A 49,709-nucleotide genomic window follows, 5' to 3' on the forward strand; every position below is an offset into this window, starting at 1 on the left:
GCCTATTTCATTTTGATGAGAAGCTCGACTACAGGCATGTTGGAAAGAAAATGCCAGTTGGCTGCAGCGATATTGTTCAGCCTATATCCGTATTGGGTCATTGTCGATCGGCTCACGATATCTCCTGTACTTGAGGAGGAGGTGAATATTCTGCCGCTGTTCATTGTCAGCACCACACTGCTGAGGAAAATCTTTGTTAAAGGCAAAATCACACAATATATCGAGAGTGGTATTGTTTTCCTTTTGTTTTTAGCCTTGATCATTGATGCAATGGCAGGCAACACCTTATATGATGCACTCATTATCGGAACGGTGTCATTGGCAGCAATGCTCTTTGGATTCATGATGAAATACAAATCCTATTTCATCGCTGGAACTGGGACCATTTTATTCAATGTCTATATGAATACCAATTCGATGTGGGGCGAGATGCCATGGTGGCTGTATTTAATCATCGGCGGAGGGCTGCTTATCGGAATTGCATCTTTCTTTGAATGGAAAAAACAAAAAGACAACAGGACATCGAAGGAGGTTCTTGAGAAAAATAAACAAAGGATCAAGAATTGGTTCAATCGGTGGAATTAATAAATCGTTAATTCACTGTATGGTTAATGAAGAAGATGCAGGGACATTAAAGAGGCGTAATGGATATTGGAGCAAAGTAAAAAACGCTTGGTTTTCCAAGCGTTTTTTTGATGCTCAAGACGAACAAGAACTGCATGAAGAACAGCTGGAAGAGGAATCGGAACTGCTGTCATGGGAACTGTTATGACCACCATGATCGGCATAGCCAGATCCAGAGGAAACTGTGTTCGATTCATTCCCGAAAATATCTTTAAATTCGCTGTCAAAATCATCGGTGCTTGCATAAGTGAAATAGGCAGGAGCTGCGTAGTCCGTCTTGTCGTACGTTTTCCGCCAATTCAATTCTGTCATGGGGCGATTTTCTTTAAATTGGGAAGTGAAAGATTCAAAGGTCCGTTCCGCTTGTATACTTGTCGGTTTCCGCATATATTTCTCTTTTAACTGCTCCAGCTCCAACGTTTCAAAATCGCTGAGAAGCGCTTGCCCTTTATCATGTTTGAAAAATTTGCCCCATTTTTGAATGGAATGGGAGTCCACCGTAAATAGCTGTACATAGTAAAAGTCAAAAAGAGTGCACTCTTCGGGCTTGAAAACAGGTTCTGTATGAGGATGGTGCTGAATGGTCCTACCGATGAAAGCCTGGCAAAACTCATCATATTCCTGTCTATATTTCAGCATGATATGCCACAACTCATCGATGACTGAATTAAACATTTCAACTTTTCCAAACACTGCAGCCATAATCAAATAGCGTTTTAATTCACGCCAAGCCTGATTGACCTTTATCTGTGAGTCCCGTGGATGCTTCAGCCGGAATTCAGCATTGACCTTTTCCATATAATTGAAATCCAGTGCTGTATTAAGCTGTTCTATCAATGATTCTGAAACGATTTCCGCTGCATGCAGATCTAAAGTTTCAGTATGGAATTTACGGAATTCATTTTGATAGCGTTCCAATTTAGCCGGTTCACTTAGCCCTTTAACGAAATTGACCAGGAAAACAGCAAAAATCGCCGCAAGAATGACATAAAAGAAGGTCATTTTGTCCACTCCTCTTAATCTATAGATATAGTACTTTAACATTATCTTACATGTTATTGGAAGTGATTGTAAGTTATTGTTTTGAATTTCGGCCAAAATGGTCCATTGTCGGAAATCGATTAAGCTGTAAGGGATTTTCAATCAAATATCAAGCACTTCAAATAATGCCTCATATCTAGTATAGTTAGAGAGGAAAAGGGGTGAAGGCATGTACTTGACAGTAAAAGAGACTGCGGAATATTTATCGATGCCGGAATCTTATATAGAAAGTTTGATCGTTCAAAATAAAATTCGCACCGTTCATGATGGTGAGCAGCATTTGATTTTTAAAGAGCAGTTCAATATGCATCTTGAACAGATGGAGAAATATAAAAAGCAATTAGCGGATTACTATAACGAACCCATCCCCGAAGATATCGATGTGAAGGATGAAGATTAGCATCTGCCCATTTGGCAGATGTTTTTTCATGCAGAAAGGGCTGTGGAATTAAGGATCGAATTTTCCCAAAAGGCCTTAACTACGTCTGCATCATGGGCCTTGCTGATCATTCAAATAATTTTGTTGTCAATGGAAGGTATTTGTAGTAGAATTCCTCAATTCCGTGTAAAATGAAAGGTAGAAGGAATTATCACGGCAGAATGGTAGTTAGGAGATAGGTAAGTGGTAAAAGAGTATTTGCAAAGCGAAGGTTTTTCAAGGTTAATTACATTAATTGTGTTAGTCCTCTTTTTAATAAGCATCGGCAGTATGGTTAATATCGTGTTATTCACATTTGTTTTCACTTTCCTGATGGGAAGGCTGGAGCAATTTATCATGGTTCGGCTGAATAAAGTGATGCATATCAACTCTAAGGTTGTTATAAGCTTTTTATATGCAGTCGTCATTTCTAGTTTAGCCATCGTTCTTTATAAATATCTACCGGTCATTACGCTACAATTCACGGAATTAGTGACACAGATCGTTTACTTCTTTCAACATCCACCAGATAGTAGGGTCATTCAATATGCCATTAATATAATGAACGAGCTGGAATCGCCGCTCGATCTACAAAAACAGATGAATACACTCTATCTTTATATATCCGATTTCGGTAAACTGGCATTTCAAATTTTCATTTCCATGTTGCTTAGTCTATTTTTCTTATTGGAAAAAGATAAAATCATTCGCTTCACTTCTAAATTCAAGCGGGCCAAATTCAAATCTTTCTTTATAAACTTAAGCCACTTTGGCGTCAAATTCATCAATTCATTCGGAAAGGTGATCGAGGTCCAGTTCTTGATAGCCATTACGAATGCTGTCCTATCGGTAACTTTCTTATGGATTCTTGGCTTCCCGCAGTTGCTCGGTCTAGGGATCATGATTTTCTTCCTGGGTTTGATTCCGGTTGCAGGGGTCATCATCTCTCTCATTCCACTTAGCATGATCGCCTATAGCATCGGCGGCATGCCGAAAGTGATTGCTGTATTAATCATGATTGTTGTGATCCATGCAATTGAAAGCTATATTTTAAATCCGAAATTCATGTCGGCAAAAACAAATCTTCCGACATTTTTCACCTTCATCATCCTATTGTTTTCCGAGCATTTCCTTGGGATATGGGGATTGATCATCGGAATACCGATCTTCATCTTCCTGTTGGATATGTTAGATATTGAAGAGGGGAATAAGGAAGTACCATAATAGTCATTTAAGCAGCGGCCACGCTAATATGGCCGCTGCTTATTTTTGTTCTATTAAACCTTTTGAAAGGTACCCCTATCTGTTTTTAATATAACATCCATTTATTCAAGAAAAAGGAAAAAGTCTGTATCTTCCCCATTAGAGCATAGTTGCGTTTTTGATTTACCGAGTTAATTGATTAAAATCTTATTTTACTAAAGTTGTTTATCGAAATTTTATTGCTTAAAAAAACGAATAAACGTATAATATTCTTAAAAGAATATACTGAATGTTCTCTAAAGTTAGATTTATCTGTTTTTTTAAAAAAAGAGAGTTTACGAGAGAGAAGAGGGGATTATTTTGAAAAAGGTTTCTTTTGTAGTGTTTGCCATGGTAGTTTCATTGTTACTAGTCATGACAGGATGCGGGAAGGATAAGGAAGTCTCGACAACTGGTAAAGAAGAAGAGTCCAATGGAAAAACACTCAGGATCGTGACAGACGCCAATTATGCTCCATTCGAATATCTTGAAGGTGATAAGATTGTAGGTTTCGATGTTGATTTCATCAATGCCGTTGCAAAAGAAGCGGGTTATGAAGTTAAACTGGAAAGTGTTGGTTGGGATCCGATTTTTGTCGAAATCGAATCTAAGAGAGCGGATGTCGCGATATCTGCGATTACAGTGAATGACGAAAGAAAGCAATCTTATGACTTCTCTGTTCCGTATTTCTTATCCACAAACAAGATTCTTGTTCCTGAGAATAGTGATATAAAATCAGGAAATGAATTGAAAGGAAACGTCATTGCCGTTCAGACTGGTACAACTGGACAGGAAGCGGTAGAGAAACTCCTTGGAAAGAACCACAAGGATATCAAAAAATTCGAAAATAATAACCTGGCCATTCAGGAATTACTAAAAGGCGGAGCTTCGGCTGTCGTAGCTGATAATACGGTTGTTGAAGAATATGTGAAAAATAACCCCGATCAAAAACTGAAAGTCGTTGAAGATAGCAAAAGTTTCAATGAGGAGTTTTATGGTCTTATGTTCCCAAAAGGCAGTGAACTGAAATCGGAGTTCGATAAAGCCGTGAATGCCATTTATGAAAATGGGAAATATGCAGAAATTTATAAAGAGTGGTTTGGTACGGATCCAGATATTGAAACGTTGAAAGCACAACAATAAAAACAAATGGAAGTAAAAGATTGCGTAACTTTACGTGTGAAGTTACGCAGTTTTTGTGGTCTTAGGAGGGAAACAAAATGAGTTTTCGCTGGGATATTATTTTTGAATATGCTCCTTTCTTATTAAAAGGAACATTGCTAACCATAGGGCTGTCGGTTTCCTCCATCCTCATCGGAACCTTTTTGGGGTTATTGATCGGTTTAGGGAAAATCATGAGAAACAAAGTGCTTGCCTTTCCATTTTACTGCTATGTCACGGTTTTTCGCGGAACACCGCTTTTAGTTCAAATCTTTTTAATCCATTTTGGAATTGTGCCCTTTTTTACCGGGGAAACGAATGCAGTAACTGCCGGTGTCATTGCTTTATCTTTAAATGCAGCCGCATATATTGCCGAAATTTTCCGGGCGGGCATTCAATCCATCGATAAAGGGCAAATGGAAGGGGCGCGTTCATTGGGAATGACCCATATCCAAACAATGATACATATTGTATTGCCTCAAGCTTTCAAACGAATGATTCCTCCGTTAGGAAATGAATTCATCGTATTATTGAAGGATTCATCCCTGCTTTGTGTCATTGCTGCCCCGGAATTGATGTATTGGGGGAAAGCGATGGGGAGTCAGTACTTTAAAGTGTGGGAGCCATACTTGGCGTGTGCCTTCATCTATCTATTCCTGACCCTCATTTTAAGTTTCGTATTAAATAGACTCGAAAGAAGGTTGAAAACAGAATGATCAAGGTGGAGAATCTAAAGAAGTCATTTGGCGAAAATGATGTATTGAAAAATATCAATGCAATCGTTTCCCCTCGGGAAGTAGTCGTGGTAATTGGTCCTTCTGGGTCCGGTAAATCCACTTTCCTCAGGTGTATCAATCAACTTGAAACGATAACGGGAGGCCATATTTTCATTGAAGGGCTTGATACGACAGACAAGAAAGTCAATATCAATAAAGTCCGGACGGAAGTTGGCATGGTATTTCAGCATTTTAACTTATTTCCACATAAGACTGTTCTTGAGAATATAATGCTTGCGCCTATAAAGGTCCGCAAGATATCCAAAGAACAGGCTTCCCAAAGAGGGATGGAACTGCTTAAGAAAGTGGGACTTAGCGAGAAAGCGAACGCATATCCAGATTCATTATCGGGGGGACAAAAGCAACGCGTCGCAATTGCCAGGGCGTTAGCGATGGAACCCAAAATCATGCTATTCGACGAGCCGACTTCCGCTCTAGATCCGGAAATGGTCGGTGAAGTCCTTGAGGTCATGAAGCAACTGGCTAAGGAAGGCATGACCATGGTAGTTGTGACCCATGAGATGGGGTTCGCAAAAGAAGTTGGAGATCGTGTGATTTTCATGGACGAAGGTTATATTATTGAAGAAAATAGTCCTAGTGAGATTTTTAATAACCCCCAGCAGGAAAGAACTAAAGCCTTTTTGAGTAAAGTGCTTTAATTACACGCAAAGAAAAAAACCTTCCATTAAGGGAGGATTTTTTTCGGAGCATATCAGGGGGCTTCATTTGATGTATGAAGCGCCTAAAAGTGATTCAGGGCTTTTACCGAGCACAAGCATACTGATTTTGGCATATCCAATATTTTTATTTTGGGAGAAGGTCTGAAGTAATACCTGGATATTCGGATCATCCTTTAACTTTTGAACTTCCTCTATATATAATCCGATAACGGAGGGCATAACGAATTCAGGGGTGTATTCGTTAGGGTTTTCATCCATGATTAATGTGCCCATAAATTGATATTTAAATTGAAGAGCCCGTGTTAAGGCAACGACATGGAACAGTTTGTTAAATAGTTCGGGGTATGAATATTTAATTTTCTCCAGAGCTGCTTCTGTTGCCTGTAACTCATCGACACTAGATAAAGTGATCATGAATATCTCCTTTTTAGAAAATATGGATCCATCAGCATTTACCATGCTTTTTACTCATACTAGTCTACCCCCGCCGTAACGCCTTGTAAAATGGTTAGATGTTATCATGTGCATAACCCAAATCTATGATAGTGCTTACATCAATCATGCCGAATAATTCACTACTTATTAGACAATGCTTCCTTCGTATAATTCAGCCATTCTTTTGCAGCGTATGAAAGGTAATGGTCCTTACTCCAAATAAATCCCAAATTCCAACTAATGGAGGGGTTTTTAACCTTGATTGTCTTTACGCGCTCATCATGACGGCATAAACTTTCCGGTAATAGAGCAACGCCAAGTTTACAGTAAACCATTTCCTCAATAAAATCCCAGCGTGAGCTTTCCGTGACGATATGTGGAGAAAAACCAGCTTCATTACAGGATGAAATGATGAGATCTCGAAGGACGTAATCTTTATTGAATAAGATGAAAGATTCGTTTTCCAGGTCGGCCAAATCAATTTCTTCCCCAAATGCATGCGGATGGGAGGGATGAACAATCAAGTTGATGTCTTCTTCCAAAAAAGCAAAATGATGAAAAAGTGCGGTGTTGGTTGGCAGGACTATTACGCCTATATCAATTAAGTCATTTTGGACGGATTCTTCTATTTTCTTTGAACCATCCTCTACTAATTGAAAGGTAATATTGGGATAGTCCTCGTGAAAACGGCTAAGAATTCGGGGGAAGAAAGAAGCGTCGATGATCGGCGGCAGCCCGATGCGTATATGTCCCTTTTTTAAACCTAATAAATTGTCCATTTCCGTTTCTAAATTGTGAAAGGCCTTATCAATCAATTTTGCCTGCTCTAAGACAACCCTGCCTGCATCGGTCAAGATCAGTTGCTTACGTGAACGATCAAAAAGCTCAACACCTAGCTCGGTTTCCAGGTTTTTAATCATCTTGCTGATGGTCGGCTGGGTAATGAATAAATGATCGGCAGCCCGAGTGAAGCTATTGAAATTGGTTACCTCTATAAAGTATTGCAAATGTTTAATATCCATTGCGTCACCTGTTTTCCTCGTTTAAAATTAGTTTCATTTTACCTGTAAACGGAAGTGTTTGTAAAACATGATAAGATTTTGATGGAGTTTCATGCACGCATAAATAAGCTGGATTCCAAAGGGGATCCCAGCTTATGAAAGGGCTGGCAAGAGTATCTGCCGTAAAATTTATTTGACCAACAAGACGGGCACTGGGGAATGTTGAACGATATAGTGGCTCACGCTGCCTAGGAATTCCTTGAAACCACTCAATCCGCGGCTGCCCATGATGATAAGGTCACAATTCTGGGATTGTGCATGTTCCAATAAAGTCGTGATGGCTGAACCCTCTACGACAAATGTCTGGGATGCATTCGGGATTTCGGATAAAAGCGCTTCCGCTTTTTTTATCACTTGCTTGCCATACTTGAGCATGGATTCTTCAATTTCCTGAAAGGCATTGCCATATATATTTGGTTTGATTGGCAACGTTACAGCGTGAAGCACCTGGATTTCGATAGCGGGATCCAGCTTCGCTAATTCAATCGCTTTTTCTAAAGATTTAAGTGCTAATTCAGATTCATCATAAGCAACTAATATTTTTGAACATAGCATTGATCGTTCAGTCCCTTCTTTTAAAGAATATACCCATAGTATATCAATTTAAATCTATCATGCCGTTTCATATATTATAAATTTTGTGAATATTTATTGAAGTTTACGTTAACGTCAATGTTAAAATAAAGGTAAATAATCCCTTTGTAAAGTGTGGTTTTAACATGTACACCATTTCTGAGTTAGCAAAAGTATTCGGATTGACGACAAGGACACTCCGGTATTATGAGGAACTGGGTATGCTTAGGCCAAAGCGTACCGAAACGGGGAAAAGAGTTTATGGAAAGAAAGAATATGCACAGCTCAAAATCATAATGCGCGGAAAGAAGTATGGTTTTTCGTTAGTGGAAATAAAGGATATAGTCCTTTTATTCGATAAGGACAGGACGGGCATTAAACAATTGGAAAAAACGATTGAAACTGCAGGACAGAAATTAAACGAAATTAATGAACGCATTAAGGAGCTGGATGGGTTGAAGCAGGATTTTGAACAGGTAATCAAAGGCTTTACCGAAACCCTTCATGACTTGAAAGTGAACGATAAAACAGGCAAGCGTTGAAATTAATCTTGAAAATAGGTTTTGATGATAGTGAAAGATGAATATATATTCTAGAAACAAATGGTGGGGTGAGGATTTGGAAATTCAAGAAACGATTGCAGTTGTAACAGGCGGGGCTTCAGGTCTGGGAGCCGCGACAGTAAGAAACGTCATTAAAAAAGGTGGAAAAGCGGTCATATTTGACCTCTCGGAAGAAAATGGCGCTAAAATGGCTCAGGAATTGGGAGATTCAGTCCTGTTTATTAAAACGGATGTAACTAGTGAAGAAAGCGTTTCGGCAGCATTGGATGAAGGAATAAAAAAATTCGGTAGCATCAATACGGTCATCAACTGTGCAGGCATTGCGATTGCAGAGAAAGTCATAGGCAGAAAAGGCATACACGAATTGAAAGCGTTCTCAGATGTCGTGCAAATCAATTTGGTCGGTACGTTTAACGTAATCCGGCTTACGGCGGAAAAAATGGTCGAAAATGAACCGAACCAAGAGGGGGAGCGTGGGGTCATTATCAATACAGCTTCGGTAGCTGCCTTTGAAGGACAAATCGGACAAGCCGCATATAGTGCCTCTAAGGGAGGGATTGTTGGTATGACTCTGCCGATCGCAAGGGAGCTTGCCAACAAAGGGATACGTGTCGTATCGATTGCACCCGGTCTATTCCATACTCCGATGTTTGATTCATTACCTGAAGAAGCGAGGATGTCATTAGGTAAAACCGTGCCATTCCCGCCAAGGCTCGGGTATCCCGAAGAGTACGCTAAACTGACGGAAAGCATCATAACGAATCCAATGCTGAATGGGGAAACCATCAGACTGGATGGGGCCATTAGAATGTCACCCAGGTAAGTTGTTAATTCCTTCAGGGAAATCCATTGTAAAGAGGCTCCGACAAAGAAATGGAGAGGAGATAAAGCAGATGAAGCATCCATACCTAAGTGAAGATCATGAGATTTTCCGTAAGTCATTCCGAAAGTTTTTAGAGAAAGAAGCAGTTCCCCATTATGAACGATGGGAAGAAGAGAGGATCATTCCACGGTCATTTTGGGTGAAAATGGGGGAACAGGGTTTTTTATGTCCGGACCTTGGAGAAGATTATGGGGGTTCCGGGGGAGATTGGGGCTTTGCGGTCATAATTAATGAGGAATTGGAAAGAGTTGGTTCTGGTTTCATTGGTTTCGGACTTCACAGTGACATCACCGTTCCGTATATTTCCGCATACGGAAATGAGTCGCAGAAACAGCGCTGGCTTCCTAAATGCACGACGGGGGAAATCATTACAGCCATTGCCATGACAGAGCCTGGCACAGGTTCGGATTTGGCCAATATTAAGACGACTGCCATTTTGGATGGAGGTCATTACATATTAAATGGACAAAAGACATTCATCACAAATGGCATTCATTCGGACTTGGTGATCGTTGCCTGTAAAACGGATCCAAGTGCCGTTCCGAAACATAAAGGTGTTAGCTTAGTCGTGGTCGAAAGGGATACCCCCGGGTTTTCCAGGGGGCGAAAACTGAAGAAACTTGGCTTGCACAGTCAGGATACAGCAGAACTCATCTTCGAGGATTGCCGTGTTCCAAAGGAAAACCTGCTTGGTGAAGAAGGCAAGGGGTTTACTTACTTAATGGAAAAACTGCAGCAGGAACGCCTTGTGGTGGCAATTTGTGCCCAAACCGCATCTGAGGATATGCTGGCCGATACGATTGAGTACGTGAAGGGCAGGGAAGCGTTCGGAAAATCAGTAAGTCAGTTTCAAAATACTCAATTCAAAATCGCGGAAATGGCAACGGAAATCAAAATGGGGCGTGCCTTCCTTGATCAATTGATCGCCAAACATATGGCTGGGGAACAGGTTGTAACGGAAGTTTCGATGGCAAAATGGCGTTTGACGGAGACTGCCAGAAAAATTTCCATTGAATGCATGCAGCTCCATGGCGGTTATGGATATATGGAGGAATACAAGATTGCCAGAAGGTATCGGGATGTTCCGGTAGCAAGCATCTATGCCGGGACAAATGAAATCATGAAGAAAATCATCGCTAAGAATCTGGGCCTATAATAAAAGGATGAGAAGGGGAGAGAGTATATGCGGGAAGTGGTTATCGTTGAAGGGATTCGCACGCCGGTAGGCAGAAGGAACGGTGTCTTGAGAGACGTTCGCCCTGATGATCTGGCAGGGGAAGTATTGAAGAAGCTGATTGAAAAGGCGGGAATCGATCCGGCTATTGTCGATGATGTCATTTTAGGTTGTGTTTCACAGTCGGGCGAACAGGCCGGTGATATAGCAAGGGTTGCTGCACTGATTGCCGGATTTCCGCTTGAAGTGCCGGGAACGACGATTGACCGTCAATGCGGATCAAGTCAGCAGGCAGTCCATTTCGCTTCCCAGGCCATCTTGTCGGGTGATATGGATGTGGTAGTGGCCGGCGGAGTGGAAAACATGTCACGAGTTCCCATGGGGTCTAATTATCAAGGTGCTGTAACAAGCCAAAAGTATATGGACTTGTATGAGGTGATCAACCAAGGCTTATCAGCTGAGAGAATCGCCGATAAGTGGGGAATAACACGTGAAGATTGTGATCAGTTTTCCGTTGAGAGTCATGCCAAGGCAATACGTGCTCAAAAAGAAGGGCATTTTAACAGTGAAATGATATCAGTAAGGGGTACTGATAAAGAAGGAAATCAAATCGAAGTTACGGAAGATCAAGGCCCAAGGGGTGGAACTACGCTTGAAGTACTTGCTGGATTGAAACCGGTTTTTCAAGAAGGCGGTTTAATCCATGCAGGGAACTCAAGTCAAATCAGTGACGGTGCTGCCGCTTTATTATTGATGGAACGCAGTAAAGCCGAAGAACTTGGATTGAAACCGCGCTTTAAAGTGCATACACGGGTTGTTGTCGGGTCAGATCCCACCCTGATGCTTACGGGACCGATTCCCGCCACCCAAAAAGCTTTGGAAAAAGCGGGTCTTACAATTGATGATATCGATATCTTTGAAGTGAATGAGGCTTTCGCTCCTGTACCGATTGCCTGGCTAAAAGAAACGGGGGCAGACCCCAAGAAGCTGAATCCAAATGGCGGGGCGATTGCCTTGGGTCATCCTCTTGGCGGCAGCGGGGCCCGGTTGATGGTGTCGATGATCCATGAGTTAGAAAGGACGGGCGGCCGTTATGGGCTACAAACAATGTGTGAAGGCCACGGCATGGCGAATGCCACCATCATTGAAAGATTGGACTGAAGCTGGACTATCCATTTATGAACATTCGTATTTCGCACGAAAGTAAAAGCTGAAAAAGGGATGAAGCCGACCATCGGCAGGCTTTGCCTGAACTCTTTCTGTTGATGGTGGTTACTTGAGGAGGAAAATGATATGTCAGTAACGATTAAAAATATCTTTGATCAGACGGTTCAGGAATTCCCCATTAAAGAAGCTATCTACGACGTGAGAAGAAATATCCGCTATACGTACATTCAATGGAATGAGCAGGTGAATAGGTTGGCGGCGGCCCTTCAAGCGGAAGGGGTGCGAAAAGGGGACAGGGTCTCTACGTACCTTTACAACAATGAAGAGCTTGCCACCGCATTCTTTGCTTGTGCAAAAATCGGTGCAATCTTTAATCCGATCAATTTCCGTTTAATGCCGGAAGAGTTGGCTTTCATCTTGAACGACGCTGCTCCAAAGGTCGTTTTATTCGAACACGAATTGGAAGTGAACGTTGCCGCAGTTGAAAAGCGATTTCCGGAGATGGCCTTCTGGTATATTGATGATGATGTGCCTGGGTATGCCAAAGGTTACCGTCAGAAAATGGCCAGTATCTCATCAAAGCCAGATGAAGTGGATGTTCACGAAGATGATATCTATGCCATCATGTATACGAGCGGGACAACCGGACGTCCCAAAGGGGTCATTCACCTTCATAAAGACATGGTCAAACAAGCCGAGATTTTAATAGAGGCTATGAAGTACGAGCGCTCTGATATCGGTTTGATTACTGCACCGATGTTTCATTGTGCTGAATTGCACTGTTCCTTTTTACCTCGCGTACAGGTCGGTGCCGCAAATGTCATATTACATCAGTTTAATCCCAAAGAGGTCATGGAACTGATTGAATCCGAGGGGATCACCAAGTTTTTTGCTGCACCTACGATGTGGAACATGCTCATTCAGGAAAACTTGGATGAGTATAAATTCCAGAGTTTGAAGCTAGGGCTTTATGGAGCAGCCCCGATGGCTCCATCACTTGTACGTGCCTGTCAGGAGAAACTCGGCATCCAGTTCATCCAAGCTTATGGAATGACTGAAATGGGTCCTGCCATCACTCTCCTATTGGAGGAAGATCAAATTAGGAAAGCGGGTTCCGCCGGCAAGGCATGTTCCGATCATGAAATCATCATTGCCCGTCCGAATGACGAAGGGCCATCGGATCCCGAGGATATGCTGGAACCTGGGGAAACAGGGGAAATCCTTGTGAAGGGTCCGTGTATCATGCAGGGTTATTTTCAAAAAGATAGAGAGACCGAAAAGGCGCTTTACAAAGGCTGGTACCATTCCGGTGACATCGGCTTCCTAGATGAAGATGGATATCTGTGGGTCAAGGACCGGGTGGACGACATGATTATTTCTGGAGGGGAAAATATTTATCCACGTGAAGTGGAAGATACACTATATGAGCATCAAGGAGTTCTCGACTGTGCAGTACTTGGTCAGCCAGATAATCAATGGGGGGAAGTGGTAACGGCCTTCATCGTAGCCAAAGACCCAACGCTTGCGGAAATCGATTTAGAAATTTGGTGTAAGAACAGTGATACACTGGCGAACTATAAACGTCCAAGAAGATATATCTTCTGTAATGAGCTGCCTCGAAATGCAAGTGGGAAAATACAAAAATTCTTGCTTCGTAAGCAGTTGGAAGAACATGTTGATGGCGAAAGTTTAAGGAACTTTCTTTAATGCTGGGGTCAATAGGAATAAAACTACTGATAAATTAGGGGTGGAAAAGTCATTTTTAGAATTGCTTGGCATGCGATAATACGTGGAAGGAAGAAATTTAATAAAGAACGTAACAGATATTGATGAATTATTATATAAATAATAATCCTGTGGAACAAATCAAGGTAAGAGAATAGTTATCCACAACAAAAATGCAGCGTGGTTAGTGAAACATTCCTTTTATCCACATAATCCACAGGGTTATCCAGAAATAACATTATTTTCATGTTAATAAGCGGAATAATTGCACCTAATTCTTGTCAGTATTTTCTGAATATATCCACAATATACACAGGGCTGTGGATAAGCCATATAAATATAGAAATTATAAGGGGCTGATTTACAGCCCCTTGCTTTGATTTCTCCTGGTTATAAGCGGCGATTATGAGCACGGCGATCAGCCGCATTTGCCCGGGCTTGTGCCTCGATATCTTCCTGGTCAGCCAGTTCGGAAGAATATTCAACGTCAAGTCCGTCACTTTTCAGGTTTTTGGGAACCTGAGGAAGTTTCTGTTTGTTCTTATCTCGATTATGGTGTATATTATTGCGTCCCATGTTAGCTCCCCCTAGAATAAAGAATAAGCTGGAGATGAATTTTTTCATCTCCAGCTTATTTTGTGTTGAGTGGCTGTTCAAAATGTAAGGGAAAAAACTCCAAACTTAACGACGGGATTTCTTTTCCGTATATCCACCAGCACGATCTGCTTTTTTAAATTCGCGAGCATAAAGAATCGCTTGGGTACTAGTTAAGTTACTTTTCTCTTTATCGTGTTTTTTGAGCAATTAGATCATCTCCATTCCACTTAATATCCCTATTTTTTCCTAAAATGACCCTTTCATACGTGAGAATCTTCTTTTAAGATATTTTGTAAAGCTTCTTTAAGGGTTGGAAAGGAGAATGTGAATCCTTCCTCTTTAAGTTTAGTGGGAAGGACATTTTGCCCTTCAAGTACAAGTATACTCATTTCCCCCAGCAGTTTCTTGAGGAAGAAGGGAGGTACGGGTAACCAATGTGGCCGGTGCAGGACAGCTCCTATCGTTTTCCCGAATGTATCCATTTGAACGGGGTTCGGTGCCGTAAAATTGACTGGACCTTCTATCCGCTGATCGTTCATGCAAAAGATGATTGCACGGACTACGTCATGGATATGAATCCAGGAAAGCCACTGATTCCCTTTGCCCATCTTTCCTCCTCCGAGCAGTTTATAGGGGAGGACCATCATTGGCAGTGCGCCGTCTTTTTCTCCCAGAATGACCCCGAATCTAGTTAGGATCAACCTTTTAGTGTAAGAGCGAGATTTAGCCGCTTCCTTTTCCCATAGTTGAACAGTACGGGCCAAGAAATCATCCCCAATGGATTCAGAGGTTTCGGTAAAGGTTTCATCGTCCGAAATACCATAATATCCGATGGCACTTGCATTAATGATAACGGATACTTTTTCGGGGAGTATGGATATGATCCGGTTCATCTCTTTGGAAGCTTCGACCCTGCTTTCGACGATCCGGCGTTTTCGTTCAGGTGTCCAACGCCCGCTGTTCAGAGATTCACCAGCAAGGTTAATGAAAATATCGAGCCCCGCCAAATGCTTTTCCGGCTTTGCGTCCTTGGTCAACCAGCCGATATATGTCAAATTAGTCTGTTTTATAAATTTTTCGGGATGACGGGTCAAAATATATATATCATGATTTTCTTTTGATAATTCATCAATAAGGGCTGTGCCGACAAAACCGCTTCCACCAGCAATGGCTATTTTCACGAAAACCACTTCCTTTCCCTTTCTTTCCTTCACTTTACCATGTCCATTTTCTTTTTTCATTTTTAGACATGCTATATATAGAAATGGTAAACGTAAAGGGGTAAAGTAGGGGTGGGGGTGGATTTATGCCAAACATAACAAAAATAACGACCCAAAAGAAACGTAAAGATCGTTATAACATTTTCGTTGACGAAAAATATGCCTTCAGTGTAGACGAAGAAGTGCTATTGAAATTTCATTTGAAAAAGGGTACGGAACTTGATGACCTGCTTTTGGCAGAAATACAATTCCATGATGAAATCCAAAAAGCATTTACCGATGCACTTAATTATTTATCATACCGGATGCGCTCCGAATCGGAAATTCGCCTTTATTTAAAAAGGAAGGAAACGGAAGAGCCGATCATTAAGGAAGCGATACATAAACTATACAGCTTTAACTATTTAGACGACCTTGAATTTGCCAAGGCTTACGTAAGGACCCATGTGAATGGAGGCAATAAAGGGCCCACTACCCTTAAGCTCGAGCTTAAGGAAAAAGGGGTGCAAGAAAAGTTAGTTGTCGAGGCATTGAAGGAATACCCTTTTGATATTCAAATTGAACATGCAAGGAACCTCGCTGGAAAAGCGGTCAAAAAGGAAAAAAACATTTCCGAACGAGCTTTAAGGCTGAAAGTTGAACAAACCTTGTTACGGAAAGGTTTCCCTAGAGATGTCATCCAAGAAGCACTTGAAGATGTGACGGTTGAAAAGGATGAAGATGAACAATGGAATTCTCTTTGCCACCATGCCGAAAAAATGCAACGCCGATATAAAAAACATGAAGGCTTCGAATATGAGCAAAAAATGAAGCAGGCATTATACCGAAAAGGTTTTCCAGTAGAATTGATTGAGCGTTATCTTTCAAATCCTGATGGGGATTAAGTGCATCAATAGCCAAATCACAAAATTTTGTTTAATATAGAAGTAAATTAATATTTCATTTAAGGAGTCATATATATGAGCGACGTAAGATACAGCAAGTTGTCCGCCTATGAACTACAACAGGAAATTGCAGCGTTGACTGAAAAAGCGAGAAAAGCAGAGCAATTGGGAATGGTTAATGAATTTTCCGTATTGGAACGAAAAGTGACGATGGCGAAGGCCTATTTGTTAAATCCGGATGATTTCAAAAAAGGTGAAATATATCAAATTGACGGAGATCCCGGTGTCTATTTCAAAATTGATTATATGAACGGCGTATTCGCCTGGGGTTACCGCTTAGGTGGTAGCGGTAAGGAAGAAGCACTTCCGATTTCCATGTTGAAATAAAAAGGAACCGGGGAAGTACCCGATTCCTTCTGATGTACCTTTTAATTCGATCGCTCGTTTGATGCTTTCATTCTTTCTTGAGGGTGTGTATTAATACTGCCATCTGCACGCTTTGAAGCATATCTTGCCTTTGCACGAGGCTCGCCTTGGAATTTATTATTGTTTTGGTTGGGGAATCCTTTTTGTTTATTTCGCAAAATTTTTCTCCTCCAAGCATCAGATTAAAGAAAGAAGCGTTTCCGCCTACCACTAGTATGGGTATGGGACAGTATAGTTCATTCTGTAAAAATATTGGCAATGAGGTGGTTCTAATGAATGATTACCATGAAAGATTAACCAAGATACTGCTTGAGAAAAATGAAAACATCACGTATGAGCAAGCTTTGACTTGGGTGGAATTATTATGGGAAGATTTCGAAGCGACCTATGCAAAGGCTGGGCATGAATATGCTGGAGAAGAAATGACATCGCGCGTTGTAAGGACCTGGATTGATAACTACGGTGAGCAATTCCACGAATTCATTGCAAAAAACCCTAAATATCAACAGTTATTAAATCAGCAGAATCGAGTGCATTAAAAAAGCTGATTCCAGAGGGGTTCCCTGGAATCAGCTCTTTTTCAATAAACAGCGACTACAAAATAATATTCAATTTCTTCTGCAGTTTCGCTTCGCTAAAGATCCAGCCGGTATAAGAATTCAAGATATTCAATTCGCTGTCTAAATGGACCACTGCCACAAACGGGTAATATCCATTGCTGCGGTATCTTAAATCGATAAAACGGACTTCATAATATTCTTTTATCTGTTCGATTTCAAAGCGGTAAACCGGAGAAAAGGACAGAAAGGCTGCCAAGTTTATATCCTTCTTGGCGGCTTCAAGAATTTCACTTTCAGGCAATGGCACTCGATCGAACGTATCAAGAATCGTCACATATCCATTATCGGCTCGTGCCACATAATAATTCTTTTCGGTAATCACCGCAATTTTCCAGCGGTGAAAACGCATGGTCGGTGATAAAAGGATTTTCCTTGCTCCAGGAATTTGCTGTTTGACCACTCTTTTTATAAAAGCTTGTTCCCTGAATCTGGAAATGTAATAAATGACGAGTATCCCGTAAATAGAAAGAAATAAATAGCCTGGAGGAAATCCAAAGCCCCATAATATCAGGCCGGCAACATGTATTCCAAAAATGAACGGGTCAAATGTATTGATGACCCCTAAAGCTACCCATTTTGACGAAATCGGCCTAAGAGCCTGGGTTCCATAAGCATTGAATATATCCACGAATACATGAAGGAATACGGCTAAAATGGTCCAAAGCCAAAGATGAAGGTAATTTGCTTCAGGTATGATGGCGAAAAGTGCTCCGCTGATAATCAAGGGCCAAAGTAAAACAGCGGGAATGGAATGCGTTATTCCACGGTGGTTTCGTATATATACAGCGTTATTCTTTAATTTTAAAACGGTGTCAATGTCTGGAGCTTGTGACCCCAATATCGTTCCTGCTATGACTGCACTTGCAGTGACTGGGCTCTGCGCAATGACAGGATCTAATGTGGCAAGACCTCCAAGAGCAATCCCCATGACAAAGTGAGTACCTGTATCCAAAAAACTAACCTCCCTGCCACAATTTGAAAAAAATGGTCTTCTTTCATCATACCGTATTTATATATTAACCATCAAATGAATATAATTTTGACTTATTTCCGTAATCCGTTACAAATAAATGAATATGAAACATGATATTAAAAAAGAATGACCTACTATAGGTATTCCCATTTTTGATAAGAGTGTAACATCTTTGGAGGAACTGATGTGAAAGAAATAACGATCCCAACAATAGAAAAAATAAAAATTGATGAATTTCAAAAAGATTTGGTTTCCTGGTTTCTCGAAGAACAAAGAGAATTGCCGTGGAGGGAAAATAAGGACCCGTACCGTGTTTGGGTTTCTGAAATAATGCTCCAGCAAACGAGAGTGGACACGGTGATTCCTTATTTTAACCGGTTTGTGGAATGGTTCCCAACACTCGAGGATTTTGCCAATGCCGATGAAGAGAAAATCCTAAAAGCATGGGAAGGGCTAGGATATTACTCACGTGTAAGGAATCTGCATAATGCCGTTCAGGAAGTGAAGACATCCTATAATGGGGTCGTACCGGATAATCCGGAGGAAATTTCCAAATTGAAAGGTGTCGGCCCTTATACAGCTGGTGCGATTCTTAGTATTGCATACGGCAAGCCGGAGCCAGCCGTTGATGGAAACGTCATGCGTGTTTTATCAAGGATATTGATGATATATGAAGACATAGCAAAGCCAAAGACAAGAAAGACATTCGAAGCTGCCGTCAGAAAGCTGATCGATCATGAACATACCTCTGCCTTCAATCAAGCCTTGATGGAACTTGGAGCAATGATCTGCACACCAGGTAAGCCTGCCTGCCTATTATGTCCCGTTCAAAGTCATTGTCTAGCATTTGAAGCAGGAGTTCAGTCGGAATTGCCGGTAAAAATCCAAAAGAAAAAAACGCGGGATGTACCAATTGTCGCTGCCGTTTTAACGAATGAAAAAGGTGAATTTTTAATTCACAAGCGAGCTTCAGAAGGATTGCTAGCTAACCTTTGGGAATATCCGAACTTCGAAAACCATTCATCCCTTTTGCATAAGAGGGAATTCTTCGAGAGTCGGTTTCAGGAAATGTATGGCGTCAAACCGGAAATAACTGAATCACTTGTTAGAATTGAGCATGTTTTCTCACATCTCGTTTGGAAAGTGGACACATATAACGGAGTGGTCAAAGAAGCCATCAGTGAAGAGACACTAAGAGAACAGCAACTTAAGTGGGTGAGTGAAGCAGAGATGGAGGAGTTAGCATTTCCGGTTTCCCACCAAAAAATGATGAAGGCGTATAAAGAAAAAGAGTGTATTGAATAAAGAATGTATTTGATTATATGGAAATATAAGGGTATCAAGAGGTGTGACAATGAGGATAGTCATTCAAGCATTCATGGGTTCAATCATCATACATGCTTTATATTTTGGGTCTGCGATAATGGTTGGATTCATAAAAACAAGCCGATATAAACCGGACATTGTAAATGCGTGGGGACAAGCAGGGGCACTTCAGAATGAAACAGTATTCGGTAATGTAATTTCATCTTCTTTATATTCGTTAACAATTTTGGGACAGCCCTGATTTGCGCAATCGCTATAACGTCATATAATAAAATCGTGATTAAAAAAAGGCGCTGGTGATAGTATGCATAAAAGAGGATATCCGCTAAGATATCCTCTTCCTTTTGTTGATTTTTAAAGCCATATCCGTATAAAATCAATCGTAAATGGTTTTCGTTCCATGAGTATAATCTGCTTCCTGCCTATTAAGTCCGCCTCTATTTTCAATTTCTTTGACGATTTCGCTATGGATACTCTGTCCTTCTTGGTTTAAATAAGGTACCATTTGTTGAAGGGAGTGATGAAAATAGGCTAGTTCACTATTTTCCCAATCCGATTTTTTCATCATCGACAATTCTGTCATATCACGTCCAACATACATAACAGTAACACTCCTTTAAAAAAATGATTTTTATTACTTGGTTTTTACTCAGAAAGGATGAATAAACGAATGGAACAAAAAGTGGCACTCGTTACAGGTAGCAGTAAAGGTTTAGGCAGAAGCACGGCAATAAGGCTTGCAGAGGAAGGTTACGACCTCGTTATTAATTATGCCCGGAGCAAGTCGAAAGCATTAGAAGTGGCAGCCGAAATTGAAGCGTTGGGGCGAAAAGCCCTTGTAGTTAAGGCAAATGTCGGTGACGTTGCGAAAGTGAAAAGCATGTTCGAGGAAATCGATGCTTATTATGGACGTTTGGATATCTTCATCAATAATGCGGCTTCAGGAGTGCAGCGCCCATTGATGGAGCTGGAGGAATCCCATTGGAACTGGACCATGGACATCAATACAAAAGCCCTCCTTTTCTGCGCACAGGAAGCGGCGAAATTAATGGAGAGGAACGGCGGAGGGAAAATCGTCAGCATCAGTTCATTAGGATCGATTCGCTATTTGAAAAATTATACAGCTGTTGGAGTTTCCAAAGCTGCGCTTGAAGCCCTGACAAGATATTTAGCGGTCGAACTGGCTGCAAAAAATATTTGTGTCAACGCCGTTTCAGGCGGTGTGATTGATACGGATGCCCTGAAGTCTTTCCCGAATCGGGATGAAATGCTTGCTGAGGCGGCAGAACAGACTCCCGCTGGACGGATGGTCGAGGTGGAAGATATGGTGAATACCATCCTGTTTTTAATTTCCGATGGAGCCAGCATGATTCGTGGACAAACCGTAATAGTTGATGGAGGCATTTCATTGCTTGTTTAATATAACTGGAAAAATTTAAGTTTTTTTTGTTGGATAACACTCCTGGATAATGGTTATCTTATTATCGTGGAGGTGATATCAATGGCTAATAACAAAAATAAATCACAAGCAGGTACTGATGTTCAACAAGTGAGACAACAAAACGCACAATCTCAGCAAGGTCAAGGTCAAGGTCAATTCGGTACAGAGTTTGCTTCTGAAACTAACGTTCAAGAAGTGAGACAACAAAACGCGCAATCTCAACAAAGAAAAGGTCAAGGTCAAGGTCAAGCACAAGGCCAATTCGGTACAGAGTTTGCTTCTGAAACTAACGTTCAAGAAGTGAAACAACAAAACCAAAAATCTCAAAGCAACAAAAACCAAGGCTAATTGCCGATTAAAAGCATCCTTCTAATGAAGGGTGCTTTTTTTTGCCTTCCAATGGATTCGACAAATGTTTCGTCGTGTTTACATTTTATGTCAAAGGAAAAAACGGATAAAAATAGAATATACATACTATAGAAAAAATACAGATTAGGAAGGTGCATTCATGGAGGAATTTAACCGGCTTATAAACAACCAGTTGAAAACGATGGATAAGCTTTTACTTTTACAATCCGAAATCGAAAGATGCCAAGATATAGAGAAGCAGCTCCTTGCCCTGGAAGAGGAGATTGAAGCAGTCACCATTCAGGAAGAGATTCAACTCAAAAAGCAGGAATTGAAAAGTATCCATGATATGTTCGAAAAGCAAACGGAAGAAGTCATCCGTTATTTTCAGCAAGGACAGGCTGCCATACGATAAATAACCGGCTAATTTCTTAGTTAAAATGGGTGGATGGTCAGACTTTTTCGACTTATTTACACATTTTCACTGGGAGATTAGCCACTTTTGTTTTAAATTTATGAATAAATCGCTATAATATAGGAATATAGGGTAAATGGAAAAAAGTATATATTTTAAATAAACACAACAACTGCAAACGGAATAGGGCACAGTACGCTGTCAGGGTGTCTATAGAAAGTAGGGAGAGATAAATGGGGATTGTTCCTGCCGAAGGAGGAAAAATCCAAATCCATAGCTATAAACATAATGGACATATCCATCGTATCTGGGAAGAGACAACCGTTTTAAAAGGGACCCAAAATCTGGTGATAGCAGCGAATGACCGTACTATGGTAACGGAATCAGATGGAAGGACCTGGATTACGAGAGAGCCGGCGATTTGCTATTTTCATTCAAAGTATTGGTTTAATGTTATTGGTATGTTGAGAGAGGACGGGGTTTATTATTATTGCAATATCAGTTCGCCGTTCACATACGATTCGGGAGCATTGAAATACATTGATTATGACCTGGACATTAAAGTATTCCCAGATATGACGTTTAATTTGCTGGATGAGGATGAATATGAAAGGCATCGGAAAGAAATGAATTACCCGGATGCCATCGATTCAATATTGAAACAGAACGTAGACTATTTGATTTATATGATACGCCAGCGAAAAGGACCATTCTCCGCAGAGTTTATTGATAGTTGGTATGAACGCTTTTTAACCTATCGGTGATAGAAAAGGCCTGCTGCATAATTGGCAGGCTTTTTCATTGTGTATCATACCTACACAACTGATTCAATCTTTCAAGAATGCAGGAACCATTAAACCTCCTATAAATGTTTATGAAAGTTAGTGAATGAAGTCCTTTTGATAGTTAATCATCGAAAAGGAAAATATAATTGAATAGTGCATAAGATTCCAAATTGAGTTATGGGCTTTTTTTATCATTTGGATTTAATGATTCAGAAAAGGAGGAATTCCGTGGGGAGTATTAAGAGATATTTGCAATTCGTCAAACCATATAAATGGCAGATAATCGGGACGGTACTGATTGGATTGCTAAAGTTCGCGATTCCGCTTTTACTTCCATTGCTCAGTAAGTATATTGTGGATGACATCATCGGAAATGGTGATCTGTCCAAAGCCGTGAAGTCCGAACGCCTTTTATGGGCAATGGCCATCATGATATTCATTTTTGTGGCAGTTAGACCGCCGATTGAGTATTACCGCCAATATTTCGCTCAATGGACCGGAACGAAAATCTTATATGATATTCGTAATGATTTATTTACTCATATACAGAAACTGAGTTTTAAATATTATTCCAATACAAGGGTGGGCGAGGTCATTTCAAGGATGATCACGGATGTGGAACAAACGAAGAACTTTGTCATCACGGGTCTGATGAACCTTTGGCTCGATATCGCAACGATCATCATAGTGATAGTCATCATGTTTACGATGGACGTGAAGTTAACCATTGTATCCATCATCATGCTTCCATTTTACGCATTTTCGATTAAGCATTTCTTTGGCAAGCTGAGAACCTATACAAGGATTCGGTCCCAAGCGTTAGCGGATGTACAGAGTCACCTTCATGAACGGGTTTCAGGGATGTCAGTCATCAAAAGCTTTGCGATAGAAGACAGGGAACATGAATTGTTTGCGAAGCAGAACAAGAATTTCCTCGATAAGGCCCTAAAGCATACGAGCTGGAATGCTAAGTCATTTGCTGTCGTGAATACGATCACGGATATTGCCCCCCTGCTCGTGATAGGATTTGCCGGTTATCAGGTCATTCATGAACAATTATCACTGGGTACCATGGTTGCTTTCGTCGGTTTCATAGACCGGCTATATAATCCCCTCAGACGTTTAGTTAACTCTTCTACGACAATGACTCAGACATTGGCGTCCATGGACAGGGTTTTTGAGTTTGTGGATGAGAAGTATGATATCGATGACGAACCAGGGGCGAAAGAGCTGAAGCATGTGGATGGACGAATAAACTTTCAGGATGTATCGTTTGCTTATGACGAGAAAGAGGCACCCGTTTTGAAACATATAAATTTGGATGTTAAACCAGGGGAAACCATTGCACTTGTTGGGATGAGCGGCGGCGGGAAATCCTCGATCGTCAGTTTGATTTCCCGTTTCTATGATGTAACGGAGGGAAGGGTATTATTGGATGGGACGGATATCCGTAATTATCAAGTCCGCAGCCTAAGAGATAAAATAGGAATGGTTCTACAGGATAATATCTTATTTAGTGAATCGGTTAGGGCCAACATCCTTATGGGACGGCCTGATGCAAGTGATGAAGAAGTAATTGAAGCGGCAAAGGCGGCGAATGCCCATGAATTCATCATGGGTCTCAAAGAAGGATATGAAACGAAAGTGGGGGAGCGTGGAGTTAAATTATCCGGAGGCCAAAAGCAACGGGTGGCCATAGCGAGGGTATTTTTGAAAAACCCTCCAATCCTTGTTCTCGACGAAGCCACATCCGCATTGGATTTGGAAAGTGAGCACTATATCCAGGAGGCACTGGATATTTTGGCGAAAGACCGGACCACCATCATCGTGGCCCATCGGTTATCAACCATCACCCATGCCGATCGGATCGTTCATATCGATAATGGGGAAATTACGGAAATGGGAACACACGAAGAACTTATGAAAAAGCAAGGGCATTACTACAACCTATTTCAAGTACAACAATTGGATTCTTAAGGAGAAAAGGAAAAACCATATACAAAAGAAGACCATTCCGCTAACGGGAATGGTCTTTCTTATTCTTATACGAACCAGTGCATACACGTTATGAAATCCTTTTTTCGTGCAGCGTTTTTTTCTTGTCGGGAAGGAATTGCGGCAGATGCTTTATTCCTTCAGGCAAGGCGATGCCGACGATGATCAAGCACATCCCGAACCATTGCAGTGACGTAACCTGTTCATTCAAGAAGATGACGGAAACGACCATCGCTGAAGGCAGCTCCGCTGCACAAAGAATCGTTCCAAGCCCGACACCCACTTTCGGCAAACTGACAGCAAAGAAAAAGAAAGGAACAAGAACACCCAAAGTGCCGAGCAGCAGACCGTAGTACCATAGGTTCGTTTGGACAAGATTCGTCACAAGTGTGACGGGGTTAGTCGTGAATACAGCAGTCAGCATACCACCCGTTGCAATGAAAAACAGTCGTTTCATTGAAGATTCCCCAACTGCGAATTGAGAGTTGCAGTACATATATAGCGCAAAAAGGACCGCAGACAATAGTCCGAACAATACGCCTTTTAGGCTTAGGGCAGATAGAGGCTGACCAAAAATCGCCCCTGCCAATAATGTACCGATGAAGAGAACGAAAATGGCAATGAGTTTATTTTTATCCGGGCGTCTTTTATTTATGAAGCTTTCAATGAGGACGCCTATCCAGGTAAATTGAAATAAAAAGACAACGGCAATCGAAGCGGGAAGCTCGGATACGGAAACGGCATATGCCTTTCCGACGAAAGTGGACATCATGCCCGTGATTAAAAGTAATCCGGCACTCTTCCATGAAACTTTATATTTAAACGAAAAAAGAAATAACACGGAGACAATCAGCCAACCGACAAGATATTGACTGCCGACCAGTTCTCCAGATGAATGGCCATCCATGAATCCAAACTTAATCATGGTGGATAAAGTGCCATATGAGATCGAACCGATTAAGACCATTATGGAATACTTCAAAAGTTGCATGTTTTTCACCCCTGTAAAAATAAAAATCGCCACCTGCCAAAAAGGCAAGTGACGAACGAAAAAAGGAAATCCTTTTAAAATTCCGTCTCTCAACGAAAGCTGAGTTTAAAAAATGTTTGTGTTGCATTACCTTAGCTTAAAGTCTTTGTGAATATTTGTCAACCAGAAAAATAAGTTAAGCTTGGAGGTCGATCTTTAAGCTAAGGCGGTGAGAGAGGTCGGAGATATTCCTTTCATGCATAGTGATTGAAAACCCCCAAAGAGGCGAATATGCCAAATGGGGGGACGTGCTTCAATCGCCATTTTGCTGGAAGTCTTCCAATTTACCACGGTATTCCTCGTCTTTCATTTTGCGAAGATTAGGCTTTTTTTCTGCAGTTGGCTCCTCGTAAGGCTTTTGTTTGTGAAGCTTGGAAAGTGCCAAACGATAATCCTGATCTTTCATTTTCAATTCATCATTGTCTGTTGGGGAGATGATTTCGGTAACGGAATCATCTGCCGAAGAGAAAGCGGACTCTTCCAACGAGTGCTCTTCCTCGACACCCGGAAGCTTACCTTCAAGTGATAAGGATTTGATATTGAATGTGATCAAGCCCGTAACCGCTAATATGGCAACGATGATAATTAGAATTATGCCCATTGAATCAAGCCTCCTAGAGCTCGTTTATGAATGAACGGGTGACATGGGCTACCCGTTTTCCTAATGCTTCTCCAAGCTGCAAGTCCTTTTTGGTGATGTTGTCATCCACACCGGGCGGACAGCTTATCCCTACTCCATAGTAGGAACCATATATGGCGTTTTCCGGGACAGTGCCGGGCAAGCCGACAATGATCATGCCTTGATGAAGCATAGGGGTGATTAAGTTCAGCATGGTAGCCTCGAGTCCGCCATGTACGGTGGCCGTCGTACAGAATACAGCACCCACTTTATTGATCAGCGCACCTTCCGCCCATAGATACCCAAGTTTATCAATCCATGTTTTCAAACTCGAACTGATGGTGCCGAAATGACCGGGACAGCCCCAAATGATGGCATCCATTTCCTGAAGCTTATAAACATCCGCCTCGTTTACATGGTCAATGAGAACCTCAGCCCCAGGAACCGCAGCGGCTCCTTGAGCTATTGATTCGGCAAGTGCTTTCGTATGGTTACCTTCACTATCGTAAACAACATAGATCTTCATTTTAATTCCTCCATTTAATTAAACCGATTTTTTTACTGGTGAAGGAAGCAAAGGTACATCCAAATGTTCTTGTTTAGCTTTTTTCATTGCTTTATCCTTCCGAACGTCACGCAAAAACAGGGAGAGAACGATACCGGCAATTGCGAAGCCTGTTGCCCAAAAGAATGCATCATTGATTCCCATCACATTTGCTTGACCCTGGATTTGTGAAGAAATTAGCGACATGGCAGTTTCCTGTGCCTGTTCACTAGTTTGATTCATCGAACTCATGATGGATTGAACGATTGTTTGGAAATTCTGAACAAAACCGGGATCACTCGTACTCATTTCCGTTCCTAAAGCAGTTCCATGGAAAGAAGCACGGGTTGTATAAATGGTCGTCACGAAGCTCGTACCAATGGCTCCGGTTACTTGTTTCAGCGTATTGCTCATTGCCGTACCATGTGTATTCAAATGCTTAGGAAGCTGATTCATCCCAGCTGTCATGATCGGCATCATCAGTAAAGACATACCAAGTGAGCGGATGGCATAGATGATGACCAAAGTCGAATAGGTTGTTTCTGTAGTCAATTTAGCGAATTCGAAGGTTGTTACGGCAGTAATTGCTAAACCAAGAAGTGCTAATGGACGAGGTCCTATTTTGTCGAATAATGCTCCTGAAATGGGTGACATCACCATCATCACAAGGGCTCCGGGTAGCATCAATAGACCCGATTGAACTGGTGTGAAGCCTCTTAAAGTCTGCAAATATATAGGCAATAAGAATATCCCGGTAAACATGGCCACTGTGACGATGGCGGAAATGATATTCGATAATACGAACATGTCATACTTAAATACACGGAAGTCAAGCATGGGTGTATCGAATTTTAGCTGTTGAACCACAAATAGGGTCAAAAGGATCAGCCCAATGATGATCGTTCCCAGAACGATGGAATCCGTCCAGCCTTTGGAACCTGCTTCACTGACACCGTATAGTAATGAAGCGACACCTAGCAAGGATAGAGAGGCGCCCATCAAATCCAATTTGATTTTCTTTGGTTCTGCTACATTACGCATACTTAAAAAGGCGAGTGTCATGACAATCATGCCTAATGGCACCATTGCGTAGAACATGACCCGCCAGCTATATTCCTGAATCACCCAACCTGATAAAGTCGGGCCGATGGCAGGGGCAAACATAATGGCTAATCCAAAGATTCCCATTCCTTTCCCGCGCATTTCCGGAGGGAAGATGAAAAGGATGATCGTCATGACCAATGGCTGCAGAATCCCGCCGCCAGCCGCCTGGATCAGCCGGCCTGTAAGTATGACGGGGAAGTTTGGTGCGATGCCGCAGATGAATGTCCCGACGGTGAATAGAAACATGGCAGCAAGGAATAAAATGCGCGTGCCAAACCGTTCTATTAAAAAAGCGGACAGTGGGATCAAAGCTCCATTCACGAGCATGAATCCAGTTGATAACCATTGAATCGTAGTTGCAGCTACATTAAATTCTGCCATCATCCTAGGCATGGCGACACTAAGCAGGGTTTGATTCAAAATGACCATGAACAAACCTAGCATTAAGATAATTAACATGGGGGCAAACTGTTTCATTCCCTTGTTTTCATTTACTGAGATGGTTTGAGAAGCCATTTATGAAAAGCCTCCTTTCTGTATAACTGTGTAGCCGGTTTATTTAGTTGAAATTTTCACTTCTGCGTTCATTCCAGGCAGAACTTTATCGGATGGTGCTTTGATGGAAATTTCAACTGGTACTTTTTGAGTGACTTTCGTATAGTTTCCGCTGCTGTTTTGATTGCCCATCACTGAAAAGACAGACGTTGTGGCATAACCGATCTGTTCCAATGTACCTTCGAAGACAGTATCGGGATCTCCATCGATGATAATATCGACGCTGTCACCTTTTTCGATATCCTTCAATTTATTTTCTTCAATATTAGCCGTTATGGACAGATCATCCATATTGATGGTCTGAGCTAGCGTTTGACCCGCTTGAACAAGCTGCTCATCATGCACTTGTGTTTTAACGATTGTACCTTGTGCTGCGGTTTTTACTGCTTCTTTTCCGTCCAAGGTGGTTACATTGGCAACATTGTCATCCTTCCTTACACTGTCTCCTTCGTGTAAGTCCCAACCTGCTAGTTTACCGGCAGCGGGGGCAACGATGGTATATAGCTCTCCCGACACTTTCGCTTCATCCGTTTTAATGAAATTCGTGCTTTCATAATAGTAATAAGCCCCGCCGGCTAATACCGCTAATATAATAACCAAACCAATGACATTGATTAAAACTAAACGTCCTCTATTCACTTGTTTCGCCTCCAAAAAATATTGATGATGCATTCCTTTTTTGATTAACGTTCAGTAGCTAGAAATGACACCGCCTCCTATTCAAAGTTTATTTATTAATTTTAATAAATATTAATTTTTATAAGTATTAATATTATTAAGTAAAGAGTTTACCAGTTTAATTATTTTTTGTCATGTAATTTATTCGGAATAATAGTGGGAAATAAATACAGTTAAATAGTAAAAATTTGAATTTTTTTTAGTTTTAAGGATATATGGAAAGTAAAGTTGACAATGGAATGTCAATTAATTAAATTTAAGAGGTAGGATTGTCCTATATAAGGAGTGAGAAGGCTGGATTTTAAATGGGAAGTAACTAATAGTATAGAAATGCAGATTTTTCGGATTAGGAAGAAGCTTAGGGCCATCGTAGCAAAAAATCTTCAGCCTTATGGATTAACATCGCCTCAGTTTTTCATATTATTGATATTGAAAAAAGAGGGGTCGATTAAATCGACCCAGCTGGCTGACTTCTTAACCGTAAAGCCAAGTGCGATTACCGTATTTGTAGATAAGCTGGTCGAAATGGATTATGTGAAACGGCAGCCCTCTGAAAAGGACCGCAGGGTCATCAACCTTGAATTGAAAGAGGCAGGGGAAGCGATTTTGGGAAGAGTCCTTGCGGAGCATAACCAATTGATGGGCAAGAACTTCAATTCATTCTCAGAAGATGAGCTGCAGGATCTTTTGAAGAAATTGGATACGATTGAAAAGGCTGCTGATAAGAACCTTTTGGATTGAATGAGGGGTCTGCTCTAAATAGAGAAAAAAAAGACGGTTCCCGGGAACCGTCTTTTTTAATCTTCCTCATACTGGACAGATATTTCGTTATCTTCCTTATGGAAGGACTGGAAGCTGACTATCAGCTTTTCAAGATGTTCCAATTGTTCGTCATATTCTATGACTGCAGAAATCAATGGTACAAGGCGGGCAGAGAGATGGCCCAGATTATCATGCATTTCGTCCACTTGATTCTGCTGTTCGAAAAAGTGGGCAAGCAGCTCTTTACGACTTAAACAATCCTGGTCCCAATCTTCAATCTCCTCGATGGACTTGATTTTTTCGATATGCAGTAATATCAATTGTTCATGCTTGCGGATCAAGGAATCAAGCTGCTGTAAGATGCTCCGTTGGAAATCTTCAGGCATTTGATATACTTCATTCTCGAATTTATGGACTCTTTTCAAGGTTTCAAACGCTTTTTTTGTCGTTATGATCATCTGCCGATAAACGACAAGCTTTCTTGCTTTAGCTACACTGTTCTTCTTGAAATATTCCCGTTCCTCTTTGTACATGGAATAGATATGTTCTAGATCGAGTAACTCCGACTTCAATCGGCTGATGTCTTTTTTCAATAAAGTGTGTTCCGTAGCATGCCTTGTGCTGATTCTGATCCATTTCAAGATGTCTTCCGTTACATCTGTAATGCGTGTATAAAGCTTTGCTTCGTACTTTGGAGGAATGAAAACCAGATTCACGATGAACGAAGAAACGATTCCAAGCAAAACGGATGAGAGACGAATAAAGGCAAAATTCAGGAATTCCCCGTCCTGGCTTTCCATGATGGCAATGACCGTCACGATGGAAAGGACAATCGTTTTATCCATTTTCAGTTTTAAATTGATGGTTATGACAACCATTACGGCAAGACCGATTATAAAAATATCATTTCCGAACAACAAAACGAAGGAGACAGCAACCAATGCGCCAATGATATTTCCTTGAATCTGCTCCAATACCGTTTGATATGAACGGTAAATGGTCGGCTGTATTGCAAAAATTGCAGCAATCCCAGAAAGGACAGGAGCAGGAAGGTTAAGCAGTTCCGATAGATAAAGCGCTAAAACAATTGCTATTCCTGTTTTGAGAATGCGGGCACCAAACTTCATATATGGGTTAATCCTTTCTTTGTGTTGTAATGGATCTGGTAAGAAAAGTCTCTATTTATATATAGGCTTTTGCTTAAAGTTGTATTCTAACTTATTTGTTAGTACTTTACACTAAAATAAGATGATGTAAACAAAAAGTAATATACAGGATTTTCCTAAGAGTTACAATAGCTAAAATCAAGTTTAATATATAAAGAAACGATAGGCAATTTCTTGATTGCTTTCAGCTGTGTTTTTCCATCGTTTGAAGACTGTCCCAAAGGTGAATGACTTGAAAAGGCTGATGCTCGAATTGAAGAGCATCAGCCTTTTTTAATATATTTTCAGCATCACTCCGTGGATACAGCAGGATCCGCCTGTTCTTTAACTGGAACGACCTGAAGGAAGTGCTCTCCAAGATTTTGAAGAAGTGTTTCTAAAGAGGCCGCTTCTTCGGTTTGGCCATGATCTTTCAAGAGGGCCGTGTATTTGCCCAGAAGTTCGGCCACATCCTGCAGGCCTTTTGCAGATAGGGAATCAATGGAAATCTTTGCCCCTTTCGCAACCCGTTTCTTAATGACCTCTTTGGTTAATCCAAATTCAGGCTGTTGCCGTAAATAAACGACACCGCCTGTCATCCCTGCACAAATCCATGGACCGGGATCACCCAGAACTAAACCTCTTCCATTTGTCATGTATTCAAAAGCGAATCCCTTAATATTGGAAGTTACCGCAATATTACCGTTTTCCTTTTTAGGAAGCGGGTGTTTCAATAATCCTCCAATGATCATATCCGCTCCGGAAAGCCGGATTCCCGCCCTGGCATCGGCATCACCTTGGGCAATGAGGAGACCATGCTGTGCACCGTAACCAAATCCCTTACCGACAGAGCCATTGTAGAACTTCCCATCTTTTCCTGGAGATTTAAAGATGGCAATATTACCGCCAATCGATGTTTTGCCAATACCATCCTGGGCACCGCCATTCACGCTGATTGAAATTCCCTCCGTATTGTAGGCCCCAAGTCCATTACCCGGGATGGAACCATCCTGGTAGGATAGGTGAACGGGAGGAAGTTTTTTGTATGATCCATCCAATCTGCCCCTAACGCGGTGACAGGACACCCTGCTGCCGAGTACACGCTGCTCGGCAGTGATCGAGCTATAGCTACGGGATTGCTGCAGATCACCTACATGCGAATCCAGATATTCAGCGCCAACGGCTACCTGCATGGAGCCTTCATTTAAATAGGCCGCCGTTTCTTTATGTGAGAACGGTGTTATATCCAGGTTTTTCAATAAATAGGTTAAATCCAATGATTGTTGACCTTTAACTTGCTGTAGCAAATCAGAACGTCCGACGATATCCTGAAGATTCTTCACCCCAAGTGATCCGGTCAAAGATTTGAGTTCTTTTGCAAAAGCACTGAACATATTCGTTAATCCCTGAACGGCTAAATCAAATTTTCGTGGAACAAAACGGCGCAGCCCATGTTCTTTCGCCTGCGCTTCCGATTCAATTTGAGTGGCGATGCCCACATGGCAAGTATCAAGGTGACATCCGCGGCACGTTGTACAGCCGACGGCAATCATCGAAAGGGTCCCAAAACCTACACGGTTTGCACCAAGCAGCATGACCTTCAATACATCCATCGAGCTTTTTAAACCACCGTCAGCCCAAATTTCAACATTCTGTCGGATACCTGACTCAAGCAGCGCATTATGGGCCGCTTTCACACCTATTTCAACTGGTAGACCGACATGTGCGAGTGCATGGATCCTGGCAGCACCCGTTCCGCCATCAAAACCAGAAAGCGTTATGATATCGGCCCCCGCTTTTGCGACGCCGACAGCAATCGTACCAATGTTTGGAACGACTGGTACTTTGACGGCAACTTTTGCTTTGTCGTTTGCCGTTTTTAGCTCATGGATCATTTGGGCCAAATCTTCAATTGAGTATATATCATGGTTATTGGAAGGGGAGATCAAATCGGAACCGATTGTTGCATTTCGGGCTTCTGCGATTTTCGCTGTGACCTTGGAACCGGGAAGGTGACCGCCTTCACCAGGTTTTGCCCCTTGCCCAATTTTAATTTCCAATAGATTTGAAGAGTTCAAGAGTTCTGCATTGACACCGAAACGGCCGGAAGCGATTTGCTGTCCGCGGGATTTCGGGTACTTGCCCAGCATATCCTTTATTTCCCCGCCTTCACCATTCATGCTGATCATGCCTAACCTCTCGGCAGCTTCTGCATAGGCCCGGAAAGCAATCTCATTTTGTGATCCAAAGGACATGGAGGCTATGACGAACGGCAATTCCTGTTGGCCGACCAAAAGACTGACTTCTTCAGAAGGGATGGAAGCATCTGAAGTTTTTAATGATGTCAAGTGGCGGATCGCCGTAGGATTGGATTCTTCCTGTTCGGTGATCTTTTCGCGATAAGCATCATAGTCCCCGGTTGAAGCAACTTCCCCGATAGACTTCCAAATTCTAGGGAATAAATGGAAGGTCTTACCCATCCGTTCTTTTTCATTCCCATAATCTTCTGCACGCTGGATGGCATCTGCCTTGATTTTATCAAAATTATAGTCCAGATCATTGGATCCGAAGAAGTTAGCCACATTTAAATATTTCGCGATTTCCTCATGTAAACCGATGCTTGAGAAAAGTCTTCCATAGCCGCGCAGCTCATGAATGCCAATGGTGGAGATGACTTTCTCAAGCCCTTTCGTCAAGGAGTTATATAGATTGGTAACCCCCTTGAGGTCATCTGAAGATAGGGAAAGGAACATATAATAGGGGCTGATTAAGTTGGCCCCAAGACCATAAGAAACGATGATATCATGCAGTGACCTTAGCGATGCTGAACGTAAAAGGATGGAACAATCACGGCGCTTGCCTGTGCGGACCAACGCTTGGTCGACGGCTGAAGTGACAAGGTGGGGATCAAGCCAAAGGTTGCCGTTTTGATGGGCAAGGGCATCATCCAGAACGAGCAGCGTTTTTCCTTCATCCACTGCATTGACACTTTCATCCGTAATCCTGGTCAAGGCATCCGTGATATTTTCATCCTCTTTGAACGTGCTTGAAATGAAGTGCACGAGTTTTTGATCTTGGTTATATTTAATGAACTGATCATAGCTTGGCTGCGATACGATAGATGAGCACTCATAACCCGTTGATCCTTCAATCAATAAGGGAGTCAGCAGCTCCGTAACCTTTCCTGCCTTATTCGCTTCGAATAGGGAAGGACGTTTTCCGATGATCGTTCTTGTTGAGAAGTGCTCGGTTTCCCGGTCCCGGTCGATCGCTGGGTTGGTTACAACGGCCACACTTTCCTTGATGAAATCAGCGATGTTGGTCCGTTGGGGATTAAGTGCTGCCAATGGCGCATCGTGACCAAGTGAACGAATGGGCTCAGCGCCTTTTTCGGCCATCTGTTCCACTAATTGGACATGCTCCCTTTCCCACCCAAAGGCTTTATACTGACCATTATGAATGGCTTGCGTATTTGTCATGGAGACAACCTTTTCAAAAAATTGGGGCTGTAAACGGACCCGGTCATTGGAAAGGACGAAACGATCATTGAAGAGTTCAAATACTTTATCCTGGTAATCCTTGTATGTGTACAATTCAATACGGTCGCCATTCCATTTCAAACCGATTTTTTCCCCTGGACCCATCGGTTTCGGATCTCCGGTATATTCACTGGAAGGGATAATTCCTGGTTCGGAAGTGAACATATAGGATGATTCCGTTTCAATATTCCAGAGTGGGCGCAAGCCTAAAGAGTCGACAGAGAACACAGCTTCATCGCCGAAACGGGAGATGATGCCTGCCGGACCTTGTGCAAAATGCCCCCATGCTTCCCTTAAATACGTATATAAGTCTTGTAAATGCTCGGGATATTCCTTGATTTCATTGATGATTGGCGGAAACATAAGATCGACAGCTTCAAATAAAGAGTAGCCATGACGGCAGATGAAAGTCTCGATCGTCTTGTTTAAATCCTGTGAGTCGCTTCCATCTTTAGCGATGGGAACTCCGATCATTTTCGCTTCATCACGCAATTTGGCGATGGTATTGATTTCGCCATTATGACCAAGTACACTGAAAGGCTGGACCCGGAAGAAGCTTGAAAGAGTATTAGTTGAAAAACGATTATGTCCCAGTGTCATGGTGGAGGCAGCCAAAGGGTCGGCAAGATCAGGATAATAGGCAGGGAGCGTATCCCCCGCACCCATCACTTTGTATACCGCATGATGCTGGCTTAAAGATGCAACATGGATGAAATCACTTTTTTCGATGTCGGAAGTCAGCTCAAAAAGAACATTTGAAAGCTCCTGGTTGTTATTGATGGTGGAGGAACAGGCAAATTGCCAGAACACTGGGTCTTCTTGAATGGCAATCGGTCCCAATGCTTCGGAACGGTAGGCTTTATCCGTTTCGAATATCAATGAGAGACCATGTTGGAGCAGTTTCTCCTTAACTTCGATTTTTAAGTCGTTAGCTTCTGTTTTTTTGCTTAAAAATAAGTGGCCGACTATGAAGGAATCTTGATCGACGATGCCTGAATCGACATTTACCGCTTCAAGCTTCTTTTTCCAAAGAGCCCGGGGAATATCGATATGGATGCCGGCGCCATCGCCCTCACCATTGATGAAACCGCAGCGATGGTTCATTTTAACCAGGGCGTCGATACAGGCAAAGATGTTTTCGTTAGTAGGGATCTTCTTTTTTTCGATGCAGGAAACGATTCCGCAGGCATCATGTTCTTCCTTGTGAAATTCTTTGAATGTAGCAGGTGTCCATTGTTGGGCCATATATGTGGCTTGAATAAGGTTACCCTTATTCTCTGCCTTTCACCTCCTGTAGCATGTGTTTAATGGGGGAAATATTAGTAAACCCGAACAATAGTCCAAGTTTTGATAGATTGAAAGAAAGTGTATAAATGTATATAAATGTATCCATATCATATCATTTAAATATTCAGAAATCAATTTTTTATACAATGGGCTGGATGCTGTGATTGATGGGATTTTTGTGAGGATTGGCTTCAAATGCTAATATTAAAGATTTATTACAGGATAATAAGAAACCCTCAAGAATGATGTACATCCTGAGGGTGTATAAAAAATGCATAATTATGCTGATCCGATTTATTATATTAGGTTTTTGAATGCATGTTCAACCGCTTTTAGAGTATAAGCGATATCATCATCCGTGTGAGCAATTGTCAAGAACCAGGCTTCGTATTTGGACGGTGCCAAATTGATTCCCTGATTGAGCATGAGTTTGAAGAACTTAGCGAACATTTCGCCATCCGTATTTTCCGCCTGCTCATAGTTTTCAATTTTTTCTGTCGTGAAATAGATCGTCAATGCCCCTTTAAGGCGGTTGATGGTGATCGGGACATTATATTGGCGAGCCGCTTTCAGGATACCTTCTTCAAGGATTTTCCCCAGCCGGTCAAGCTCTTCGTATAGACCCTCTTCTTTAAGTACTTCTAAGCAAGCTATCCCGGAAAGCATGGAAGCCGGATTTCCTGCCATCGTACCTGCTTGATAGGCTGGTCCTAGCGGGGCGACAGTTTCCATGATCTCTTTTTTACCGCCATAGGCACCAATAGGAAGCCCGCCCCCGATGATTTTTCCAAGCGCGGTCAAATCGGGTTGAATTCCCAAGAAGTCCTGTGCCCCTCCATACATGAACCGGAACGCTGTGATAACCTCGTCGAAAATGACGAGTGATCCGGCTTCGTGAGATAATGAAATGACTTCTTCCAAGAAGCCAGGGCTTGGTTCCACGATTCCAAAGTTGCCGACGATCGGTTCAACCAGCACGCCTGCAATTTCATTGCCCCATTTATCAAGTGCTTCCTTAAATGACTCGATATCATTGAAAGGTACCGTGATGACTTCTTGTGCGATGCTTTTTGGAACGCCGGCAGAGTCCGGTGTACCTAGAGTGGACGGGCCGGAACCTGCAGCGACGAGAACAAGGTCGGAGTGTCCATGGTAACAGCCTGCAAACTTGATGATCTTATCGCGTCCTGTGTAAGCGCGGGCAACACGGATGGTGGACATGACTGATTCGGTGCCTGAATTGGTGAAGCGGACTTTATCCATGGATGGTATGGCTTCTTTCAACATTTTGGCAAATTTGACTTCATGTTTTGTCGGTGTGCCGTATAAAACGCCCGTTTCTGCTGCTTTAACGATAGCCTCAGTAATATGTGGATGCGCATGCCCTGTGATGATCGGGCCATATGCAGCTAAATAATCGATATATTTATTGCCATCAACGTCCCAGAAATAAGCCCCTTTGGCATGATCCATCGCAACTGGTGAGCCGCCGCCTACAGCTTTGTAAGAACGGGATGGGCTGTTAACCCCGCCAACGATATGTTCCAATGCCTCTTTATGTAAAAGCTCTGAATTACTAAAATCCAATCTTAAAACCTCCTATAAAATAAACATATTTCCCCTTAATCATAGCACTTTTCCGTCTGTAAATCTGGGGTGGAAGGCTAGGAAATGTGATTCGTCCGCTGATGGAAACGCTGCATCCCTAGAAGCATCAGGATTCCGGGCCTTCATTTTGTTTGGGAAATAGGGTCGGATCCCAAAACTCCGGTTATGAAAGTAAGAATGGCCAAGATGGTGGCAGGGTTTTCGATGTCGAAGGATTGGCGGTTCATTTCGCCCTGGGCTTGGTAATAGATCAGATGGCCGGTTCCTTTTTCTTCATTAATACGAAGGTGGAAACTGATGGGTGTGCTTTCGATCGACCCGCTGGAATCCCTTTGGATGACCTGGCATAATAATTCTCCGTACTCATCTTCATAAAGGAAGTCATATCGGAGGTCGATGACGACCTTTTCAATTTGGGATAGTAATAATTTTTTGATATTCATAGCATATTCGTCTCCTTTATATATGTATCTGGTACAACGGCCATTTCGCCCTGAAAATGGTCTATGGCATCCAAGCATTTTTATTGTCTAAAAAGGTTAGGTTGGATAAACTAATTCATTAGGACAAGAGATTACGGAGGATGTAACAGGATGAATGATGCAATTCAAGTGAAACAGCTTCGGAAGGAATTTAAGTCGGCATCAAGCCGTTCAGGGCTAAAGGGTGCCTTCCGGGATTTACTTACCAGAAATTATAAGGTCGTCCCTGCCGTCAATGATATCAATTTTACCGTGAAAAAGGGTGAGATGGTAGCTTATATCGGGGAAAATGGTGCAGGGAAATCGACCACGATCAAAATGCTGACAGGTATTTTGGAACCGACAGCAGGTGAAATCACGGTCAATGGCATGAATCCACATAAAGAAAGGGAAAAGTTCACCCAGACAATCGGAGTCGTATTCGGTCAGCGCTCACAGCTTTGGTGGGATATTGCGGTTCAAGAATCGTTTAGGCTGTTAAAAAAGGTCTATAAGGTAACGGATGAGCAATATAACGATCATATGGAACATGTCATCAAGACGCTCGATATCGGTCCTTTGCTGGACAAACCTGTGCGTAAACTCTCACTAGGTCAGCGAATGCGCTGTGAGCTTGCGGCAGCTTTGATACACAATCCGCCTTTGCTGTTCCTGGATGAGCCAACGATTGGACTTGATGTGCTCGTGAAAATGAAGATTCGTGAGTTCCTGAAAGAAATCAATGAGAAATATAATACGACAATCCTTTTGACTACACATGATTTAGGAGACATTGAAGCATTATGTGAGCGTGTAATCATGCTTGATGAAGGACAAATCATTTATGATGGGGAATTGCAGAGTTTAAAAGATAACTGGGCTGAGGAAAAACAGATCCATTTTCAATTCATCGAGCCGATCGCACTGAAGGAATTGCAATCATTAGCGCTCCCATTTACCGCTAACTGGGTTTATGATGAGAAAAATCAAACATACATTGCCTTGTTGAAAGAAGAAAGTGATCATATTTCACAGCTTGTTTCGGCTGTTGTATCTCATTTTAAAATAAAGGATATCAAAATCCATGAAACGTCCATTGAAGAGATTGTTCGCAACATTTACGAAGAAGGCACTGTCTGAATCTCTTATCATTAAGAAACAACATGTCTATCAAGAAGGGGGAGGGCCATGGGGAAGTATCTTGCAATGATCCGCATGCGTTTTTTGATGATGCTTGCGTATCGAACGGATTATTATACCGGTATTTTAATTTATAGCATTAATATCGGCGCTTATTATTTCTTATGGAATGCGATATATGGAGAAAAAAGCTCAATCGAAGGACTTTCAGGTATGCAGATGACAACCTATGTCGCGGTTGCATGGATGGCGCGCGCTTTTTATTTCAATAATATTGACCGCGAAATCGCCACTGAGATTAAAGACGGCAAGGTCGCCATTGAAATGATCCGGCCTTATAACTATTTAGGCATGAAAACGATGCAAGGACTTGGGGAAGGGATATTTCGTTTCTTTTTCTTCTCGATTCCAGGAATGCTGCTGGTAGCTTTCATTTTTCCTATCGAATTGCCGCACGAGCCGGCTACGTGGGGGATATTCGGCATTTCCTTGCTGTTCAGCTTCATCATCAATACACAGATTAACTTATTGACGGGAATCACTACCTTTTTCTTATATAATAATGCCGGATTGATCCGGGCTAAAAGGGTTATCATTGATTTATTTTCCGGTCTGCTGCTGCCCATCAGTTTCTATCCGATATGGGCGCAGGAAGTGATGAAATATTTACCCTTTCAAGGGATCAGCTATGTACCAAGCATGATTTTTACGAACGGGTACAGTTCAGGTGAAATTGGCATGGCGCTTTTACAGCAGTTAATTTGGTGCATCATTCTCATAATACCGATTCAGCTTTTATGGATAGTCGCAAAAAAACAGCTGATTATTCAAGGAGGTTGACGGGATGTTTTATGTATCGATGTTTTTTCAATATGTGAGTCAATATATGAAAACAAGATTGCAATATAGAGCCGATTTCTTCATGGAAATCCTATCCGATCTGCTGAATCAGGTCGTGAATCTGGTATTTATCTTAGTCGTTTTTGGACATACCCAATTTTTAAGCGGCTGGAGCCGTGAAGAAATCATATTCATTTATGGATTCTTCCTTATCCCATTCGCCCTTTTTTCTGCCTTTTTCAACATCTGGGATTTTAATGACCGCTATATCGTCAAAGGTGAAATGGACCGGATATTAACAAGACCGATACATAGCCTGTTTCAAGTCATTTTAGAAAGAATCGAGCTAGAAGCGTTATTTGGTGTTGTGACCGGTTTGATCATTATATTCTATTCGGGGATTTCATTGGATCTGCAGCTTGAGTGGTATGACCCGATTCTTTTCATCATTTTTGCAATAGGCGGGGCCCTTGCTTATGCAGCCATATTCGTTGCGATAGCAAGCATTGGGTTCTGGTCGGATGCGAAAACATCCATCATGCCAATGATGTACAATATTGGGAACTACGGGCGCTATCCTGTTGATATTTATAATAAGGTCATCCGTTTTGTCCTTACATGGGTGTTGCCATTCGCGTTTGTTGGTGTCTATCCGGCATCTTATTTCCTAAGAAAAGAAGAGTGGTATGCATATGCATTTGCCACACCTGTAATTGGGGTTGCCTTTTTCGTGATATCCGTTTTCATATGGAATCAGGGAGTGAAGAGGTACCGCGGGGCAGGGAACTAAAAGAACCCCTTCAACAGCATTCATGTTGAAGGGGCTTTTGTTTTAGTTCCGTTTTTTCTTTCTTTCAATATATCTTGCTTGTGCGTGAACATATTGCTGCTTTTCCTCTTCCGTTTCCGGAATGACCTGAGGTACGTTTGTCGGCTTACCGTCTTCATCAATGGCCAGCATCGTTAAAAAAGCGCGTGCCGTAAGCTGTTTTTCACCTGTTAATAGGTTCTCACGCTCCACTTTCACGTATACCTCCATTGATGTGCGATGAGCACAGGTGACATAAGCTTCAAGGTTGATTGCATCCCCTGTCTTGATGGGGGCCAAAAAATCAAAAGAGTCGCTTGAAGCAGTCACGACGGGTTTTCGACAATGGCGCATAGCTGAAATGCAGGCTATTTTATCAACATAGGCCATTACTTTTCCGCCAAAGATGGTATTGTGATGATTTGTATCCGGTGGAAAAACAAGGTCGGTTAAAAAAGTCCGTGACTGCTGGGTTGGATGGGCAACGTTCTTTTCAATCATTTGCCTGTTGGTTTAGCTAAAAGGTTTTCACGGACGATTTTTGCTGCTTCGACCATGTTTTTCAGGGAAGCGACGGTTTCCGGGAGACCCCTTGTTTTCAGACCGCAGTCGGGGTTGATCCAAAACTGGTCTTTATCCAATACCTTGATGCCCCGTTCAATCATATCGACCATTTCTTCCACTGCCGGCACACGGGGGCTGTGAATATCATACACACCCAGGCCAATACCTTTTTCATATGTTTTTGCCTCGAATGCGGAAGCAAGCTCCCCATGACTACGGGATGTTTCGATGGAAATTACATCGGCATCGAGGGAGGAGATGACATCCATGAAACTGTTGAAGTCGCAATAGCACATATGCGTGTGAATTTGGGTTGTATCCTCCACGCTTGATGTGGATATCAAGAATGAATTTACAGCCCAGTTCAAATACTCGTCGCGATCGCTTTTTTTCAATGGCAGGCCTTCTCTAAGTGCAGGCTCATCAACCTGAATCATTTTAATTCCAGCTGATTCCAATGCAATGACTTCTTTTTCCAAAGCGAGCGCCAGCTGATAGCAAACATTCTCCCTGGAAATATCATCACGGACAAATGACCAGTTCAAAATCGTTACAGGACCTGTAAGCATTCCCTTTACCGTCTTCTTCGTCAGTGATTGTGCGAATACACTTTCCCTGACTGTCATCGGTTCGATGAAATGGATGTCGCCGTAGATGACTGGTGGTTTCACGCAGCGGGATCCATAGGATTGTACCCAACCCTTTTCCAAAAAGACGAATCCGCCTAACTTATGGCCAAAGTATTCGACCATATCAGTCCGTTCGAATTCCCCGTGAACGAGAACATCCAAACCGATTTCTTCTTGGATTTCGATCCAACGGCCAATTTCTTCGTTAACGAATGTTTCATATTGCTGAGCGGTCCATTCTCCTCTTTTGAATTTCCCTCGTGCTTGTTTAACTTCAAATGTCTGCGGAAAGCTACCGATTGTAGTCGAAGGAAGAAAAGGCAATTTGAAAAATCCCTGTTGTTTTTGGTAACGCTCTTTAAATGGAAGCTGACGGCCGGCGGTCCTGGTTTTTACCTTTTCGACATTGGATTGTACACTCCCATGATTCCGTGCATTTGAACTAGCTAACGTTTGAATCGTAAATTTATTAGCAGCGACTTTTTCTTCGATTGCTTCAAAGCCCTGATTATTCCCCTTAACCAATAGTGTGATTTCCTCAAGTTTCTCATCAGCGAAAGCAAGGGCATCTTTCACTTCTTTTGAAAGGGCGGTTTCATTATGAACGGTCACTGGGACATGAAGCAGGGAACAAGAGGGCTGAAGCCAGATTTGGTCTTCGGATACCTTTTTCTTAAGAGTCTCGATCAATTGGATTTTTTTCGATAAATCAGATAGCCAAATGTTTTTTCCGTCAATCACACCTGCAGCAAGCACTTTGTCCTTCGGGAAGCCGAATGCTTCAAGATTACTAAGATTCCTCCCTTTATCATGTGCAAAATCAAGACCGATTCCTTGGACTTTTAATTCGATGACTTCTTGGTAGTGTTCCACGGAATCAAAGTATGTTTGTAGCATGATGTTCAGGTTTGGTGCTGCTTCATTCAGTTTTTCATAGAGGTAAGTAACGGTTTGCATATCATCTTTGGAAATGGATGAAACAAGAGAAGGTTCGTCCATTTGAACCCACTTCACGCCTTCTTGCTCCAACTCCTGCAGGATTTGCGTGTATAGGGGAAGCAGGCTCAGGATGATGCCAGGGATTTCTTGTTTATTGAAGCCTTTGGAAAGGGAGATGAAAGTATAAGGTCCGATCAACACGGGCTTCGTTTCAATCCCTAGCATTTCCTTGGCTTCCCGATATGCTGCAAGTGGTTTATTTTCTGTTAAAGTCAGCTGTGGCACTTTTAATTCAGGGACAATATAGTGATAGTTCGTATTGAACCATTTCGTCATTTCGGAAGCGACTTCATCATTGTTTCCGCGAGCCATTGAATAATAAACGGAAAGGGGAACGCTACCACCTTCATAAGCTGAATAACGATCGGGAACAAGACCGAACATGACGGACATATCGAGCATTTGATCATAGAAAGTGAAGTCGTTGACAGGAATGATATCAATGCCTCGTTGCTTCTGTTTTTGTAAGTTGCCTAAACGGATGGCTTTTAGTTGTGCCGTAAATTCTGCTTCATCGATTTTTCCGGACCAGTAAGCTTCCAATGTACGTTTCCATTCACGATCTTCCCCGATTCGAGGGTAACCCAAACTACTGCTTTTCAAAATTTCCATCCTCCTACATTCATTTGATTTGAACAATAAAAAAAGCATCCCTAACCGTCAAAAGAGAAAGTTAGAAATGCTTAAAATAAAGAGGCATGCAGAATGCCCCTTACAATTATAAGGTTCCTAACACCTCCCTATCTCCCGTAGGTTAAAACAGTGTTGTCGAAATAGGCAGGTCTCCTGACTTAGGGAATATCATTAGCGGCGGGCCTTCCCGATCCGTTGATCAGTGGCATATTGGATGGCGCTAACATTCCCATTACAGTGGCGGGACCGTGCCGGAATTACACCGGACTTCCCTTTTAATCCTAATGAAAATTAGGAACCTATTTCCACATATGAAATTTTGCAAAACCTGCCTTGCTCATTGTTTGCAGGTCAAATATTTATAAAATAAAAACTATTATAAAAATTTAGACAATCTTAACATATCCGACCAAAAGGGTCAACATGGAAAAAAAGATTCGGGAAAAGTATACGTTAATTGGGTGTGTGGGTATAAGGATGAGGTCTGTTCCTAAAAAAGAATATATTGATTGGACAGGGAGTATGTATAGAGGAAGTGGCGTTTTGAAATGGGGCGTGGGGGATGACTTTCTACATCTTGATTGCAGGAATCATTTTTTGCATGGTGATGAGCATTCGTACGTTATTTCTTGTTGAGTCGGGAGGAAAGAAGTTTTCTCTGGAGGATATGCTGTGGCTTGGCAATTTATATGCGACGATATTAGTTGGATTTGCACTGATTTATTTATTATACGAGCTTCAGAATCATTCGGTGATTCTTGATATGGGCAATCGATTGGATGGCACTTTCTATGAACAATTGAAGACTTCTTTTTATTTTAGTGCGATGACGATGTTTTCAGTAGGGTATGGAGATATCGCTCCGATTGGCATGGGCAGGATGATAGCTACCATTCAGGCTTTCATCGGGTATACACTGCCGGCAGCGTTCGTGATTCGGACGGTGATCGATCTTGAGCAGAAAGATAGGAAGGATAAATGAAAGTTGTGTTTCTTTCGATTATTGGGTACTCTTACCATAATGAAAGAAATGGAGGGTTCAATATGACTGTTAAAATTGGAGAAAATGCACCTGATTTCAAACTCCCTGCAAACAATGGTGAAATGGTTTCCCTATCGGATTTTAAGGGGAAATACGTTGTTTTATATTTTTATCCCAAAGACATGACGCCAGGTTGCACGACGGAGGCCTGTGATTTCCGGGACCATAATGAGCAATTCGAGGAATTGAACGCGGTCATCATTGGTATAAGCCCAGATCCGGCAGCACGTCATGAAAAATTCATCGAAAAACATGGATTGCCTTTTCTGCTGCTGGCTGACGAAAATCATGAAGCCGCTGAATCATTTGATGTGTGGCAATTGAAAAAGAACTTCGGCAAGGAGTATATGGGCATTGAACGTTCAACTTTCCTGATTGATAAGGCTGGTAAGGTAGTCAAAGAATGGCGTAAAGTAAAAGTCAAAGGCCACGTTGAAGAAGCGCTTGAAACCCTTCGCGACCTCGAAAAATAAGGGACAGGCAGATGAAGGATGAGCGAATAACGAAGCTTGCAGCCAGGCTGATTCATCATTCGATACAATTACAGCCAAAAGAGAGAATCCTCATACGGGGGCATATCAACACGAAGCCATTATTGAAAGAGCTGATTGATGAAATATACAGAGTGGGTGCTTATCCATATGTAGAACTCGAAGACGATGAGATAAGCCGCCACCTGTTACAAGGGAATGTGAAGGAACAACTTGACACATCTTCGCAATGGGCATTGAAGAAATATACGGATATCGATGCGGTCATCATCATCACAGGGGAAGAAAACGATGTGGAAATGACTGATGTTCCCATTGAAAGGCACCGTCTTCAAGGGGAGGCTATGAATTCCCCCACTCTTTTCTATGTAAACAACCGACGTTGGGTCTTACTTAATTATCCCACAAACGCATCAGCGCGAAAAGCCGGCATGACCTTTGACAGGTACCAAGACTTTCTTTTGAACGTATGCACCATGGATTACGGGGAAATGGAGGCGGCCTTGAAACCGTTAAAACAATTGATGGAACGGACTGACAAAGTCAGGATCGTTTCACCAAGGACAGATTTGACCTTTTCCATCAAAGGTATGCCGGCCGTCATATGTGCCGGAAAAAAGAATTTACCGGATGGGGAAGTGTTTACGGCACCCATAAAAGATAGTCTCAATGGAAGGATATCCTTCAACACACCCACTACCTATGAAGGAATCACCTTTAGTGACATAGAATTAAACTTGGAAAAGGGGAAAATCATCAAAGCGACTTCCAATCGTGTCTCTGAAATGAACCAAATTCTGAATATTGATGAAGGGTCCCGGTTTATAGGGGAGTTCGCAATTGGAATCAATCCATACATATTGGAACCTATGGACGATATCTTGTTCGATGAGAAAATAAGCGGGAGTCTGCACTTGGCTCTTGGACTTGCCTATGAAGAAGCGGATAATGGAAACCGTTCATCGATACATTGGGATATGGTCTTGATCCAGCGTCCGGAATATGGGGGTGGTGACATCTATTTTGACAACGTCCTGATCAGAAGGGATGGCGTTTTCATTTTGCCGGAATTACATGCTTTAAACCCAAATTCTTTAATATAAAGCCTTTTTTAATAAGGGTAAGGCTTTTGTCCAAATCAAAAAGGGGACATCTGAATATGCTTTATTAAGGGAATACCTCCTCAGAGAAAGTTGCGCGGGACACATAGAGCCCGTGTTTTTTTATGTTGAAAAAAAGGGAGAGATAAATATGTTAATACTTTCGACTGTCATTCCGAATGAAGGCATCCAAACGAAGATGATGGAAGCTTTTCCTGATTTGAACTTCATTTATCAAAAAGGATGGACGGATGGGCCGCTTCGTGAAGCGGAAATCTTAATTACATATGGTGAAGACTTAACTGAAGAAATCATTGGGAAAGCTGCGAACTTGAAATGGATCATGGTCATGAGTGCAGGAATGGAATTAATGCCATTTAAAGCCATTGAGGAACGTGGAATTTTGGTGACCAACGCAAGAGGCATTCATAAAATCCCGATGGCCGAGTATACGATAGGGATGCTTTTGCAATATGAAAAAAAATTGAAACTGCTTATGAAGAATGAAAAGGAAGAATTGTGGGATAGAAAGATTGAAGTCGGGGAATTGAATGGCAAAACTATGCTCGTTATTGGTGTCGGTGCAATTGGAGGGGAAGTGGCTCGTCTTGGGAAAGCCTTTGGGATGACGACGAGGGGAGTGAACCGGAGCGGGAAACCAGTGGAATCCATCGATCACCTTTATGTCCTGGACAATTTATTGGAAGTCATACCGGGAGCCGATTATATCGTATCCGTCCTGCCAAGTACGGATGAAACGAAGGGCCTTCTGCAAAAAGAACACTTCAAAGCAATGAAAGAATCTGCAGTATTCGTGAATATTGGCCGCGGCGACCTTATTAACGATGAAGTGTTGATCGAAGCCCTGGATGCCGGTGAATTGTCACATGCCATCTTGGATGTATTCGATCCGGAACCTTTAGGAAAAGGGCATCCGTTTTGGAGGATGGAGAATGTTACAGTCACACCGCATCTTTCAAGTAAAAGCGGAGAATATTTACCAAGAACCTTTGCCATATTCGAAAAAAATATGCGTGAATACCTGAAAGCTGGAAAAGACTTCACCAACGTAATCGACTTATCTAGGGGATACTAAACTCAATGCAAAAATGGGAAAGATTCAATGTGTTCATGAATAAACTAAAAAAGAATGGTTAAGCCATTGAATTATTGACAAATTCAACGCATAAAAGGTACACTATTTATAAATATTATAATTTAAGAATTCATACTTAATGAGAAAAAGAGGTGGATGACGGTGTCTGAAGTTCAGTTAAAAGAAGCGTTGGATTCCTTAAAAGATACCGGTGTAAGAATAACTCCTCAACGCCATGCGATACTTGAGTATTTGATAAGCTCCATGTCCCACCCTACCGCTGATGATATATATAAAGCGCTGGAAGGCAAGTTTCCGAATATGAGTGTGGCAACGGTTTATAACAACCTGCGTGTGTTCCGTGAGGTAGGTTTGGTAAAAGAACTTACGTATGGTGATTCTTCAGCTAGGTTTGATTTTGTGACGACGAATCATTATCATGTAATTTGCCAAACTTGCGGGAAAATTGTGGATTTCGATTATCCTGCATTGGATGAAGTCGAGCATTTCGCAGCACAAGTCACCGGTTTCAATGTTAGTCACCATCGGATGGAAATCTACGGCGACTGTACGGATTGTGCGAAAAAAGAATCGCATTAAAAAAAGTTCCTCCACTTGGTTGGAACTTTTTTTCATGTTATGAAGAAATGATACAATTGTTAAAGACTTCTTCAAAGGGAATTCAGCTAGCCGAATTCCTTTAGTCATGCAGGCTTTTCCGGTTATATTTTTCGTTGAATTCTTCGCCTTCCAACTTTTTGTCAAGTGTCAATGGTTCTTCACAATGCATGCAAATATCTACACGCCCTAGTATTTTTGTAGGTTTGCTGCAGTTAGGGCAGACAACCTGGATCGATTTTGTAGAAAGCATTCCAATCCAAAAATAAACCCCTGTGCTTGCGATTATGAATAAAAGGCCCAGCCCCATGAAAATCGTCATGACAACAGGATTTGTTTTGAAGAAAAGCCCAAGGTACATTACAATAAAGCCAATGAAAATCAAACTTAAAGCAAAAGTGCGTATTTTATTGATTTTGCTAGAATATTTAGCCATGGATTGTCCCTCCTAAAATATAACTTTAACTATAACATAAACAATGGATGGAACAAAAAAGAAATAAAGGATACATATTACTTTTGAATTGAAATGGTTTGGGGTAAGGGAAATAAGCAGGGATTTGAAGAGTTTTGTCGAAAGTCTAAAAAAAAAGGTTTTGGAGGAATTTATGATGGAAGATATCCTTCGCCCGATTTATCAAGAGCGAGCAAGTTTAAAATCTACACTTGGAATCTTGTTAATAGAAAAAAGAGATGATAACAGCCCGATTACCGATACATTTGACTACATTCTTTTTGTAATTGCAGACGAAGCCGAAGAGGCCGTGTTTTTAAAACATTACACTTACCAGGATAAAAAGGCAGCCTTACATATCGTAAAGGAAGACCAGTTAAAAGAATGGCTTCTATTAGGGACGAACCGCAAAGTGGTTGACTGGATATATAATGGGAAGGTCCTTTTTGACCGGAATGAATATTTGGACCGTTTGAAAACCGAAATCCGGGAGTTTCCCTTCTATGGAAGGAAATTAAAGATGGGGATGGAATTCGCGAAGTTAATTCGCAGGTACATGGATGGGAAAAGCTTCTTTGAAAAAGGCCATTATCTTGAGGCATACAACCATATCGTTCATTCCCTTCATCACTTGGCCCGTTTGGAAATAATTGAACAAGGTTTTTATCCGGAGGTTACGGTCTGGAACCAAGTGAAGCATATGGAACCTGAAATCTATAAGTTGTATAAAGAATTGATCAGCAGTGAGGAAACTCTCGAAAAAAGATTGGAGCTTCTATTCCTTGCTAGTGAATTTCTTATTTATTCGAGAACGAATGCAGGTTCACAGCATTTGGTTGAAATAATGGGGGCGAAAGAAGATCCGTGGACGATTGCGGAGCTTATGGAGCATCCGGAAGTTAAGTTTTATTCAGTCGACTTAGGTGTTTTATTGGAATATTTGATTGAGAAAAAGGTAATCGACGTCATTAAAGCGGACACAAAAGGGCACGAGGTATATCATCGGTTTTATCGGGTGTCAAAAAACTTTTAAAAAAATGCGATTTTAGTGTTGACCATTAATAATATAGGTGTTATATTAATACATGTCGCTGCGGGACATCAGCTTTCGCAGCTTCATCAAAACAAAAAAACTTAAAAAACATGTTGACAACCGAGTTGGAAACATGGTAAGATGTAAAAGTCGCTTACGAAGTAAACGACAACGAAATTGCTCTTTGAAAACTGAACAAAACAAAGCGCCAACGTTAAATTTTAAGTGAGCACACACTATCAAAAAAGCAAAATGAGCAAGTCAAACATTTCTTCGGAGAGTTTGATCCTGGCTCAGGACGAACGCTGGCGGCGTGCCTAATACATGCAAGTCGAGCGAATCGATGGGAGCTTGCTCCCTGAGATTAGCGGCGGACG

53 protein-coding genes, 1 rRNA gene and 1 riboswitch (1 of these 55 only partly in view) are annotated in these 49,709 nt (G+C 41.8%); of the genes, 32 read left to right on the forward strand and 22 right to left on the reverse strand.

Going from position 1 to position 49,709, the window contains the following annotated elements; translation table 11 throughout:
• On the forward strand, window positions 1–585 hold the final stretch of the coding sequence (locus Q8G36_RS05005) for a hypothetical protein (RefSeq protein ID WP_305159249.1). Its footprint begins 4,086 nt before the window's first position; only the last 585 of its 4,671 coding nucleotides appear in the window; its start codon lies beyond the left edge, outside the window; it ends in the stop codon at window positions 583–585.
• Window positions 586–699: 114 nt separating this feature from the next.
• On the opposite strand, the gene Q8G36_RS05010 is transcribed toward Q8G36_RS05005, so the two are convergent.
• On the reverse strand, window positions 700–1,626 hold the full coding sequence (locus Q8G36_RS05010; protein ID WP_305159250.1) for a hypothetical protein: 927 nt from the start codon (window positions 1,624–1,626) through the stop codon (window positions 700–702).
• Window positions 1,627–1,834: 208 nt separating this feature from the next.
• Here Q8G36_RS05010 and Q8G36_RS05015 point away from each other — a divergent pair, with 208 nt between their 5' ends.
• The 5 genes from Q8G36_RS05015 to Q8G36_RS05035 all read left to right on the forward strand — a co-directional run bounded on the left by Q8G36_RS05015 (window position 1,835) and on the right by Q8G36_RS05035 (window position 5,921).
• Window positions 1,835–2,065: an excisionase family DNA-binding protein gene (locus Q8G36_RS05015; protein WP_144478943.1), complete on the forward strand. Its 231-nt coding sequence runs from the start codon at window positions 1,835–1,837 to the stop codon at window positions 2,063–2,065.
• Between the two features lie 222 nt (window positions 2,066–2,287).
• Window positions 2,288–3,307 (forward strand): AI-2E family transporter, encoded by a 1,020-nt coding sequence (locus Q8G36_RS05020; RefSeq protein WP_305159251.1) that lies wholly within the window; start codon window positions 2,288–2,290, stop codon window positions 3,305–3,307.
• A 339-nt stretch (window positions 3,308–3,646) separates the two neighbouring features.
• A complete protein-coding gene (locus tag Q8G36_RS05025) occupies window positions 3,647–4,468 on the forward strand; it encodes a basic amino acid ABC transporter substrate-binding protein (protein ID WP_305159252.1) in 822 nt (273 codons plus the stop codon).
• 77 nt (window positions 4,469–4,545) lie between these two features.
• The gene (locus Q8G36_RS05030; protein ID WP_305159253.1) at window positions 4,546–5,202 is read left to right on the forward strand and encodes an amino acid ABC transporter permease; all 657 of its coding nucleotides are present in this window, start codon (window positions 4,546–4,548) and stop codon (window positions 5,200–5,202) included.
• Complete coding sequence (locus tag Q8G36_RS05035; RefSeq protein ID WP_305159254.1) at window positions 5,199–5,921, forward strand: amino acid ABC transporter ATP-binding protein; 723 nt, start codon at window positions 5,199–5,201, stop codon at window positions 5,919–5,921. The genes Q8G36_RS05030 and Q8G36_RS05035 overlap by 4 nt, the downstream gene beginning before the upstream one ends.
• 63 nt (window positions 5,922–5,984) lie before the next feature.
• On the opposite strand, the gene Q8G36_RS05040 is transcribed toward Q8G36_RS05035, so the two are convergent.
• The 3 genes from Q8G36_RS05040 to Q8G36_RS05050 form a co-directional block, all read right to left on the reverse strand.
• Window positions 5,985–6,356, reverse strand: coding sequence for a hypothetical protein (locus Q8G36_RS05040; RefSeq protein ID WP_305159255.1), 372 nt, complete (start codon window positions 6,354–6,356; stop codon window positions 5,985–5,987).
• A gap of 161 nt (window positions 6,357–6,517) precedes the next feature.
• Window positions 6,518–7,399: a cidABC operon transcriptional activator CidR gene (gene cidR, locus Q8G36_RS05045; protein ID WP_305159256.1), complete on the reverse strand. Its 882-nt coding sequence runs from the start codon at window positions 7,397–7,399 to the stop codon at window positions 6,518–6,520.
• A 168-nt stretch (window positions 7,400–7,567) separates the two neighbouring features.
• The gene (locus tag Q8G36_RS05050) at window positions 7,568–7,993 is read right to left on the reverse strand and encodes a universal stress protein (RefSeq protein ID WP_305159257.1); all 426 of its coding nucleotides are present in this window, start codon (window positions 7,991–7,993) and stop codon (window positions 7,568–7,570) included.
• A gap of 164 nt (window positions 7,994–8,157) precedes the next feature.
• On the opposite strand from Q8G36_RS05050, the gene Q8G36_RS05055 reads away from it, so the two are divergent.
• The 5 genes from Q8G36_RS05055 (at window position 8,158) to Q8G36_RS05075 (ending at window position 13,505) form a co-directional block, all read left to right on the forward strand.
• Window positions 8,158–8,553 carry a MerR family transcriptional regulator gene (locus Q8G36_RS05055; protein ID WP_305159258.1) on the forward strand — a complete coding sequence of 132 codons (396 nt, stop codon included), beginning with the start codon at window positions 8,158–8,160 and terminating at the stop codon, window positions 8,551–8,553.
• Between the two features lie 76 nt (window positions 8,554–8,629).
• Window positions 8,630–9,397: a 3-hydroxyacyl-CoA dehydrogenase gene (locus tag Q8G36_RS05060; protein ID WP_305159259.1), complete on the forward strand. Its 768-nt coding sequence runs from the start codon at window positions 8,630–8,632 to the stop codon at window positions 9,395–9,397.
• A gap of 70 nt (window positions 9,398–9,467) precedes the next feature.
• Window positions 9,468–10,613, forward strand: coding sequence for an acyl-CoA dehydrogenase family protein (locus Q8G36_RS05065; RefSeq protein ID WP_305159260.1), 1,146 nt, complete (start codon window positions 9,468–9,470; stop codon window positions 10,611–10,613).
• A gap of 27 nt (window positions 10,614–10,640) precedes the next feature.
• Window positions 10,641–11,792: a thiolase family protein gene (locus tag Q8G36_RS05070; protein WP_305159261.1), complete on the forward strand. Its 1,152-nt coding sequence runs from the start codon at window positions 10,641–10,643 to the stop codon at window positions 11,790–11,792.
• Between the two features lie 132 nt (window positions 11,793–11,924).
• The gene (locus tag Q8G36_RS05075; protein ID WP_305159262.1) at window positions 11,925–13,505 is read left to right on the forward strand and encodes a fatty acid--CoA ligase; all 1,581 of its coding nucleotides are present in this window, start codon (window positions 11,925–11,927) and stop codon (window positions 13,503–13,505) included.
• 408 nt (window positions 13,506–13,913) lie between these two features.
• Here the strand turns inward: Q8G36_RS05075 and Q8G36_RS05080 are convergent, their stop codons facing one another.
• From Q8G36_RS05080 to Q8G36_RS05090, 3 genes are all read right to left on the reverse strand, one after another.
• Window positions 13,914–14,099: a YfhD family protein gene (locus tag Q8G36_RS05080; RefSeq protein ID WP_101225951.1), complete on the reverse strand. Its 186-nt coding sequence runs from the start codon at window positions 14,097–14,099 to the stop codon at window positions 13,914–13,916.
• A 105-nt stretch (window positions 14,100–14,204) separates the two neighbouring features.
• Complete coding sequence (locus tag Q8G36_RS05085; protein ID WP_081088510.1) at window positions 14,205–14,327, reverse strand: YfhE family protein; 123 nt, start codon at window positions 14,325–14,327, stop codon at window positions 14,205–14,207.
• Between the two features lie 53 nt (window positions 14,328–14,380).
• Complete coding sequence (locus tag Q8G36_RS05090; protein WP_305159291.1) at window positions 14,381–15,301, reverse strand: TIGR01777 family oxidoreductase; 921 nt, start codon at window positions 15,299–15,301, stop codon at window positions 14,381–14,383.
• Between the two features lie 125 nt (window positions 15,302–15,426).
• Here Q8G36_RS05090 and recX point away from each other — a divergent pair, with 125 nt between their 5' ends.
• Complete coding sequence (gene recX, locus Q8G36_RS05095; RefSeq protein WP_305159263.1) at window positions 15,427–16,224, forward strand: recombination regulator RecX; 798 nt, start codon at window positions 15,427–15,429, stop codon at window positions 16,222–16,224.
• 75 nt (window positions 16,225–16,299) lie between these two features.
• Window positions 16,300–16,611 carry a YfhH family protein gene (locus tag Q8G36_RS05100; RefSeq protein WP_063234815.1) on the forward strand — a complete coding sequence of 104 codons (312 nt, stop codon included), beginning with the start codon at window positions 16,300–16,302 and terminating at the stop codon, window positions 16,609–16,611.
• Window positions 16,612–16,652: 41 nt separating this feature from the next.
• On the opposite strand, the gene Q8G36_RS05105 is transcribed toward Q8G36_RS05100, so the two are convergent.
• A complete protein-coding gene (locus Q8G36_RS05105) occupies window positions 16,653–16,808 on the reverse strand; it encodes a small, acid-soluble spore protein K (protein ID WP_034305387.1) in 156 nt (51 codons plus the stop codon).
• Between the two features lie 114 nt (window positions 16,809–16,922).
• On the opposite strand from Q8G36_RS05105, the gene Q8G36_RS05110 reads away from it, so the two are divergent.
• Complete coding sequence (locus Q8G36_RS05110; RefSeq protein ID WP_251437436.1) at window positions 16,923–17,189, forward strand: YfhJ family protein; 267 nt, start codon at window positions 16,923–16,925, stop codon at window positions 17,187–17,189.
• Window positions 17,190–17,244: 55 nt separating this feature from the next.
• On the opposite strand, the gene Q8G36_RS05115 is transcribed toward Q8G36_RS05110, so the two are convergent.
• Window positions 17,245–18,222, reverse strand: coding sequence for a metal-dependent hydrolase (locus tag Q8G36_RS05115; RefSeq protein WP_305159264.1), 978 nt, complete (start codon window positions 18,220–18,222; stop codon window positions 17,245–17,247).
• Window positions 18,223–18,429: 207 nt separating this feature from the next.
• Here Q8G36_RS05115 and mutY point away from each other — a divergent pair, with 207 nt between their 5' ends.
• Window positions 18,430–19,548 carry an A/G-specific adenine glycosylase gene (mutY, locus tag Q8G36_RS05120; protein ID WP_305159265.1) on the forward strand — a complete coding sequence of 373 codons (1,119 nt, stop codon included), beginning with the start codon at window positions 18,430–18,432 and terminating at the stop codon, window positions 19,546–19,548.
• 49 nt (window positions 19,549–19,597) lie between these two features.
• Window positions 19,598–19,810, forward strand: coding sequence for a hypothetical protein (locus Q8G36_RS05125; RefSeq protein WP_305159266.1), 213 nt, complete (start codon window positions 19,598–19,600; stop codon window positions 19,808–19,810).
• Window positions 19,811–19,945: 135 nt separating this feature from the next.
• Here Q8G36_RS05125 and Q8G36_RS05130 read toward each other — a convergent pair whose 3' ends face one another.
• A complete protein-coding gene (locus Q8G36_RS05130; RefSeq protein ID WP_061461732.1) occupies window positions 19,946–20,170 on the reverse strand; it encodes a hypothetical protein in 225 nt (74 codons plus the stop codon).
• Window positions 20,171–20,239: 69 nt separating this feature from the next.
• Here Q8G36_RS05130 and fabL point away from each other — a divergent pair, with 69 nt between their 5' ends.
• From fabL to Q8G36_RS05155, 5 genes are all read left to right on the forward strand, one after another.
• Entirely contained in the window at window positions 20,240–20,989 is a 750-nt protein-coding gene (gene fabL, locus Q8G36_RS05135) for an enoyl-[acyl-carrier-protein] reductase FabL (protein WP_063234820.1), read from the forward strand.
• Window positions 20,990–21,070: 81 nt separating this feature from the next.
• Complete coding sequence (locus Q8G36_RS05140; RefSeq protein ID WP_305159267.1) at window positions 21,071–21,358, forward strand: gamma-type small acid-soluble spore protein; 288 nt, start codon at window positions 21,071–21,073, stop codon at window positions 21,356–21,358.
• A 160-nt stretch (window positions 21,359–21,518) separates the two neighbouring features.
• The gene (locus tag Q8G36_RS05145; RefSeq protein WP_207439839.1) at window positions 21,519–21,773 is read left to right on the forward strand and encodes a YgaB family protein; all 255 of its coding nucleotides are present in this window, start codon (window positions 21,519–21,521) and stop codon (window positions 21,771–21,773) included.
• Window positions 21,774–22,006: 233 nt separating this feature from the next.
• Window positions 22,007–22,537 (forward strand): nucleoside tri-diphosphate phosphatase, encoded by a 531-nt coding sequence (ntdP, locus tag Q8G36_RS05150; protein WP_048685440.1) that lies wholly within the window; start codon window positions 22,007–22,009, stop codon window positions 22,535–22,537.
• Between the two features lie 249 nt (window positions 22,538–22,786).
• Window positions 22,787–24,535 (forward strand): ABC transporter ATP-binding protein, encoded by a 1,749-nt coding sequence (locus Q8G36_RS05155; protein WP_305159268.1) that lies wholly within the window; start codon window positions 22,787–22,789, stop codon window positions 24,533–24,535.
• Window positions 24,536–24,623: 88 nt separating this feature from the next.
• Here the strand turns inward: Q8G36_RS05155 and Q8G36_RS05160 are convergent, their stop codons facing one another.
• The 5 genes from Q8G36_RS05160 to Q8G36_RS05180 form a co-directional block, all read right to left on the reverse strand.
• Window positions 24,624–25,544, reverse strand: coding sequence for an EamA family transporter (locus tag Q8G36_RS05160; RefSeq protein ID WP_305159269.1), 921 nt, complete (start codon window positions 25,542–25,544; stop codon window positions 24,624–24,626).
• 292 nt (window positions 25,545–25,836) lie between these two features.
• Window positions 25,837–26,184, reverse strand: a complete 348-nt coding sequence (locus tag Q8G36_RS05165) for a hypothetical protein (RefSeq protein WP_305159270.1) — start codon at window positions 26,182–26,184, stop codon at window positions 25,837–25,839.
• Between the two features lie 13 nt (window positions 26,185–26,197).
• Entirely contained in the window at window positions 26,198–26,728 is a 531-nt protein-coding gene (locus Q8G36_RS05170; RefSeq protein WP_305159271.1) for an NAD(P)H-dependent oxidoreductase, read from the reverse strand.
• An 18-nt stretch (window positions 26,729–26,746) separates the two neighbouring features.
• Window positions 26,747–28,366 carry a DHA2 family efflux MFS transporter permease subunit gene (locus Q8G36_RS05175; RefSeq protein ID WP_305159272.1) on the reverse strand — a complete coding sequence of 540 codons (1,620 nt, stop codon included), beginning with the start codon at window positions 28,364–28,366 and terminating at the stop codon, window positions 26,747–26,749.
• A 39-nt stretch (window positions 28,367–28,405) separates the two neighbouring features.
• On the reverse strand, window positions 28,406–29,044 hold the full coding sequence (locus tag Q8G36_RS05180; protein ID WP_305159273.1) for an HlyD family efflux transporter periplasmic adaptor subunit: 639 nt from the start codon (window positions 29,042–29,044) through the stop codon (window positions 28,406–28,408).
• Window positions 29,045–29,368: 324 nt separating this feature from the next.
• Here Q8G36_RS05180 and Q8G36_RS05185 point away from each other — a divergent pair, with 324 nt between their 5' ends.
• Complete coding sequence (locus Q8G36_RS05185; RefSeq protein ID WP_305159274.1) at window positions 29,369–29,824, forward strand: MarR family winged helix-turn-helix transcriptional regulator; 456 nt, start codon at window positions 29,369–29,371, stop codon at window positions 29,822–29,824.
• A 56-nt stretch (window positions 29,825–29,880) separates the two neighbouring features.
• On the opposite strand, the gene Q8G36_RS05190 is transcribed toward Q8G36_RS05185, so the two are convergent.
• The 4 genes from Q8G36_RS05190 to Q8G36_RS05205 form a co-directional block, all read right to left on the reverse strand.
• Window positions 29,881–30,972, reverse strand: a complete 1,092-nt coding sequence (locus Q8G36_RS05190; RefSeq protein WP_305159275.1) for an FUSC family protein — start codon at window positions 30,970–30,972, stop codon at window positions 29,881–29,883.
• A 329-nt stretch (window positions 30,973–31,301) separates the two neighbouring features.
• Window positions 31,302–35,774, reverse strand: a complete 4,473-nt coding sequence (locus Q8G36_RS05195; RefSeq protein ID WP_305159276.1) for a glutamate synthase-related protein — start codon at window positions 35,772–35,774, stop codon at window positions 31,302–31,304.
• A 339-nt stretch (window positions 35,775–36,113) separates the two neighbouring features.
• On the reverse strand, window positions 36,114–37,403 hold the full coding sequence (locus Q8G36_RS05200) for a glutamate-1-semialdehyde 2,1-aminomutase (protein WP_305159277.1): 1,290 nt from the start codon (window positions 37,401–37,403) through the stop codon (window positions 36,114–36,116).
• Window positions 37,404–37,546: 143 nt separating this feature from the next.
• Window positions 37,547–37,867, reverse strand: a complete 321-nt coding sequence (locus Q8G36_RS05205) for a hypothetical protein (RefSeq protein WP_305159278.1) — start codon at window positions 37,865–37,867, stop codon at window positions 37,547–37,549.
• Between the two features lie 150 nt (window positions 37,868–38,017).
• On the opposite strand from Q8G36_RS05205, the gene Q8G36_RS05210 reads away from it, so the two are divergent.
• From Q8G36_RS05210 to Q8G36_RS05220, 3 genes are read left to right on the forward strand one after another with little or no spacing between them, the layout of a single operon-like run.
• Window positions 38,018–39,025, forward strand: a complete 1,008-nt coding sequence (locus tag Q8G36_RS05210; RefSeq protein WP_305159279.1) for an ABC transporter ATP-binding protein — start codon at window positions 38,018–38,020, stop codon at window positions 39,023–39,025.
• Window positions 39,026–39,073: 48 nt separating this feature from the next.
• Window positions 39,074–39,865: an ABC transporter permease gene (locus Q8G36_RS05215; RefSeq protein WP_063234836.1), complete on the forward strand. Its 792-nt coding sequence runs from the start codon at window positions 39,074–39,076 to the stop codon at window positions 39,863–39,865.
• Window positions 39,866–39,869: 4 nt separating this feature from the next.
• Entirely contained in the window at window positions 39,870–40,655 is a 786-nt protein-coding gene (locus tag Q8G36_RS05220) for an ABC transporter permease (RefSeq protein ID WP_137020287.1), read from the forward strand.
• A 42-nt stretch (window positions 40,656–40,697) separates the two neighbouring features.
• Here the strand turns inward: Q8G36_RS05220 and Q8G36_RS05225 are convergent, their stop codons facing one another.
• Together Q8G36_RS05225 and metE are read right to left on the reverse strand one after the other, a co-directional pair.
• The gene (locus tag Q8G36_RS05225; RefSeq protein WP_305159280.1) at window positions 40,698–41,174 is read right to left on the reverse strand and encodes an acyl-CoA thioesterase; all 477 of its coding nucleotides are present in this window, start codon (window positions 41,172–41,174) and stop codon (window positions 40,698–40,700) included.
• Complete coding sequence (gene metE / locus Q8G36_RS05230) at window positions 41,171–43,477, reverse strand: 5-methyltetrahydropteroyltriglutamate--homocysteine S-methyltransferase (RefSeq protein WP_305159281.1); 2,307 nt, start codon at window positions 43,475–43,477, stop codon at window positions 41,171–41,173. Before metE ends, Q8G36_RS05225 begins: the two co-directional genes overlap by 4 nt.
• Before the next feature lie 147 nt (window positions 43,478–43,624).
• Window positions 43,625–43,816: riboswitch (cobalamin riboswitch) on the reverse strand.
• Window positions 43,817–44,060: 244 nt separating this feature from the next.
• Here metE and Q8G36_RS05235 point away from each other — a divergent pair.
• From Q8G36_RS05235 to perR, 5 genes are all read left to right on the forward strand, one after another.
• Entirely contained in the window at window positions 44,061–44,480 is a 420-nt protein-coding gene (locus tag Q8G36_RS05235; protein ID WP_034305333.1) for a potassium channel family protein, read from the forward strand.
• A 62-nt stretch (window positions 44,481–44,542) separates the two neighbouring features.
• Window positions 44,543–45,013, forward strand: coding sequence for a thioredoxin-dependent thiol peroxidase (gene bcp, locus Q8G36_RS05240; protein WP_305159282.1), 471 nt, complete (start codon window positions 44,543–44,545; stop codon window positions 45,011–45,013).
• An 11-nt stretch (window positions 45,014–45,024) separates the two neighbouring features.
• Window positions 45,025–46,134: an aminopeptidase gene (locus Q8G36_RS05245; protein WP_305159283.1), complete on the forward strand. Its 1,110-nt coding sequence runs from the start codon at window positions 45,025–45,027 to the stop codon at window positions 46,132–46,134.
• Between the two features lie 148 nt (window positions 46,135–46,282).
• Window positions 46,283–47,227, forward strand: coding sequence for a D-2-hydroxyacid dehydrogenase (locus tag Q8G36_RS05250; RefSeq protein ID WP_305159284.1), 945 nt, complete (start codon window positions 46,283–46,285; stop codon window positions 47,225–47,227).
• Window positions 47,228–47,383: 156 nt separating this feature from the next.
• Window positions 47,384–47,827: a peroxide-responsive transcriptional repressor PerR gene (perR, locus tag Q8G36_RS05255; RefSeq protein ID WP_076371177.1), complete on the forward strand. Its 444-nt coding sequence runs from the start codon at window positions 47,384–47,386 to the stop codon at window positions 47,825–47,827.
• Window positions 47,828–47,927: 100 nt separating this feature from the next.
• Here perR and Q8G36_RS05260 read toward each other — a convergent pair whose 3' ends face one another.
• On the reverse strand, window positions 47,928–48,281 hold the full coding sequence (locus Q8G36_RS05260; protein ID WP_076371179.1) for a YgzB family protein: 354 nt from the start codon (window positions 48,279–48,281) through the stop codon (window positions 47,928–47,930).
• 175 nt (window positions 48,282–48,456) lie between these two features.
• Here Q8G36_RS05260 and Q8G36_RS05265 point away from each other — a divergent pair, with 175 nt between their 5' ends.
• Entirely contained in the window at window positions 48,457–49,332 is an 876-nt protein-coding gene (locus tag Q8G36_RS05265; protein ID WP_305159292.1) for a nucleotidyltransferase-like protein, read from the forward strand.
• A gap of 270 nt (window positions 49,333–49,602) precedes the next feature.
• A 16S ribosomal RNA gene (locus Q8G36_RS05270) occupies window positions 49,603–49,709 on the forward strand; the annotation flags it as partial.

The sequence above is a fragment of the Peribacillus frigoritolerans genome, from assembly GCF_030676415.1.
GTDB lineage: Bacteria > Bacillota > Bacilli > Bacillales > DSM-1321 > Peribacillus > Peribacillus frigoritolerans_A.

Coding starts and splice junctions, on each gene's coding strand:
- Q8G36_RS05235 (WP_034305333.1), top strand. CDS start 44,061: ATGACTTTCTACATCTTGATTGCAGGAATCATTTTTTGCATGGTGATG.
- perR (WP_076371177.1), top strand. CDS start 47,384: ATGACGGTGTCTGAAGTTCAGTTAAAAGAAGCGTTGGATTCCTTAAAA.
- Q8G36_RS05080 (WP_101225951.1), bottom strand. CDS start 14,099: ATGGGACGCAATAATATACACCATAATCGAGATAAGAACAAACAGAAA.
- Q8G36_RS05165 (WP_305159270.1), bottom strand. CDS start 26,184: ATGGGCATAATTCTAATTATCATCGTTGCCATATTAGCGGTTACGGGC.
- Q8G36_RS05065 (WP_305159260.1), top strand. CDS start 9,468: ATGAAGCATCCATACCTAAGTGAAGATCATGAGATTTTCCGTAAGTCA.
- Q8G36_RS05015 (WP_144478943.1), top strand. CDS start 1,835: ATGTACTTGACAGTAAAAGAGACTGCGGAATATTTATCGATGCCGGAA.
- Q8G36_RS05210 (WP_305159279.1), top strand. CDS start 38,018: ATGAATGATGCAATTCAAGTGAAACAGCTTCGGAAGGAATTTAAGTCG.
- Q8G36_RS05075 (WP_305159262.1), top strand. CDS start 11,925: ATGTCAGTAACGATTAAAAATATCTTTGATCAGACGGTTCAGGAATTC.
- Q8G36_RS05040 (WP_305159255.1), bottom strand. CDS start 6,356: ATGATCACTTTATCTAGTGTCGATGAGTTACAGGCAACAGAAGCAGCT.
- Q8G36_RS05050 (WP_305159257.1), bottom strand. CDS start 7,993: ATGCTATGTTCAAAAATATTAGTTGCTTATGATGAATCTGAATTAGCA.
- Q8G36_RS05035 (WP_305159254.1), top strand. CDS start 5,199: ATGATCAAGGTGGAGAATCTAAAGAAGTCATTTGGCGAAAATGATGTA.
- fabL (WP_063234820.1), top strand. CDS start 20,240: ATGGAACAAAAAGTGGCACTCGTTACAGGTAGCAGTAAAGGTTTAGGC.
- bcp (WP_305159282.1), top strand. CDS start 44,543: ATGACTGTTAAAATTGGAGAAAATGCACCTGATTTCAAACTCCCTGCA.
- Q8G36_RS05175 (WP_305159272.1), bottom strand. CDS start 28,366: ATGGCTTCTCAAACCATCTCAGTAAATGAAAACAAGGGAATGAAACAG.
- Q8G36_RS05215 (WP_063234836.1), top strand. CDS start 39,074: ATGGGGAAGTATCTTGCAATGATCCGCATGCGTTTTTTGATGATGCTT.
- Q8G36_RS05245 (WP_305159283.1), top strand. CDS start 45,025: ATGAAGGATGAGCGAATAACGAAGCTTGCAGCCAGGCTGATTCATCAT.
- Q8G36_RS05205 (WP_305159278.1), bottom strand. CDS start 37,867: ATGAATATCAAAAAATTATTACTATCCCAAATTGAAAAGGTCGTCATC.
- Q8G36_RS05140 (WP_305159267.1), top strand. CDS start 21,071: ATGGCTAATAACAAAAATAAATCACAAGCAGGTACTGATGTTCAACAA.
- Q8G36_RS05160 (WP_305159269.1), bottom strand. CDS start 25,544: ATGCAACTTTTGAAGTATTCCATAATGGTCTTAATCGGTTCGATCTCA.
- Q8G36_RS05100 (WP_063234815.1), top strand. CDS start 16,300: ATGAGCGACGTAAGATACAGCAAGTTGTCCGCCTATGAACTACAACAG.
- cidR (WP_305159256.1), bottom strand. CDS start 7,399: ATGGATATTAAACATTTGCAATACTTTATAGAGGTAACCAATTTCAAT.
- Q8G36_RS05130 (WP_061461732.1), bottom strand. CDS start 20,170: ATGTATGTTGGACGTGATATGACAGAATTGTCGATGATGAAAAAATCG.
- ntdP (WP_048685440.1), top strand. CDS start 22,007: ATGGGGATTGTTCCTGCCGAAGGAGGAAAAATCCAAATCCATAGCTAT.
- Q8G36_RS05220 (WP_137020287.1), top strand. CDS start 39,870: ATGTTTTATGTATCGATGTTTTTTCAATATGTGAGTCAATATATGAAA.
- Q8G36_RS05225 (WP_305159280.1), bottom strand. CDS start 41,174: ATGATTGAAAAGAACGTTGCCCATCCAACCCAGCAGTCACGGACTTTT.
- Q8G36_RS05190 (WP_305159275.1), bottom strand. CDS start 30,972: ATGAAGTTTGGTGCCCGCATTCTCAAAACAGGAATAGCAATTGTTTTA.
- Q8G36_RS05145 (WP_207439839.1), top strand. CDS start 21,519: ATGGAGGAATTTAACCGGCTTATAAACAACCAGTTGAAAACGATGGAT.
- recX (WP_305159263.1), top strand. CDS start 15,427: ATGCCAAACATAACAAAAATAACGACCCAAAAGAAACGTAAAGATCGT.
- Q8G36_RS05070 (WP_305159261.1), top strand. CDS start 10,641: ATGCGGGAAGTGGTTATCGTTGAAGGGATTCGCACGCCGGTAGGCAGA.
- Q8G36_RS05260 (WP_076371179.1), bottom strand. CDS start 48,281: ATGGCTAAATATTCTAGCAAAATCAATAAAATACGCACTTTTGCTTTA.
- Q8G36_RS05170 (WP_305159271.1), bottom strand. CDS start 26,728: ATGAAGATCTATGTTGTTTACGATAGTGAAGGTAACCATACGAAAGCA.
- metE (WP_305159281.1), bottom strand. CDS start 43,477: ATGGAAATTTTGAAAAGCAGTAGTTTGGGTTACCCTCGAATCGGGGAA.
- Q8G36_RS05265 (WP_305159292.1), top strand. CDS start 48,457: ATGGAAGATATCCTTCGCCCGATTTATCAAGAGCGAGCAAGTTTAAAA.
- Q8G36_RS05030 (WP_305159253.1), top strand. CDS start 4,546: ATGAGTTTTCGCTGGGATATTATTTTTGAATATGCTCCTTTCTTATTA.
- Q8G36_RS05010 (WP_305159250.1), bottom strand. CDS start 1,626: ATGACCTTCTTTTATGTCATTCTTGCGGCGATTTTTGCTGTTTTCCTG.
- Q8G36_RS05055 (WP_305159258.1), top strand. CDS start 8,158: ATGTACACCATTTCTGAGTTAGCAAAAGTATTCGGATTGACGACAAGG.
- Q8G36_RS05250 (WP_305159284.1), top strand. CDS start 46,283: ATGTTAATACTTTCGACTGTCATTCCGAATGAAGGCATCCAAACGAAG.
- Q8G36_RS05110 (WP_251437436.1), top strand. CDS start 16,923: ATGAATGATTACCATGAAAGATTAACCAAGATACTGCTTGAGAAAAAT.
- Q8G36_RS05195 (WP_305159276.1), bottom strand. CDS start 35,774: ATGGCCCAACAATGGACACCTGCTACATTCAAAGAATTTCACAAGGAA.
- Q8G36_RS05125 (WP_305159266.1), top strand. CDS start 19,598: ATGAGGATAGTCATTCAAGCATTCATGGGTTCAATCATCATACATGCT.